Source organism: Pseudoalteromonas sp. bablab_jr011 (assembly GCF_016464045.1).
Taxonomy (GTDB): Bacteria; Pseudomonadota; Gammaproteobacteria; order Enterobacterales; family Alteromonadaceae; genus Pseudoalteromonas; species Pseudoalteromonas lipolytica.
The window spans coordinates 1-57,671 of sequence record NZ_JACDWU010000295.1; the positions used below are offsets into that span (position 1 = coordinate 1).

49 protein-coding genes and 1 pseudogene (1 of these 50 running past the window's edge) are annotated in these 57,671 nt (G+C 40.9%); 31 read left to right on the forward strand and 19 right to left on the reverse strand.

The window, feature by feature from the left end; genetic code table 11:
* Window positions 1-377 precede the first annotated feature (377 nt).
* From JIG41_RS18135 to JIG41_RS18155, 5 genes are all read left to right on the forward strand, one after another.
* Window positions 378-1,034 (forward strand): CatA-like O-acetyltransferase, encoded by a 657-nt coding sequence (locus JIG41_RS18135; RefSeq protein ID WP_036967488.1) that lies wholly within the window; start codon window positions 378-380, stop codon window positions 1,032-1,034.
* Window positions 1,035-1,159: 125 nt separating this feature from the next.
* Window positions 1,160-4,063 (forward strand): two-component regulator propeller domain-containing protein, encoded by a 2,904-nt coding sequence (locus JIG41_RS18140; RefSeq protein ID WP_199525206.1) that lies wholly within the window; start codon window positions 1,160-1,162, stop codon window positions 4,061-4,063.
* A gap of 88 nt (window positions 4,064-4,151) precedes the next feature.
* Window positions 4,152-6,086 carry a hypothetical protein gene (locus JIG41_RS18145; RefSeq protein ID WP_199525207.1) on the forward strand — a complete coding sequence of 645 codons (1,935 nt, stop codon included), beginning with the start codon at window positions 4,152-4,154 and terminating at the stop codon, window positions 6,084-6,086.
* A 96-nt stretch (window positions 6,087-6,182) separates the two neighbouring features.
* Window positions 6,183-7,007 (forward strand): M90 family metallopeptidase, encoded by an 825-nt coding sequence (locus JIG41_RS18150; protein ID WP_065978722.1) that lies wholly within the window; start codon window positions 6,183-6,185, stop codon window positions 7,005-7,007.
* Between the two features lie 104 nt (window positions 7,008-7,111).
* Complete coding sequence (locus tag JIG41_RS18155; RefSeq protein ID WP_199525208.1) at window positions 7,112-10,297, forward strand: amidohydrolase family protein; 3,186 nt, start codon at window positions 7,112-7,114, stop codon at window positions 10,295-10,297.
* Between the two features lie 47 nt (window positions 10,298-10,344).
* Here JIG41_RS18155 and JIG41_RS18160 read toward each other — a convergent pair whose 3' ends face one another.
* Window positions 10,345-10,887, reverse strand: coding sequence for a TetR/AcrR family transcriptional regulator (locus tag JIG41_RS18160; protein WP_036967499.1), 543 nt, complete (start codon window positions 10,885-10,887; stop codon window positions 10,345-10,347).
* A 96-nt stretch (window positions 10,888-10,983) separates the two neighbouring features.
* On the opposite strand from JIG41_RS18160, the gene JIG41_RS18165 reads away from it, so the two are divergent.
* Window positions 10,984-11,460, forward strand: coding sequence for an HPP family protein (locus JIG41_RS18165; RefSeq protein WP_065978721.1), 477 nt, complete (start codon window positions 10,984-10,986; stop codon window positions 11,458-11,460).
* Window positions 11,461-11,488: 28 nt separating this feature from the next.
* Here JIG41_RS18165 and JIG41_RS18170 read toward each other — a convergent pair whose 3' ends face one another.
* Window positions 11,489-11,866, reverse strand: a complete 378-nt coding sequence (locus JIG41_RS18170) for a hypothetical protein (protein WP_036967506.1) — start codon at window positions 11,864-11,866, stop codon at window positions 11,489-11,491.
* Between the two features lie 150 nt (window positions 11,867-12,016).
* On the opposite strand from JIG41_RS18170, the gene JIG41_RS18175 reads away from it, so the two are divergent.
* The gene (locus JIG41_RS18175; RefSeq protein ID WP_199525209.1) at window positions 12,017-12,769 is read left to right on the forward strand and encodes a Nif3-like dinuclear metal center hexameric protein; all 753 of its coding nucleotides are present in this window, start codon (window positions 12,017-12,019) and stop codon (window positions 12,767-12,769) included.
* 18 nt (window positions 12,770-12,787) lie between these two features.
* On the opposite strand, the gene JIG41_RS18180 is transcribed toward JIG41_RS18175, so the two are convergent.
* The 3 genes from JIG41_RS18180 to JIG41_RS18190 all read right to left on the reverse strand — a co-directional run bounded on the left by JIG41_RS18180 (window position 12,788) and on the right by JIG41_RS18190 (window position 17,824).
* Window positions 12,788-13,552, reverse strand: coding sequence for a YdcF family protein (locus JIG41_RS18180; RefSeq protein ID WP_036967513.1), 765 nt, complete (start codon window positions 13,550-13,552; stop codon window positions 12,788-12,790).
* Window positions 13,553-13,604: 52 nt separating this feature from the next.
* Window positions 13,605-14,492 (reverse strand): LysR substrate-binding domain-containing protein, encoded by an 888-nt coding sequence (locus JIG41_RS18185; RefSeq protein WP_036967517.1) that lies wholly within the window; start codon window positions 14,490-14,492, stop codon window positions 13,605-13,607.
* Between the two features lie 959 nt (window positions 14,493-15,451).
* Window positions 15,452-17,824, reverse strand: a complete 2,373-nt coding sequence (locus tag JIG41_RS18190; protein WP_199525210.1) for an EAL domain-containing protein — start codon at window positions 17,822-17,824, stop codon at window positions 15,452-15,454.
* A 191-nt stretch (window positions 17,825-18,015) separates the two neighbouring features.
* Here JIG41_RS18190 and pyrC point away from each other — a divergent pair, with 191 nt between their 5' ends.
* The 10 genes and pseudogenes from pyrC (at window position 18,016) to JIG41_RS18240 (ending at window position 27,161) form a co-directional block, all read left to right on the forward strand.
* Window positions 18,016-19,062 (forward strand): dihydroorotase, encoded by a 1,047-nt coding sequence (gene pyrC / locus JIG41_RS18195; RefSeq protein WP_199525211.1) that lies wholly within the window; start codon window positions 18,016-18,018, stop codon window positions 19,060-19,062.
* Window positions 19,063-19,391: 329 nt separating this feature from the next.
* Window positions 19,392-19,601, forward strand: coding sequence for a cold-shock protein (locus tag JIG41_RS18200; protein WP_036967526.1), 210 nt, complete (start codon window positions 19,392-19,394; stop codon window positions 19,599-19,601).
* 435 nt (window positions 19,602-20,036) lie between these two features.
* Complete coding sequence (locus JIG41_RS18205; RefSeq protein WP_036967529.1) at window positions 20,037-20,651, forward strand: response regulator transcription factor; 615 nt, start codon at window positions 20,037-20,039, stop codon at window positions 20,649-20,651.
* A 474-nt stretch (window positions 20,652-21,125) separates the two neighbouring features.
* The gene (locus JIG41_RS18210; protein ID WP_036967533.1) at window positions 21,126-21,896 is read left to right on the forward strand and encodes a DUF3450 domain-containing protein; all 771 of its coding nucleotides are present in this window, start codon (window positions 21,126-21,128) and stop codon (window positions 21,894-21,896) included.
* A gap of 6 nt (window positions 21,897-21,902) precedes the next feature.
* Window positions 21,903-23,269, forward strand: a pseudogene (locus JIG41_RS18215) (MotA/TolQ/ExbB proton channel family protein).
* On the forward strand, window positions 23,269-23,793 hold the full coding sequence (locus JIG41_RS18220) for a MotA/TolQ/ExbB proton channel family protein (protein ID WP_036967538.1): 525 nt from the start codon (window positions 23,269-23,271) through the stop codon (window positions 23,791-23,793). The pseudogene JIG41_RS18215 and the gene JIG41_RS18220 overlap by 1 nt, the downstream one beginning before the upstream one ends.
* Before the next feature lie 14 nt (window positions 23,794-23,807).
* Entirely contained in the window at window positions 23,808-24,212 is a 405-nt protein-coding gene (locus JIG41_RS18225) for a biopolymer transporter ExbD (protein WP_036967540.1), read from the forward strand.
* Window positions 24,212-24,829 (forward strand): energy transducer TonB, encoded by a 618-nt coding sequence (locus tag JIG41_RS18230; protein WP_036967542.1) that lies wholly within the window; start codon window positions 24,212-24,214, stop codon window positions 24,827-24,829. The genes JIG41_RS18225 and JIG41_RS18230 overlap by 1 nt, the downstream gene beginning before the upstream one ends.
* 11 nt (window positions 24,830-24,840) lie before the next feature.
* A complete protein-coding gene (locus tag JIG41_RS18235; protein WP_199525212.1) occupies window positions 24,841-26,100 on the forward strand; it encodes a lipopolysaccharide assembly protein LapB in 1,260 nt (419 codons plus the stop codon).
* Between the two features lie 56 nt (window positions 26,101-26,156).
* Window positions 26,157-27,161 (forward strand): hypothetical protein, encoded by a 1,005-nt coding sequence (locus JIG41_RS18240; protein ID WP_199525213.1) that lies wholly within the window; start codon window positions 26,157-26,159, stop codon window positions 27,159-27,161.
* A gap of 26 nt (window positions 27,162-27,187) precedes the next feature.
* Here JIG41_RS18240 and JIG41_RS18245 read toward each other — a convergent pair whose 3' ends face one another.
* The gene (locus tag JIG41_RS18245) at window positions 27,188-27,523 is read right to left on the reverse strand and encodes a TraR/DksA C4-type zinc finger protein (protein WP_074989275.1); all 336 of its coding nucleotides are present in this window, start codon (window positions 27,521-27,523) and stop codon (window positions 27,188-27,190) included.
* A 51-nt stretch (window positions 27,524-27,574) separates the two neighbouring features.
* Entirely contained in the window at window positions 27,575-28,552 is a 978-nt protein-coding gene (locus JIG41_RS18250; RefSeq protein WP_199525214.1) for a tRNA-dihydrouridine synthase, read from the reverse strand.
* A gap of 172 nt (window positions 28,553-28,724) precedes the next feature.
* Between JIG41_RS18250 and JIG41_RS18255 the strand changes: the two genes are divergently transcribed.
* From JIG41_RS18255 to adk, 10 genes are all read left to right on the forward strand, one after another.
* A complete protein-coding gene (locus tag JIG41_RS18255) occupies window positions 28,725-29,312 on the forward strand; it encodes a hypothetical protein (RefSeq protein WP_065978714.1) in 588 nt (195 codons plus the stop codon).
* A gap of 54 nt (window positions 29,313-29,366) precedes the next feature.
* Window positions 29,367-30,230 carry a DUF692 domain-containing protein gene (locus JIG41_RS18260; protein WP_036967556.1) on the forward strand — a complete coding sequence of 288 codons (864 nt, stop codon included), beginning with the start codon at window positions 29,367-29,369 and terminating at the stop codon, window positions 30,228-30,230.
* Window positions 30,223-30,981 (forward strand): putative DNA-binding domain-containing protein, encoded by a 759-nt coding sequence (locus JIG41_RS18265; protein WP_312000549.1) that lies wholly within the window; start codon window positions 30,223-30,225, stop codon window positions 30,979-30,981. The genes JIG41_RS18260 and JIG41_RS18265 overlap by 8 nt, the downstream gene beginning before the upstream one ends.
* 86 nt (window positions 30,982-31,067) lie before the next feature.
* Window positions 31,068-31,190, forward strand: coding sequence for a hypothetical protein (locus tag JIG41_RS23125; protein ID WP_256213662.1), 123 nt, complete (start codon window positions 31,068-31,070; stop codon window positions 31,188-31,190).
* 139 nt (window positions 31,191-31,329) lie between these two features.
* A complete protein-coding gene (gene apt / locus JIG41_RS18270) occupies window positions 31,330-31,875 on the forward strand; it encodes an adenine phosphoribosyltransferase (RefSeq protein ID WP_036967559.1) in 546 nt (181 codons plus the stop codon).
* A gap of 3 nt (window positions 31,876-31,878) precedes the next feature.
* Window positions 31,879-34,266 carry a DNA polymerase III subunit gamma/tau gene (gene dnaX, locus JIG41_RS18275; protein ID WP_075593167.1) on the forward strand — a complete coding sequence of 796 codons (2,388 nt, stop codon included), beginning with the start codon at window positions 31,879-31,881 and terminating at the stop codon, window positions 34,264-34,266.
* A 59-nt stretch (window positions 34,267-34,325) separates the two neighbouring features.
* Window positions 34,326-34,652: a YbaB/EbfC family nucleoid-associated protein gene (locus JIG41_RS18280; protein ID WP_036967566.1), complete on the forward strand. Its 327-nt coding sequence runs from the start codon at window positions 34,326-34,328 to the stop codon at window positions 34,650-34,652.
* Window positions 34,653-34,662: 10 nt separating this feature from the next.
* A complete protein-coding gene (gene recR / locus JIG41_RS18285; RefSeq protein ID WP_065978712.1) occupies window positions 34,663-35,271 on the forward strand; it encodes a recombination mediator RecR in 609 nt (202 codons plus the stop codon).
* A 159-nt stretch (window positions 35,272-35,430) separates the two neighbouring features.
* Window positions 35,431-37,344: a molecular chaperone HtpG gene (htpG, locus tag JIG41_RS18290; protein ID WP_036967589.1), complete on the forward strand. Its 1,914-nt coding sequence runs from the start codon at window positions 35,431-35,433 to the stop codon at window positions 37,342-37,344.
* Window positions 37,345-37,525: 181 nt separating this feature from the next.
* Window positions 37,526-38,170, forward strand: a complete 645-nt coding sequence (gene adk, locus JIG41_RS18295) for an adenylate kinase (RefSeq protein ID WP_036967590.1) — start codon at window positions 37,526-37,528, stop codon at window positions 38,168-38,170.
* A gap of 64 nt (window positions 38,171-38,234) precedes the next feature.
* Here adk and tpx read toward each other — a convergent pair whose 3' ends face one another.
* Window positions 38,235-38,816 (reverse strand): thiol peroxidase, encoded by a 582-nt coding sequence (gene tpx, locus JIG41_RS18300; protein WP_249406716.1) that lies wholly within the window; start codon window positions 38,814-38,816, stop codon window positions 38,235-38,237.
* Between the two features lie 207 nt (window positions 38,817-39,023).
* On the opposite strand from tpx, the gene JIG41_RS18305 reads away from it, so the two are divergent.
* Window positions 39,024-40,028 carry a response regulator gene (locus tag JIG41_RS18305; RefSeq protein WP_199525216.1) on the forward strand — a complete coding sequence of 335 codons (1,005 nt, stop codon included), beginning with the start codon at window positions 39,024-39,026 and terminating at the stop codon, window positions 40,026-40,028.
* 3 nt (window positions 40,029-40,031) lie between these two features.
* A complete protein-coding gene (locus tag JIG41_RS18310) occupies window positions 40,032-40,997 on the forward strand; it encodes a diguanylate cyclase (protein WP_036967597.1) in 966 nt (321 codons plus the stop codon).
* Between the two features lie 203 nt (window positions 40,998-41,200).
* Here JIG41_RS18310 and JIG41_RS18315 read toward each other — a convergent pair whose 3' ends face one another.
* The 5 genes from JIG41_RS18315 to JIG41_RS18335 all read right to left on the reverse strand — a co-directional run bounded on the left by JIG41_RS18315 (window position 41,201) and on the right by JIG41_RS18335 (window position 47,679).
* Window positions 41,201-42,082: a universal stress protein gene (locus JIG41_RS18315; RefSeq protein ID WP_199525217.1), complete on the reverse strand. Its 882-nt coding sequence runs from the start codon at window positions 42,080-42,082 to the stop codon at window positions 41,201-41,203.
* A gap of 5 nt (window positions 42,083-42,087) precedes the next feature.
* Entirely contained in the window at window positions 42,088-43,602 is a 1,515-nt protein-coding gene (locus JIG41_RS18320) for a SpoVR family protein (protein WP_036967604.1), read from the reverse strand.
* Between the two features lie 20 nt (window positions 43,603-43,622).
* Window positions 43,623-44,909, reverse strand: coding sequence for a YeaH/YhbH family protein (locus JIG41_RS18325; RefSeq protein WP_036967607.1), 1,287 nt, complete (start codon window positions 44,907-44,909; stop codon window positions 43,623-43,625).
* 26 nt (window positions 44,910-44,935) lie between these two features.
* Window positions 44,936-46,858, reverse strand: a complete 1,923-nt coding sequence (locus tag JIG41_RS18330) for a PrkA family serine protein kinase (protein ID WP_065978710.1) — start codon at window positions 46,856-46,858, stop codon at window positions 44,936-44,938.
* 239 nt (window positions 46,859-47,097) lie between these two features.
* On the reverse strand, window positions 47,098-47,679 hold the full coding sequence (locus JIG41_RS18335) for a superoxide dismutase (RefSeq protein ID WP_036967613.1): 582 nt from the start codon (window positions 47,677-47,679) through the stop codon (window positions 47,098-47,100).
* A 262-nt stretch (window positions 47,680-47,941) separates the two neighbouring features.
* On the opposite strand from JIG41_RS18335, the gene JIG41_RS18340 reads away from it, so the two are divergent.
* Window positions 47,942-48,280, forward strand: coding sequence for a Grx4 family monothiol glutaredoxin (locus JIG41_RS18340; RefSeq protein WP_036967616.1), 339 nt, complete (start codon window positions 47,942-47,944; stop codon window positions 48,278-48,280).
* A 40-nt stretch (window positions 48,281-48,320) separates the two neighbouring features.
* Here the strand turns inward: JIG41_RS18340 and JIG41_RS18345 are convergent, their stop codons facing one another.
* The 6 genes from JIG41_RS18345 to JIG41_RS18370 all read right to left on the reverse strand — a co-directional run bounded on the left by JIG41_RS18345 (window position 48,321) and on the right by JIG41_RS18370 (window position 55,565).
* Window positions 48,321-49,604 (reverse strand): PAS domain-containing sensor histidine kinase, encoded by a 1,284-nt coding sequence (locus tag JIG41_RS18345; protein WP_075594378.1) that lies wholly within the window; start codon window positions 49,602-49,604, stop codon window positions 48,321-48,323.
* Window positions 49,604-50,932, reverse strand: coding sequence for a sigma-54 dependent transcriptional regulator (locus JIG41_RS18350; protein ID WP_065978708.1), 1,329 nt, complete (start codon window positions 50,930-50,932; stop codon window positions 49,604-49,606). Before JIG41_RS18350 ends, JIG41_RS18345 begins: the two co-directional genes overlap by 1 nt.
* A gap of 117 nt (window positions 50,933-51,049) precedes the next feature.
* A complete protein-coding gene (locus JIG41_RS18355; protein WP_036967624.1) occupies window positions 51,050-52,255 on the reverse strand; it encodes an ABC transporter permease in 1,206 nt (401 codons plus the stop codon).
* A gap of 11 nt (window positions 52,256-52,266) precedes the next feature.
* Complete coding sequence (locus JIG41_RS18360; protein ID WP_036967626.1) at window positions 52,267-53,580, reverse strand: ABC transporter permease; 1,314 nt, start codon at window positions 53,578-53,580, stop codon at window positions 52,267-52,269.
* A 2-nt stretch (window positions 53,581-53,582) separates the two neighbouring features.
* Window positions 53,583-54,290, reverse strand: coding sequence for an ABC transporter ATP-binding protein (locus tag JIG41_RS18365; RefSeq protein WP_036967628.1), 708 nt, complete (start codon window positions 54,288-54,290; stop codon window positions 53,583-53,585).
* 21 nt (window positions 54,291-54,311) lie between these two features.
* Window positions 54,312-55,565 (reverse strand): efflux RND transporter periplasmic adaptor subunit, encoded by a 1,254-nt coding sequence (locus JIG41_RS18370; RefSeq protein ID WP_199525245.1) that lies wholly within the window; start codon window positions 55,563-55,565, stop codon window positions 54,312-54,314.
* A gap of 696 nt (window positions 55,566-56,261) precedes the next feature.
* On the opposite strand from JIG41_RS18370, the gene gltB reads away from it, so the two are divergent.
* Window positions 56,262-57,671 carry the 5' end (the start) of a glutamate synthase large subunit gene (gene gltB / locus JIG41_RS18375; protein WP_036967633.1) on the forward strand. Its footprint extends 3,048 nt past the window's final position, so 1,410 of the gene's 4,458 nt are visible here — the first part of the coding sequence; the start codon lies at window positions 56,262-56,264; its stop codon lies beyond the right edge, outside the window.

Genomic DNA, 57,671 nt, shown 5'->3' on the forward strand with positions numbered 1-57,671 from the left:
AACTCCAAAACTTCTACTCAATGAGTGAGAGTTTAATACTTGAGCCCAGGCGAGAAAGATCCTTCCCTAGAGTCGTTAAGAAAAAACCAAGCCGATACCCTCGAAAATACAATGCCGCTCACCTTAAGTGAACGGCATTAGCGCATGGCGCGCCTTTTTTTGTGCCCAAATAGGCTTCAATACCCATTTGCAATATTATTCCAAATAAACCGCTTAATTAAGCTTACAGCTATAACATATTACGCCAAATACCTTTATAGGCGACAACATGCAAACAGCCCTAAAAAGCCAATTGACTATCGCGGATTTTAATCGCAATTACATGACTTAATGAATGTATCTGGCTACACTGTTTTTTTATTTCACAGGGCCACCCAATGCATTCTCTTCCAAATGACTGTCACGTAATTGATCTTGAGTCATGGCCTCGTAAGCAACATTTTGCTTTTTTCAAAGAATTTAGTCTCCCTTACTTTAATGTTTGTGTGTCGCTCGACATGGCTGCACTTTATGAGCAGTGTAAGTCAGCGCCGTATTCATTTTTTCATAGCTATATTTTTCTGACTTTAGAGGCTTGCCACGATTATGCGCCCATGCGCCAGCGTATTATAGATTCGTGTCCTATTCAGCTATCAACTGTACGTGCTAGTGTGGTTGAGTTAGCTGATGATGATACATTGCGTTTCAGTTACTTTGAAAAACATGATTCTATTCAACGCTTTTCTGAGCATGCATTGCAGGTAGCAAAAGAAAGTAAAGGGCAACCTTTCTTCTCAGAAGCGTTTGCAGCGACAGAAGGGCAACCCGATCTCATTCATATTTCTGTTTTACCTTGGCTAAATTTCACGGGGTTTTCACATGCCGTTAGTGAGGGGCACGGGTTAGGTATTCCTAAATTGGTGTTTGGTCAATACGATAAGCGAACCGGCAAGATCCCGCTATCCATTGATGTCCATCACGCTTTAATGGATGGTTTACATGTCGCTCGGTTTGTTCAAATCTTGCAAGAAAAAATTAATGATTACTGTAATTGATTGTTGCTAAATGTGATTAAAGTGAGTAAGAATTGCAACTAATGTAGTAGTAATGGAAGTGTTGGTTGACGATATGAGCACCACACAGCATCACTGAAAAGAACAATAATTAAAGGTTAAGCTTTATGGCGCGGGTAGTTAGTCTCATTTTACTGTGTGTATGTTTTAGCGCTTTTGCAGAATCAACTCGCCTTTCATTGAGTGACTATTTTACTGAGACATGGAATACACGCTCAGGTTTACCTCACAATAGTATTAACAGTGTTGCACAAACGAAAGATGGCTATATCTGGATAGCAACGTGGGAAGGGTTGGCGCGTTTTAATGGTCGAGAGTTTAAACTTTTTACACGAACCGAGATCCCAGGATTGCCTGATTCAGGTTTAAGAAGTCTGATAGCCATTGATAATGGCGATTTATACATTGTTGGAGCACGAGGCGGGATTGCCGTGCGCTCACAGGGCCAGTGGCGGTCGCTTCCAAGTTCATCGACCATGATTAATCATGCATTGATCTCAGAACAAGGCGAAATTTGGCTCGCTCTTGAGGGACAAGGTATTGTGTATCGTGCATCAGAAAAAGCAACAGAACACACATTGGTTGATAAACTGAGTGCATACAGACTAATAAAAGACAAACAGAATGTCATTTGGGCTGCAACCAGTGATGGCTTATACAAAATTGAAGGTAAAAAGGTCAGTAAAGTTGGTCAAGAGGCCGGTTTACCTGATGCCTCTGCTTTTACGCTGTTATTGACTCAGTCGGGTACCTTAATCGTCGGCACAGAAAAAGGGGCATGGCAAAAGCAACACGATAAATTTGTCTCTGTTGATGCAACGCTCAATCATGAATCCATATCGAGTTTGCTCGAAGATACCCAAGGAGACATTTGGTTCGGTACAATCAACAAAGGTGTTTTTAGATTGAGGCAATCAGGCCTTGAAAATCTCGATGCCGATGATGGCTTGCCGAATAACCGTACTCTGTCATTACTGCAGGACCGTGAAAAAAGCATTTGGGTTGGTACTAATGCAGGGCTATTCAGGCTGCGTGAAGCCCCGTTTACGAATTGGAGCCAAAGCCGTGGTCTTGCTTCAGATTATGTTCGCACCGTATTGTCTCATTCTGATGGTAGTTTGTGGGTAGGCAGTAGCAATGGTTTAAACCGAATTATAAATGGGGAAATAACCACCTTAAACCAAGCATATGAACGTGATCCCCTGTCAGTGCTAAGTTTAACTGAAGACAAAAATGGGGATGTATGGCTTGGCACGTACACTGGTGGCCTCATGAAAGTGGTGAATAACAAAATTTACCCAGTTAAGAATCGCACTTATGGGCTTCTTAATAATGAGGTACGAGCGGTATTATTCGATAGCTCACATAATTTATGGATCGGCACTGCCAGCGGCCTTACAAAGCTCACAGACGACGGACAAATTCATTCTTACACTACTGAAAAAGGCTTAGCTGGCAATTTTATTATGGCACTTGCTGAAGATAATCAAGGCCGGCTATGGGTTGGAACAGGTGTTGGAGTGTCTATTTTTGATCCCGCATTAAACACATTTTCTAACATAGAATTTCCTGAAAAATTTAGCACTGAATATGCGTTTGGTTTTTATCTTGATGGCGAAAAAATGTGGCTCGCAACGGATCGAGGCCTCATACGTTACGATTTGAAGACCGATGTTATGCATTTGTTTGGACGTGAACAGGGCTTACCCGTTGATAAATTATTTCAGGTTATTGAGCAAGGTGACTCGTTGTGGTTAACCAGTAATCGCGGTGTTATTCAGCTCAATAAAACCCAGCTTACTGAATTTTTAGATAACCCCACGGGTGCGGAGTCAGTTGTTGTTTCTATGCAGTTGTATGATGAAGGCGATGGCATGCTGAGCGCGCAAGCAAATGGCGGTTCTAACCCTGCAGCAGTGACACATTCTGATGGTCAACTCTGGGTTGCAACGGCAAAAGGGGTTGCGATTGTAAAGCCTGAGCGACTTAAAGAGGCGAGTAAACGTCGTTTGTCAACGGTCATAGAAAGCTTTGAAGTTGATGGTAAGCCCGTTGGATTGCCCGCTAAAAGTGATGTACTAAGTTTACCAGCGGGTATTTCAAGGGTGTCATTTAATTATGCAGGCTTAAGTTTTATTATGCCGCAGCGTCTAAATTATCAAACTCACTTAAGTGGCTACAACGAAGAATGGGTTGATAGAGGCCGCTTAGCTATTACTGAGTATACAAACTTACCTCCGGGAGAATATACATTTAAGGTCCGTGCGGGCTATCCAAATAGTGAATGGCAAAACAATGAACAAACGTTACGATTCAGAATTGCGCCATATTTTTGGCAAAAGACCAGCTTTAAATTAGTGCTTATTTTGGGCTTATTTTTAATAGCCTATGCAATATATAAATACCGTTTATATCATTATAAACGCATTGAAATAGAGCTGACGGAGAAGGTCGAGCAACAAATGCACGATTTAAAGAACCAAGCAGATGCATTCGCGCATCTCGCTAATCATGACCAATTAACTCAGCTACCCAATAGACGAGCATTCGATAGTTGGCTATTCGAGAACTTTAGTCAGTTCCAACATAATAAGCAAAGCTTAAGTGTTGCGATTATGGACATTGACCACTTTAAATTAATTAATGACAATTTTTCACATTTGATTGGTGATCAAGTGATTTGTGAAATTGCCCGTTTGTTACGTATCAACTTTCCAGATGAAGGTTATGCTGCGCGTTGGGGGGGCGAAGAGTTCACTTTACTATTTCCTCATAAAGGTGCTGATGAAGCCGCGCGTTTATGTGAAATTATTCGCTTAGAAATCGCGGATTATAATTTTTCTGAACTTGCGAAAGAACTGTCTGTCACTGTAAGTTTCGGTGTTGCAGATAATGCAAATGTTACCGACTATGATCGGCTACTTTCTCATGCAGATACCGCGCTATACCACGCTAAAAATAATGGCAGGAACAAAGTGGTAATTTACAATAAAGAAACATCAATTTTGTAGATTGGTAACAAATGGCTTTTTTATTCATTTTAAGTTCATTATAATTGCAGCCCCACAAGGGAAACAATAATAATTAAATGGAGTTTTTATGTTTAAAAAACATACTATTGCACTCGCAATTTCTGCGAGTTTTTTATTATCTGGTTGTTTAGAAGTTGAAGACAACAATAACGATGAACTAGTCAGTGCAATTGAAGAACAAAATAAGGCCACTCAAGAAGCTGAAACAGCGACTTTAACAGGAACGGTTAAAAATTACGTCACTGACAGCTTAGCGACTAATGCACAAATTCAAATAAAAATTGGCAACACTTGGTCAGAGGCGGTTTCGCTGAGTGATGGCATGTTTGAATTGAAAAATATTCCAAAACATTCTGATTACGTGTTACTTGTGACAAGTACTGATGGTTCGTTTCAACAGCGTGCATTTTATGGTAACTCAGGTGCTGGAGTTAGCCAGCTAGGCTCACTTTCAGTTACTACAACAGAGACCATTCAATTCACGGCATTGCTTGATGGTGAAAATACACCTATTAAAGACCTTCAGTTTACTTATACTACATCATTAGGCCTAACAGATAGCTCGTGGCAATCTCGCAATGAGCACTTTTTCAGTGCGACCTATAACGAGCAAACTAATCTTTATTCAATTGAGAAACCCGTTGGTTTGGGAAATGCAATTGCTCTTCATATCGATATGGATGTTGATAACGATGCTATTAATGATTATGAGCTTGTACAAAATTATTACAATCAAAGTTCTGTCTCATTTAGCACATTGAATGATGATGCAACCATTTTGTTTAAAGATACAGATGCGACAAAAGAGTATCAATTACGTGTTAAAGTCATCGATGAAACTGGTCAAGTCTTTTCAAATATTGAATTAGTGGCATCAAGCAATGATTTTGAGTCTAATCCTTTGACCTTTGATGCGACAGAAAATGAGTATGTTTATGACTTTAAAGGCAGCTCATCACTTACTGTAAGAATGTCGGCTTTTACAGATGTAAATGGTCAGAATTATTTATCTGATTCATTTTCTGTTAGAGAAGAAAATGGTGAGTTGGTGGTCGGCAATATCTATAACCAAGGTAATTTCCAAGTCGAAGACGGTGTTGTGTCGGTGATTTTTAAGGCCAATAAAGGCACACAAACGACGCAAGTAGATTTGCTTAGCCAAACTGTTAATGCGTTGAATAATGGTTATTACTTGTTCTTCTCAAAACCAATAGAGCTTACACAAGATAGCTTTTCATTGGTGAGAAGCAATTCACTTACAGTGATCCGTGGTAATGAATCAACAACAGATTCAGTCCCTGCTGGCAGTACATTTTTTATTAGAAAGGATGTAGACATTACAACGACTTCATCATTGTCATTAAATGATACCTTTGTGGAAGTATTGCCTGAGCAAGCGCTTAGTGTTGGTCGTTATAAGTACCGTTTAAATTCAGTGATTGATAAAGAAACTGCTTTAACTGCTAATTATTCATTTGAAAATGAATTTACGGTTGCTGATAAAGCTGCGTTTTCAATCGAAGATGTTAAATTCGATAATAATAATGGTTTGAAAGCTGGCCAATTGATTCACGCTACTAACTCAGCGGGTGAGAGTGCAGCATCATCGAGTCGTGGTAATAACGTGAGATTGTATTTACCAACGTCTATTGCATCACTTGCCGAACTTGATATTACCTTAACGGGTTATACAAACAATGGCACTATGAATCCTGTTTACGAAGAGCTTACAATTGTCTCTGGTGAGTATATTTATAATGATAGTTTAAGAAACCTAGTTTCAATTGCATTAAATGAAACGGCCTATGGTGATTCGGGCAATGCAATTAAATATACTTCTTTACCAGATGGCTTAATGTATATGCATGGACTACCGTGGGATGTAACATACCTTGATGATAACGCGTCTGGTAACGTTAATACGATTACCTTCGACTATGAGTATCGAGTCAAAGGCAGTAAAGAAGTGGTAACTGGTTCGGCAACGGTTCCTGTCCTGTAACTTTTTACTGCAACTTAAATAAAAATGTGTGCAGACAATTGATCTTTTTTTGTTTGCACACATTAAAGTAACAAGATTATATTTTAGGCGATGATAATGCTTAACCTTGTTTTGTTACTTTTTTTGCTCATTTTTATTGTCGGTTACTGGCGCTGGGATGATATTCGAAATCATTTTTGGCATAGAAAGTACCTGACCTATTCCCTTACTTCAGAGCAGAAGTCATTGCTGTTGAAGTACATGCCTATTTATCAAAAAATGACGGACGCTGATCGTGAAAAATTAGAGCGTCATATTGTTTGGTTCTTAAATGAAAAGCGATTTATTGGGTGTGATGGCCTGCAGTTAAATGATGCAATGAAACTCATTGTTGCTGCAGATGCATGTGTTTTAGTGCTCAATAAGCCTTGGCCTTTATATCGTAATGTGAAAGACATTTTATTATATCCAAGTGCCTATTATGCACCACAAACATCACGCGATGGTGCAGGTCTTGTTAGTTATCATAATACCGTGAGACAAGGTGAGTCATGGCCTGGTGGCACCTTGGTCTTAAGCTGGCACGATGTGCTAGAAGGAAGCCGGCTCCCTAGTGATGGCCACAATTTGGTATTCCATGAATTTGCTCATCAACTAGACCAAGAAACAGGAAAAACGACAGGCACGCCATTGCTTGCTAGTAATGCTGACTATCAACAATGGGCCAAAGTATTCAGTCGTGCTTTTAATCAGCTTAAAACACACATTGCTTACGGTATGCCCCATGTTATTCATAGTTATGGGGCGACCAATGAAGCCGAGTTTTTTGCCGTGATCACCGAAACTTTCCTTGAAAAGCCTGCTGCACTTAGGCAATTCGATCCTGAAATTTATCATTTATTGGTAGGCTATTATGAATTTGATCCCATTGCGTGGCATTAGTCGCCAATTTACGACTGTTTAACACGTAATGCTGGAATCTTGCTATGCTATTTGATGCAATCAATATGTGTGCAAATAACAAAACAATAACAAGTGAGAATTCCATGAAGAAAATGCTTCATACGGCTTTGGCTGTTTCGATTTCACTCGCCTTTACAGGGCAAGTAATAGCAACCGAGCAGTCAAGTGATGAAAAGTGGCGAGTTGATGCGCCAGCAGGTCAGTTTTTAGATGCCAAAATCAGTGTTGAACAAGGCACGTGGATGAATGTTGATATTAGTCCTGATGGTGAAACCTTGGTGTTTGATCTGTTGGGTGATATTTACACTATGCCAATCTCGGGCGGTACGGCAAAACAATTAACAAGTGATATTGCGTGGCAGATGCAACCGCGCTTTAGCCCTGATGGTAAATACATTGCGTTTACATCTGATCAAGGTGGTGGTGATAACATTTGGATTATGGATGTCAACGGTGAAAACCAAAAGGCCGTCACTGACGAAACGTTTCGTTTATTAAATAGCCCTGCATGGAGCCCCGATGGCGACTATTTAGTTGCGCGTAAGCACTTTACAGCAAGCCGCTCACTCGGTGCGGGTGAAGTTTGGCTATACCACAAAGCCGGTGGTAAGGGAGTGCAGTTAACGGCACGTGAAAACGATCAAAAAGATTTAGGTGAACCGATGTTTTCACCTGACGGTCGTTATGTGTATTTTTCACATGATGCTACACCAGGTAAAACATTCCATTACTCAAAAGATTCAGTTGCGGGTATCTACAAAATTAAACGCTATGACCGTGAAACCGGTGAAATTGAAACTATTATTGATGGAATGGGGGGCGCTATTCGTCCAACTCCCTCACCAGATGGTAAAAAACTGGCTTATATCAAGCGTGATGATTTTCAAACAAGCTTATATTTATATGACCTTCACACTGGTGAGCATACAAAGTTATATGGTGAGCTTGAGCGAGATATGCAAGAAACATGGGCAATACACGGTGTTTACCCGACCATTGCTTGGACGCCAGATAATGCGCAATTAGTGTTTTGGGCTGGTGGCACAATTCATAAATTAGATGTTGATGATAAATCAGTATCACGTATCCCATTTAAGGTAGAAACCAATAAACAAATTCAAAAAGCAGTGCGGTTTACACACAATATCGATAGCGATAATTTTGCGGTAAAAATGCTGCGCAATGTGCAAATTTCACCAGACGGTGAAACAGCCATTTTTGAAGCTTTGGGTCATATTTATAAGCGTGATCTTGAGTCAGGTAAAGTGAAACGCTTAACTAAACAAGACGATCATTTTGAGTTATTTCCACAGTTTTCCCGCGATGGTAAAAAAGTAGTTTATACAACGTGGGATGACAATGAACAGGGCTCTGTGCGTGTCGTTTCTGCAAGAGGCGGACGAGGTAATAAGTTAACAGAAGAACCAGGTAAATATGTAGAACCTACCTTTAGCCCAGATGGTAAGACGGTTGTTTATCGTAAAGCATCGGGTGGCAGTATCCTCAATCCAACCTGGTCATTAGAGCCGGGCATTTATTCTGTTAGTGCCAAGGGCGGTGAATCCGCACTGATCACTAAGTCAGGTTACCAGCCGCAATTTGGCGCAGTGAATGACCGTATTTATGTAATGAGCCCATGGCCTAAACCTACGCTTAGTGTGGTTGAGCTTGAGTCAAAAGAAGTACGTAAGCTGTATGAGTCTGAGCATGCAACGGAGTTCAGAGTGTCGCCAGATGGTAAATATTTGGCATTTGCTGAGCGTTTTAAAGTGTTTGTAACCCCTTTTGTTGAACGCGGCAAAACCATTAATATTGGCCCGAAAGATAGTCAATTCCCAATTGAACAATTATCAGTTCGTGCGGGCGAGAATATTAGCTGGAGTGGAACCAGTGATAAACTGTATTGGAGTCTTGGTCCTGAGCTTTATCATGCAAGTTTAGCGGGTTTATTTGACATAAATAAAAACGCAGACACAGATTTTAAAGTGAAAAGTGGTGACAACATTGGCTTTACCAAAACAATGGCTGAGCCAAAGGGGATGTTTGCACTAACGGGCGCACGCATCATTACCATGAATGGTGAGCAAGTTATTGAAAATGGTGTGATTGTAACTGATGGAAAACACATTAAAGCAGTCGGAAGCAAAGACTCTGTAACAATTCCTAAAGGTGCAGAAGTTATTGATGTGACCGGCAAGACGATTATGCCAGGCATTGTTGATGCCCATGCTCATGGTGCGCAAGCCAGTGATGAAATAATCCCGCAACAAAACTGGAAAAACCTTGCTGGTTTATCGCTGGGTGTTACGACGATTCATGATCCATCGAACGACACCACCGAAATTTTTGCTGCGAGTGAAATGCAAAAAGCAGGCATGATAGTGGCACCACGCATTTTTTCTACCGGTACAATACTGTACGGTGCCAATATGCCGGGCTATACATCGCATATTGACTCGCTTGACGATGCTAAATTCCACCTTGAACGCTTGAAAAAAGTGGGTGCATTTAGTGTTAAGTCATACAACCAGCCTCGCCGTGAACAGCGTCAGCAAGTAATTGAAGCTGGGCGTGAACTTGAAATGATGGTTGTGCCAGAAGGGGGCTCATTATTGCAGCATAACTTGACCATGGTCGTTGATGGTCATACCGGTATTGAGCACTCAATTCCTGTTGCGAACATTTATGATGATATTCGCCAACTATGGTCGCAAAGTGATGTAGGTTATACACCTACGTTAGGTGTTGCTTATGGTGGCATTTGGGGTGAAAACTACTGGTATGATAAAACGGATGTGTGGAACCACCCACGTCTAAGTAAATTTGTGCCTAAAAACCAACTTTTACCGCGCTCAATGCGTCGAGTAAAAGCACCCGATCATCATTACAACCACTTTAACAACGCACGCGTTGCTAAAGAGCTACAAGACTTAGGAGTATTGGTTAATTTGGGCGCTCATGGTCAACGTGAAGGCTTAGCTGCACATTGGGAAATCTGGATGTTTGCTCAAGGCGGTATGACGCCGCTAGAAGCAATTCGTGCGGCGACACTCGATCCTGCTAAATACATCGGCTTAGATAAAAATATTGGTTCATTAGAGCCGGGCAAATTAGCGGATCTTATCGTTATTGATGGTAACCCGTTGACGAATATTCGTGATACCGACAAAATCGACTATACCATGGTGAATGGTCGTTTATTTGACGCGGCAACGATGAATGAAGTCGGCGGAAAACAACGTGATAAATTATATTTTGAAAAGATATAAATAGCGTAAAGTGAAAAGCGGCCATTGAGCCGCTTTTTTTATGGTTTTTAATTTAGCAGGCGAGGGAATTGCTTCATACCAGACACTTTTGCTTGGCAAATCATTCCCTCAGTGAGTGTCATTAAATAGTGGCAAAGAGAATCAATTTTCTCGGCTTTTACGTCTTTACATTCTGACAAACGCTGTTTGATGAGTGAAGAAACAGCGGCTTTATGTGCTTTACATGCAAGGTTGACTGGGCTTTGCGGCGCTGAGTATTCTGCCGCTGCGTTAATGAACATACAGCCATTAAAGTTTCCAAGCTCTGCAACCTTAGAATGAAACCAATCTTCGAAGCTTGTAAATAAACGTTCTTGAAAATCGTGTAATGTCGTTTGTTGGTTGGTGGCGTTCTCAAGCCACGTTATGAATGTAGTATGCCGTTCGTTTAGGCACGCTAAAATTAATTCATCTTTACCTGCAAAATGATGGTACATCGTTTTTTTAGCTACATTTGCTGCACTAATAATTTCATTAATCCCCACGCTGTGAATTCCTTTATCGTAAAACAATTCGAGTGCAGTCAATGTAATGTGTGTTCTTTTATCCATGCTTGCTCCTAGATAGAAATTCTAGCTTGACATAAGTAGACCGAGTTGTCTACTATTTGCAGGTAGACAACTCGGTCTACTTTGAGCAATGGAGATATGATGGACAAAACAATTAACAAAGCGGTTATTGCAGGTGGATTTGCAGCGCTGGCTATTTTTGTACTTGCTTACTTACAGCAACGAGGGGATTTTGGCATATGGTTAATGGCTCCATTTGGAGCGACTGCCGTTTTAGTCTTTGGTGTACCTACAAGTCCACTTGCGCGGGCCAGAAATGTGATTGGTGGTCACCTTATAACGGCGTTTATAGGAGTCTTATTTGTAAATTTTGTTGGTGTCAGTCCTTTTGAGATTGCTATTGCCAGTGGGTTGGCTATTTCATTAATGATGCTAACACGCACAGTGCATCCTGCCGCTGGGGCAAATCCTATTTTAATAATGCAATCGTTGCAAAGCTGGGATTTTTTAGTAATGCCCGTATTAACAGGTACCGTATTTATTGTGCTTTGTGGTTTTGTTTCACAATACTTGATAAATATCTCGATAACTGGGCATAAAAAAACCGCTAATTAGTAGCGGTTTTTTCCCAATGTGTAATTAGTTACACAACACCACGAGGTAAACGACAATCGTGGTCTTTTTCAGCTAGGTTAACAATCCACAGCTCTTCAGCTTTGAAACCATCATCATTCGCTTTCACTACGGTGAATGGTGACTTTTTAACTGACTTAGCTGGCGCAGCGGTTTTAGTTTTGGTTTTTTTTGCCGGTGCTTTTGGTGCTTCTTCTGCTTTAGGCTCAGCTGTTTTACCAGAAGTGAGCTCTTCAGTCAGCGCTGCAACATCAGCAAGGCGCAAATTTTTGCCACCGTCGATGCTATACCAACCAGGTTTTGTTGTGATTTCAGGTTTTTTACCATTCGCTGCTTCATAAGCTGCTTCGAAGGCATTTAACACTTCTGTTTTGTCTAGTTTGCTCATCAGAGACCCTATACGTTGTAAACACAGATTAAGAATATATATTTATACCTATTTTCAGCTTACTTTTCAATTTTTTGCGATTTTCCTTCCATTTTTGACTTATAAACGCCAAAATTTGCACAAATTTAAGGGGTAGAGGACGATTTCTATATGCAACGTAAACAATTTACTCAGTTATTAAACGACATTCTAAAACCCGACTCAATCGCAGATTTTTGCCCGAATGGGCTTCAGGTTGAAGGTGCAAACGAGGTAAAAAAAATAGTGACAGGGGTCACGGCAAGCCAAGCATTGATTGATGCGGCTATTGATCACGGCGCGGATACTATTTTGGTTCACCATGGATATTTTTGGAAAGGTGAGTCTCAGCCAATCACAGGTATGAAAAAACGGCGTGTAGCGGCGTTACTTGCTCATGATATCAACTTATTTGCTTATCATCTGCCATTAGATGTTCATCCCGTCATTGGCAACAATGCGCAACTTGCACACTTATTAGATATTGAACTTAGCGCGGGGCTTGAAGCGGGACCAAACAGCGTCGCAGTAAAAGGATTTTTAAAAACACCTTTAACGGGCAAAGAGTTTGCAGACAAAATTAGCACAGTGCTACACCGTGAATCTTTAACGAGCTTAGTGCGCGATGACAAGATTGAAACCATTGCTTGGTGTACAGGGGGCGGGCAAGGTTATATTGACTTAGCTGCTGCTCAAGGTATTGATGCCTATTTGACAGGTGAAGCATCTGAGCAAACTATTCATAGCTCGCGAGAGCAAGGAATTGATTTTTTCGCTGCAGGTCACCATGCTACTGAGCGATACGGAATAAAAGCACTTGGCGAGCTTTTAGCTGAGCAGCATGGTTTTGATGTTACTTTTATAGATATTGATAACCCTGTTTAATCTAACAGGGTTAAGTGATTACAACGCCTCTGGATCAATCCAGCGGCGTAATTTAATCCACAGACTGCCTACCTTTTCGTGGCTCACTCGTGTAACTGCAACGAGTACATCGGCACTGGGGATAAATTGTTTGTACATGGGAAATTGGCTGTAATCTTTATAATCTGTTGCTGCGGGTATTACCTCGATTCCTTGCGCGTTGAAGAGATCTTTTGCGCGCGGCATATGGCTTGCAGATGTGACTAAAGCACTCTTTTTGTCGACCAAATATATCGCCAGTCTTTTCGCTTCTTCTGCGGTGTCCATCGCAAGCGGGTTTTGTTTGATCCTTGATGCTGCGATACCTAATGTCTTGGCTGTTTCAAACATCAATTGGCTGTTTGTGGTATTGGCAAAGCCACCACCAGAGACAAATAAAATAGCATCCGGGTATTGATGCGCAAGTTTTACACCCTCTAATAAGCGGCTTATAGCACAATCGCCCAGTTGGTTATTAGCAACAAGTTGTGGATGCGGCATGATGGTACAACCTAAAACAACAATGTTATCAATCTGGGAGTGTTGGCGTTTATTAAATTGCCATTGTGGGTTATTACTTGAAGCAATCAGCGTTTGACCAACATAAGGGGTGCTTACAATTAGTAGGCTTAATACACTGATAAACCCTAAATAGAGCGCTTTTCGTCGCTGTGTTATCGCTAGAAATACCATTAGTAATGTTATTATGCCAAGCAACGGGAGTGGCATTAACAATGAGCCAATTATCTTCTTAATTTCAAACATAGTAAATACAAGTGATTGTAAGATATAACGATGTTAGATAGTTTATCTGTGTTTAGCGACCATTATTTAGTTTGCAAGTATTCAAAAAATGACGATATACAGGATTATCTTTCATATTTTTTTTCATTGCTAAGTACATAGGACGTGTAAGACCTAGAGCACCTAATGGAATTGATTTTATCAAGCCTTGGCTTTCATAAGGTGTAACTAACCAGTCTGGTAGCGCAGCAACCCCCATTCCAGCACTAACAAGCTGAAAAATTAATAAGCCTTGGTCAACGGTTTTAAGTGTGCCGTCAAAGCGTGCATTTTGTATAAAATGCTTAAAAATGTCCTGACGTTCACGTGGAATAGGGTATGAAATGATTGTTTCGTTTTTCAGATCCAGGGCGGTCACATAGGCTTTTTTTGCAAGCTCATGATCAGGTGCCACGATTAATTTTAATTTAAAGTCGAATAGATGTGCATATTCGAGCTGATCTGGTTCACGAATATCTGATGTAAGCACAAGATCGAGTTCGTCATTCATTAAATCAGGAATAGCATCGTAGCTAAAACCGCGTTCATAATCGACTTTAATGTCTGGCCAAAAATTATTAAATTCTTTAATTGTCGGCAACAGCCAATGGAAACAGGCGTGACACTCAACACTTAATCTCAAGTTTGATATTGGTTGATTAAGACTCTCTTTTAATCGACATTTTGTGGCTTCTACCCGAGGAAGCACCTCGTTGGCTAATTCAAGTAAGAGCATGCCCTGCGGTGTGAAACGAACCGGTTGTGTTTTCCGTTCGAATAACTGGCAGTCGAGTTTATTTTCGAGATCTTTAATCTGATGTGATAACGCTGATTGCGTTAAGAAGAGTTCTCGGGCTGTATTAACTAAAGAACCGGTCTCTTTAAGTGTCGCAATTGTTTTAAGGTGCTTTATATCAATCATCTTTAAAAAATCTCATGAAAAATGTGAGTCAAACTCAGATTACAAACATACTACGCTTTCGTTTATATTTTTTCAACGTCTAGACGTCTAAAATAGCGTTGTTTTTTACTGCATGTTTACAATAACCTTTCTAAACAATAAATGACAGCGTTGTCAGTTTGTTTTTTTACACTTGCTGCGATATTTCCATGAATTTACCTCAAGTTTATAAGTGGCGAATTTAGCAGTCATAGGAAAAGCGACAAAAAAGAGAAAACTCAATAAAGGTATCCCCAGTGCCGCCAGTGCCAAATTTAGCTTTTGAAGCCTAAAAATGTGAACTAGGCATAAGGTGTACTCAGGTATAAAGGTAAACTTAAGGTATAGAGTGAGAAAGATTAATGTGCTGTGTAGAGGGGAGTGGCATGTATATATTGCTCAATAGAGGGCTCTTTGTTCAGTGTTAGCAAGTTATATTAACACCGATATAAAAAAGTATACGTTGAGTCATCCCGTTGCTAGCAAGGCGTTTAATTTATACCAATCCGCAAAAATACTTAATCATTTTGAGTGATCAAACCAGTCGCTACCTGCGTTAAAAATTTCTGATTTAAAACAACTAAATAACTAAATTTTTGCCTTGTTATCAACGCGGTTTTATTGCCTCAAAATAGACCACTTAATTAAGCGGAATGGTATTAGTGGCAATAAATGTGAGGTAAGAAAACCGCGTCGGTAGCAAGCACATTGTGTTATGTAGCTGTGTTATTTGTGTTTGGTAATCGCCTTTGCATTGCTGTAACTCCTGCACCTATGGAGGCGTTAATCAGACATCCTTAACGCTGTGTATGTCAGGTTTAATGCCTGAAAATGATTGCGTATGGTTGCTAAAGGTTATTACAGCAAGCTTATCAATAAACAAATCCGTCTTTTTACAGTAAGGTCGTTTTTTTCATGGCTTATAAAGGCGAGTATGCTTTTTATAAGCCATGTAAAATAACGTTTTTAGCATCCTTTGCCGGCATTGGCCTTGCTTTTAAAAAGCCTTGACCAAATTTACACGGTGTTTGTTTTAAGATGGCTAGCTGTTGCTCAGTTTCAATTCCTTCTGCAACCACATCAAGCTGTAATGATTGTGCTAAAGATAATATGGCATCTATTAATGGGTTATGTGATTTTGTAATATGATCAATAAAGCTCTTATCAATTTTTAAGATATGAATCGGTAATTGGTGTAAATAGCCTAGGGCAGAGTAACCTGTCCCAAAGTCATCTAAGCAAAGTTTTACTTCAAGGGGCGCTAACCCTTTTATTATTTTAGTTGCGAGTTCTAAATTACCTATTAGCCCTGATTCTGTAATTTCTAGACAGAGTGACCCTAACGGAAGTTGATACTTTTTATATAAAGCATGCATTTGGGCTACAAAATCAAGACTCGCAAAGTGCCTAGACGAGACATTAACAGTGACTCTGGTAAAGGGAAGTCCGTGTTGATACCAATGTGAAATTTGCTGAGCTGCTAAGTCGAGTAAATGCAGGTCTAAGTTGATGATTTGCCCTGTATCTTCTGCAACGGGGATAAAATCATTCGGTGCTACAAACCCTTTGGTTGGATGGTGCCAGCGTACCAGTGCTTCGAAGCCAATGACCTGTGCCTCTTGAATTGTAAAAATTGGTTGATAATACAGTTCAAATTCATTGTGTTCGATGCCATGCTGTAAATCATTTTCGATATCGGCATGGGTTTTTAGCTTTTTACGCATTGTGTTATTAAAAAACTTTACGTGTCCACGCCCTGAAGATTTAGCTTCGTACATGGCTGCATCAGCATGTTGCAATAATTTGTAAGCTTTGTCGTTTTCACTTTCACAAAATGCAACGCCAATACTGGTAGAAGCCTGTAATAAGTGGCCGTCAATATTGAGGGGATCAGCTAGTGCAGTTTGAATTCGCTCTAGGGCATCATTTATTTGCTGCTTATCGGTTATATTCTCCATAAAAATCGCAAATTCGTCTCCCCCTAAGCGGGCAAAAGTATCTGTGTTACGAATGGCGCCTTGAATTAATTCACAAATTCTCACTAAAAAATGGTCACCCACTTCATGACCTAATGAGTCATTAATACTTTTAAACCGATCAAAATCTAAGTACAACAACGCATGTTGGGTCTCTTTATTCGCACGTGCTAAACGCAATATGCCGTGTTTTATGCGTTCAATTAATAATGAACGGTTTGCTAACCCTGTTAGTTCATCATGTAATGCACGGTGCTCTAATTCTTGACGTGATAATTGACGGTCAATAGCCATGCTAATTTGGCGACTTACATAGGTAAGAAGCGCGCGATCATGCTCACTGTAGTGATAACGATCACTGTAGCTTTGCACCGCAATGACCCCGCTAATTCTGTCATTTACTTTAAAGGGAACACCTAACCATGATTCTGCTTGGCGACCCACCATTTTAAAATGGCCTGCATCAATATGTTGCTGGAATTCTTCCTTATTGAATAATAGAGATTGCTCTGTTGTGAGCAGATAATAGGAAGCCGTGTCTTTTAATAGATCCTTAGAGATTTTTTTGTGTGCGTTAGAGCGCACTCCTTCTTCGATAATATAAACGATATCGAGCACATCACATTTTTTGTCATAAAGCCCGATGAAAAAGTTATCAGCCCTGAGTAGCGTGGTAATAATGGCATGAAGTGACTCAAAAAAGCTGTCGAGTTCGCTAGATTGATAGGTAAGATTGGCTATCTGTAGCATACAATTTTCAAGTTTTTGCGCATCGTTTAACTGATTAACAGTTTGCTTTAAGTTTTTAACGGTTCTGACTTGGTCGATTTTTGCACTGAGTAAATGGGCAACCGTTGATAAAATCTCAAGGTGAGCATCATTATAGTAATGTTTTTGCGGATGCTCGCAGTCAATGACCCCTAAGATTTTTTCTTTATAAACCAGCGGCACACATAATTCAGACAGGGCGGGGCGCGCATCTGCGATATAACGTTTTTCGTGTCTTACATCGCCTATCATTAAAGGTTTGCCAGTGGATGCAACATACCCGGTTATACCCTGATCAAAACTAATTTCTGTGCGGTCAATGTAATAAGAGTTATCACCGCTATTTGTTTTACCCATCGAAGCAACTTCTTTGAGGGTACGTGCTTCATCATCTGCTAAGTAAATGACACACTCAATGAACCCGAGTCTGTTTACAACATGTGATGTGACGTACTCAAGTAGCTCTTCTATGGTGTCTAACTGCATCAACGATGATGAAAACTGATTAATGATATGCAACTGATCTGTTTTGACTTCAAGTGCACTCGCGGTATCTAAATGTTTAGGCATAATAAAGAAAAATGAGCCAAATAATCTGTTAATTAATTACGTTAACCTACTATCAATATATCCACAAAGTTATTTTCAAAAAAAACTGAAACTGGTGTAAACTACGCACCTGAATATAAACGAAAGTAAGTCAATTAGTGATTTAACCTCGTTTAAGCTATCCCTCTAACTCTTAGCCGTGGAAACCAGCAATGTCAGATTTAAATACGATTCAAACCCTCACCATTACACGACCAGACGATTGGCATATTCATTTACGCGACGGTGATCAATTGGTCGATACTGTCCGTGATGCAAGCCGCTACATGGGTCGTGCGATTATTATGCCTAATCTTGTTCCACCGGCTACCTGTACCGATAGTGCATTGGCGTATTATGAGCGTATTAAAGCGGCTGGCCCACAGGGTGATTTTGAACCACTAATGGTGCTTTATCTCACTGATAAAACGAGCCCAGAAGAGATAAAAAAAGCAAAAGCAACAGGAAAAATTGTTGCTGCAAAGCTTTACCCTGCAGGTGCGACAACAAACTCTGACTCGGGTGTTACATCAATTAAGAATATTTACCCAGTTCTAGAAGCGATGCATGACGTCGGTATGTTATTACTTGTTCATGGTGAAGTGACAGATTCATCGATAGATATATTTGACCGTGAAAAAGTGTTTTTAGAAACCATTCTTGCCGATGTTGTGAATGATTTCCCAAGCTTGAAAATTGTCCTTGAGCATATCACCACAAAAGATGCGGTAGAGTTTGTTAATAGCGCACCAGATAATGTTGCTGCAACAATTACAGCTCATCACCTTTTATACAATCGTAACCATATGTTGGCAGGCGGCATTCGTCCACATTATTACTGTTTACCTATACTGAAGCGCAATATCCATCAGCAAGCGCTGATTGCGGCGGCGACAAGTGGCAGTAAAAAGTTTTTCTTGGGAACCGACTCTGCACCGCATTATAAAGATAAGAAAGAGGCTGCTTGCGGTTGTGCGGGTGCTTATACCGCACATGCAGCGATTGAACTCTATGCAGAAGCGTTTGAGGAAGCGGGGGCTTTAGATAAGCTAGAAGGCTTTGCGAGTCATTATGGCCCTGACTTTTACGGTTTGCCGCGCAATTGCGATACCATCACGTTAGTGAAAGAAAGTTGGACAGTGCCTGCTACTTATAAATTAGGCGATTCGCAGGTAGTGCCTATTAAGGCCGAAGCGCAAATGGACTGGCAAGTAAAGTAAGATAAAATAAAGAAATAAAAGCCCATCAAAGTTGATGGGCTTTTTTCATTGTAATTTAATTGTTTAGAAATACGCCTGTCATATTTTTAAAACTGAAGGTTGACCTTAAAATAATTTTCGATTAATAGAGCTAAAAGACATTTATTGTGTTAGTCTTAAGTTGCTTTGAGTTTTTGCGTATTGAATTTACGGATAATGTGCGGCTTGTACGGTTACCGGTTGGTTATTAGTTCTTCCTGTACTTTACCCCAAGTTTATTGGGCATTCACTCAGGGAGGATAGAGCCATTATGGCTGAATTTTAATAATTGACTTACAGGAAAATTTGGTATGTCAAACACGGTTACTGGTAAAGTTAAGTTCTTCAACGAAGCTAAAGGCTTTGGTTTTATTGAACAAGAAAATGGTCCTGACGTATTCGTACATTTCAGTGCTATCACAGGTACAGGCTTCCGCACTCTTAGCGAAGGCCAACAAGTATCTTTCGGCATCAAACAAGGTCAAAAAGGCCCTGAAGCTGAGAACGTAGAAGTAGCATAATTTTTTATGTGAAACTTAGTACATTTTGGTGAAACAGTTTCTGTTTCACCAAAATTCATTCTTAATTAACACACTTCCTCTGCATAATTTAATCAATTACTTCTCATGTACCGAAATTATATTCCTCCAAAGGCATTAATTTAGGTTTTTTATATCAGCCATTCGGCTATAAGTTAAATAACTATTCCTTAAAAGCTACTCTCCATAACTAAAGTATTATATGCTTTGCGCAGGATCTATTTAATGTGACATTGATAGTTGTGTAATTTGGTAGTTTTTATCACTCAAGTTACGATTTCAAACTGGCGATAATAAGTTTGAAGATATTTTCAACAATCTGAAAATTTCCCGCTAAACTTAGTACAACTCGAACGTAGAAAAAATACTGAGTAATTCATACTTGTTTGATAAAATATAATGAAGGTTTGCTAATTGATGAGCATAGGAAACAATATTCTGCTGGTAGACGATCACCCGATGGTGGCAACAGCAATTAAAATGGTGCTAGCGAAGTCAACTCTCGTAAACGAAGTTCAAGCTGTTGCAAGTCAAAAGGAGGCGCTGCAGTTTTTAAAGAATAATAATGTTGCGCTAGCGATTCTAGATATTGAACTAGAAGACTCCGACGGCTTTAGTTTATACAAGCGAGCTGTCAGTGGCGGTTTTACTGGGAAAGTGTTGTTTTTGTCAGCTAAGCAAGACAAACACATTATTCGTACCGCTGCTAAATTAGGTGCACAAGGCTTCGTTAATAAAGCAGAAAGTTTAGAAGACATTTCGTCAGCTGTTGAAATGATTTTGCGAGGTTACACGTTTTTTCCACAAGACCACTTAGTGGCCTGTGAAAAAGACATTGATGAGCTGCTTACTGAGCGTGAACTTGCGGTAATGAATTATTTATTGCAAGGGCTATCCAATAAAGATATCGGTGAGAAGCTATTTATTAGCAATAAAACAGTGAGCACCTATAAAGCAAAGATTTTTGAAAAGCTTGAGGTAGACTCAATAATATCGTTGGCAAAGCTTGTAAAAGATCGCGCGGTATTCTAACCAATTTCTTGATGACACATAACACGCTCACTGTATTCATCCTTCCAGTCGGAAGGGTGAATTGCCTGCTTATTGAACATTAATCTCTTTTTAATGCATAAAAATTCTTCAAAACCGTTTTGTTCGAAAAAAAAGAGATTTTTTTTTTCACTTATCTTTACCTATTTAAACTTTTATTAAATGTTACATTTATGTTTAAGTTTGAATCTAATCTGAACGGAATGATTGCCAATCAAGGGTTATAGAACCTTAACGCGAACACCTCTGTTATATTTTTGTTAATTCATTGTTTTGGCTATTTTCATAGCAACGACGAGTGACCAAATTTTTCCGATGAAACCCGAACATCAAGTTGACAGACTCTAATGCATTTAGCATTATTGGAGGGTTGATATCTATTAAAAGATATCAGGGTTGTCCTCTTCGGAGGATAATTAAATTATAAAAGTAACATTACTTAATTGGTTGGGAACTATGTCTGTTAAAATCAGAAAGAGTCTTGTAGCATCTGCGTTGGTTGGCGCTTTTGCATTTGCAAGCAGCAATGTGATTGCAGATCCTTTGAAAGATGTGCAAGATGCAGGTCAACAAATTCAAAAGGCTGCTGTTAAGTCTCAAACTAAAATTGACAATGTATATGGTCAAACTCAAGAGCTAATCGCTGAGTACCGTAGCGTTGTTGATGAAACTGAGCTAATGAAGGTTTATAACGATCACGTAGCACGTTTGGTCGCTGACCAAAACGCTTCTATCGAATCGTTTGACCGTCAAATCGCAACAATCGATAACACGAAACAAAACGTTGTGCCTTTGATGTATCGCATGATCGATACGCTTGAGCAATTCATCAAAGCGGACGTTCCGTTTAATCTTGAAAACCGTCTAGCACGTGTTGAAAGACTTCGTGACATCATGGCGTCAGCATCAGTTACTACATCTGAAAAATTCCGCCAAGTTCTTGAAGCTTACACTGTTGAAACTGCGTACAGCTCAGCTGTAACTGCTGCTCAAGGTACTCTTGAGATCGATGGTAAGAGCATCAACGTTGACTTCGGTCGTTTAGGTCGTATTACTTACGTAGCTCAGTCTTTTGACCTTAAGCATGCGTGGGTATGGGATAACAACACTAAACAGTGGAAAGAATTAGGTGAAGAATACCTAAAACCTGTTAAAGAAGTTATTCGTATGGCGCGTAAACAAGCGACATTAGAACTTGTTAAACTACCAATCTTTGGCGCGGAGTAATCAATAATGAAGAAACTATTTAAAGGTTTTGCTGTTGCAGCAGTACTATCTGTTTCTGCAGGTACCGCGCTTAATGCACATGCAAACACTGATGCTTTAGACAAAATTCTTGAGCAAGTTAAGCAAGAACGTATCTCTGAAGGTAAATTAAATAAGCAACGTGAACAAGAGTTCCTTTCAGCTCGCGCTGACAAGCAAGCGTTACTTAACAAAGCGAAAAGTGACCTAGCTGCTGAAAAAGCGCGTGGTGACCGTTTAGCTAAAGAATATGCTCAAAACGAAAATACTTTAGCTGAGAAAGAGCAAGCTCTTTTAAATGCACAAGGTACGTTAGGTGAGATGTTCGGTGTTGTACGTCGTGCAGCAGCTGATGCAATCGGTTCAATCGAAGCATCACTTGTTTCTGCTGAAAAGCCAGGACGTGCTGAAGTACTTCGCTCATTAGCTGCAGCGAAAGAACTTCCAACAGTTCGTGAATTAGAAGAGCTTTGGATTTCACTTCAAACTGAAATGACTGAGTCTGCAAAAGTTTCAACATTTGAAACTGAAGTTGCTGGTCTTGACGGTTCATCTTCTGTGAAAAAAGTAACGCGTATCGGTAACTTTAACTTAGTAACTGATGATGGTTATTTAATTTACTCTCCAGAAACGAAAGCAATCCAACCTCTAGGTAAGCAACCTGATAGCTACATCCTAGCGGGTATTAGCGATTTAGAAAATACATCTGCTGACAACTATGCTGGCGTATACATCGACCCGACTCGTGGCGCGATCTTACGTATCAATACACGCAGAAGAAATCGTTAATGGAATACTATGAGCAAGGTGCTGAAGTTGGTTATATCATCACAGTATTATTACTTGTTGGTCTACTAATCTTCGTAGTACGTTTCGTTGATCTTGCGCTTACTAGCACTAAGATTAAGAGCCAGCTTAAAAACCTTTCTACTCCGAATACAAACAACCCACTGGGTCGTATTCTTAAGGTTTATGCTGACAACAAGAATCAAGACGTTGAAAACCTTGAGCTTAAACTTGACGAAGCTATCCTACGTGAAACGCCTCGCATCGAAGCTGGTATCAACATCATCAAAATCTTGGCAGCAATCGCACCATTACTTGGTCTACTAGGTACGGTAATCGGTATGATTCTTACGTTCCAAACAATCACATTGTTCGGTACGGGCGATCCGAAGATCATGGCTGGTAATATCTCTCTAGCACTTGTAACTACAGCGTTAGGTCTAATTGCAGCTCTACCACTTATCCTACTTCACTCAATTGTTGCTGGTCGTAGTAAGTCGGTTTTACATGTCCTTGATGAGCAAAGCGCTGGTATCATCGCAGCTCACGCGGAGAAGGAGAAAGCCTAATGCTAGTCCTGATGGAGATCTGGGAATCTATCAGGGATTTTGTTGGCACAGGCGGCCAGGTTTTATACGTGGTCGCGATAGCACTCTTTCTTATGTGGGTTTTAATGATTGAGCGCTATTGGTTCCTACTAGCTGAGTTTCCTCGTATGACGAAGGATATTGTAGCTCAGTGGGATGCCCGCCAAGACACTACGTCTTGGTACGCACACAGAATCCGTGAAGCATGGATTTCTGAAGCGTCTGAAAAATTAGATCAGCGTATGTTGTTGATTAAGACATTGGTAGCTATTTGTCCTTTAATCGGTTTATTAGGTACTGTAACGGGTATGATCGCGGTTTTTGAAACCATGGCTACTCAAGGTACTGGTAACGCACGTTTAATGGCATCAGGTATTTCAATGGCAACAATCCCAACAATGGCTGGAATGGTTGCGGCACTATCTGGAGTATTCTTCAGCTCACGCCTTGAAGCGAGAGCAAGAATGGCGAAAGCTAAACTTGTAGATAGCATGCCTCATCACTAGAGAGAGAATTAAATATGGCACGTAAACAACGTTTTCGTGAAGAAGAAGAAGCAGCGGTTGACATGACGCCAATGCTTGACATCGTATTTATCATGCTTATTTTCTTTATCGTAACTACATCGTTCGTTAAAGAGGCTGGTATCGAAGTCAATAAACCTAAGGCAGCCCAAGCTACGAAGCAAAAAAATGCAAATATTTTTGTTGCTATTCGTGCTGACGGTGCGATCTGGATTGATAAACAACAAGTAGACGTTGAACGTGTTTCAGCTAAACTTGAAAGTTTATTAGCAGAACAACCTACTGAAGTTGTAATTTTGCAAGCTGATAAAGAAGCAAAACACGGCGTAGTAGTTAAAGTTATGGACCAGATCAAAGCGACGGGTGATAACCTTAAAATTTCAATAGCTGGAGATCAGTAATGATTCGTTTTCTGTTTTCACTGATTGCAGGTGGGGCAGTTACTTTCGGCTTGTTCTACTTCATGGCGTACCTCATCTCCGGTGGAGCTGATCGTGCGACTGAACAAAAAGAACAGATTGTAGTCGAAATTATGACGAATCCGCCTGAATCTAAGGTGCAGGAGAGGAAGCGTGTTCCGCCTCCGCCTCCGCCACCGCCAAAGCAGCCGCCTAAGCCGCAGCCGCCTCAGCCGGAAAACAGCAACCCTAACACTGGTGGTTTGTCATTTAATATGCCAAGCATCGATGTGGGTGGCACAGCTGGAGGCCTAAGTGGTCCAGGTGCATTTGGACGTGATGGTGATGCGACACCTATCGTTCGTATTGAACCAAAATACCCTACGCAAGCAGCGCGTGACGGTAAAGAAGGTTGGGTTCAACTTTCATTTACTATCAATGAAGTAGGTGGTGTAGAAGATGTTGAAGTGATCGACGCTGATCCAAAACGTATCTTTGACCGCGAAGCTAAACGTGCACTTCGTAAGTGGAAATACCGTCCGAAAATCATCGATGGTAAACCACAAAAACAATTTGGTCTTCAAGTACAACTAGACTTTAAACTTAACCAAGGCAACTAAGGAGGCGAGTAATGAGAAATTTATCTAAAGTAACAGCACTTGCGCTTCTTATGACTCTTTCAGGTGTGGTTTTCACTGCACCTGCTTTAGCAGCGCCAGATTACGCGAAGATTGAAGCGCGTAAAAAAGCAAAAACTAAAGTAATGGGTGAGCGCGTTGGTAAGAAAGTTATTAAAGCATTCGACCTGTACAATGAAGAGAAGCTTGATGAAGCGATTGCATTACTTAAAGAAATTGATCCATCGGATGAGTTTGATAAGGCAACTGTTGATCGCTACCTAGGTCAAATGTACGCTCAAAAAGAGCAGTACAAACTGGCTATTAAGCATGTCGCAGCGGCGGTGAAACCTGATGTATTAAACTTTGCTGATCAAGAGCAAGGCTTAAAACTATTAGGTGACATGTACGCGGGTACTGAGCAATACGCAAAAGCAAAAGACGCGTATTATGCTTGGATGGACTTCACAGGTGAGGAAGACGACAAAGTTTACACTCGTATTGCGCAAGCAAACTATGAGTTAAAACAGTATAAAGACGTTCTTCCTGCAGCAGACAAAGCAATCAAATTGGCTAAAGAACCTGCAAAAGCTTCTTACCAATTAAAGCTAGCTGCCTATTTTGAACTTAAACAGTACAAAAACATGGTAGAAGTAGCGGAAGAGATTGTTCGTGTTTGGCCTGAAGACAAAAAAGCCTGGGTTGGTTTAGGTAAATACTACCTTCAAACTGAAGACTTCAAGAAAGGTCTAGCGACCATGGAAGTTGCCTATAGAAATGGCTATTTTGAAAACGAAGTTGAATACAAAGTACTTTCTAACTTTTACTCGTTAAACGAAATTCCTTACAAAGCAGCTGTTGTGCTTGAAAAGGCAATTAACGACGATAAAGTTAAACGTAACAAGCAAAATATCAGTGCAGTGGCATCTAACTATCACCGCTCAAAAGATATTGAGAAAGCAGCTAAGTACTATGAAGAAGCGGCTAAATTTGATGACGATGCAGAGCTTTATCGCAAAGCAGGTTCATTACTTTTACAATCGCAAAATTATGGTGCAGCCGTTGTTCGTTTGAACAAGGCATTAGAGTTAGGTTCTGATAAAACGGGATCTATCTATACAGACTTAGCTGAAGCTTATTACTACCAAGAAAAGTATAAGCAAGCGTATGCTGCTATTACAAAAGCAATGGATGATCCGCGCACGCGCAAATTTGCGAAGAGCTGGTCGACCTACATCAAAGATAAAGCCGCTCGCAACGGTGTAAAAATCTAATTGATGTTGTTTTAAAATAAAAAGCCCCTCTGGGGCTTTTTTTATGGAATTTTATTATGATAAGACAGATCGTTTTGTTGTTATTAGTCAGTGTCATGTTATCTGCTTGCAGTGAGCAAAGTGATCGCTTTAGCACGTATACCGAAGGACAACAGCAAATTGGCAATATAAATAATCTTTTATCAACCCAGCTAGATAATGGTGGCAAAACATATTGGCCATTTTCTGAAGCGTACTTACAGGCTCGTCATCTTGCTTACCAAGGCTTAGCAAATGTTGAGTTGAGTGATTCACAGCAAGCGCAGTTAAATTATTTAATTATTGCGCAGCGATATCCAGAACGATTTTTTGTATGGCCCGTACAGCGTGATGTGATAAGTAATGCTATAAAGCAAGATGATTACACACCGGAAGCGCTCGGCAAGTGGATAGAGCGAGTAGAAACAAAACTCATAGAGGCTGAGCAAAGTAATTTAAGGCTTAATAAGCTTGAGCTAAAGTTGTTACGCAGTATGGTGATATCTCACCTCGATAATAATAATGAAAATGTCGTGATGGCACTAACGAAGCTTAATCAATATTTAGCGCAATACAAGCCTCGAACAAAACTGGGGTTAGTTGGGCTTGCGAATGGTAAGGATTGGTATCAAAGTAAACTTAATTATTTTGCCAATACAACAAAGCCACCCTTGTCTTGGTTAAGTGAGATTCAGCACTTACTAAAAGAAAAGCCCACAGTCGATTTGTCATTACCTGTTTTTTCATCACATAACAAGCCACTCGTGTTGCAGTATTTAGAGGACGGCGATTTACATGCTGGGCTTGACTGGCAATTAGATTTCATTGATGTCAAACAAAGTAAACGTCAATTGAATCAAAATGAACAATACTTTTGGTCTGTAATGATGGAAACCGATTTAGGGATTCATTATCACACTTGGAATGAGCAACAAGCACGTGTAAATTTAATGAAGCGTTTAAGTGTTAATCAGCAGCAGGCTGATTGGCTAATCGAAGATATTGTACTTTATCCTGCAATGAGCTTTATTTTTGCGCGTTAACTAGGTTATCTATTCAACACTGCGCTTTAAGGAGCGCAGTGTCGGCAGCGTTGGCTTGCAGGGTCTGCAATTAAACGCTCATTATCAATTTTTTCCTCACAGTCACAGCAATACCCATATTGACCAATATCAATTTGGCACAGTGCTGCTTCGAGTTTTTCTAACCGAGATATCAATATTTGAAATTCGGGTCCGAGATTATTCGCTGTCATTTCTAACCAAACAGAAGGCGGGTTATCCTTAAGTTGCGAGAGTAGTTGCTGATGGTGACCTTGATTAGAACTAGCCAACATATCAAGTAAACGTTGTCTAACCTGCGCCAGTTCCGCAGATAGCTTTGTTTGGATTTCAGTATTGTTCATCGCGTTTGTTCCAAGTGGGCAATACTTTAATTATCCAACAAAAGCGATCCATTAGTTATGATTTGCATCAAAACTAGGCGCTTTGGCATACTTTATTAGTACATTTGCAACGTCATCTTTCGCTTTTAAACGTCTAATTTCATCAAAAAGTGTATGTGCTTGTGGGTATTGGCGTTTCAGATAACCAAGCCACTGCTTGGTGCGAGAAGCAAAATATTTTTCACACTTACTCTCGTCTTGGTGCATTGATGAGTGAATAATGTGGTAAATAACATGTTCCCATTGCAGTGGAGTATATGTTTCATTGTTTACATGCGCTTTAATTTGAATTGCGAGATCTGGCATTGCCAAGGCGCCTCTGCCAAGCATTAAGTTTTGACATTGACTACGAATTTGGCACAGCATTGCGTCTTCGACTTGCCATATTTCACCATTAGCCACTACAGCAATATCTTTATTTTTAATTAATGGCGGGATTTTTTCCCAGTATGCAGGAGGGTTGTAGCCATCACGTTTTGTTCTTGCATGGATAGCGAGGCTAGATGCACCCGCGCTGACTACCGCGTCAACGATTTCTTGGCTATTACTATCATCATCAAAACCCAGTCTAATTTTAGCGCTTACTTGATGTTTGCTATCTACAGCATCGCGAACCGTTTTAATGATGTCGTACATATGCTCCGGATCTTTCAATAGTACTGCGCCGCCTTTACTTTTATTGACCGTTTTTGCGGGGCAACCAAAATTTAGGTCAATACCGTGTGAGCCTAAGCTAATCGCCTTTACAGCATTTTCAGCTAATGCATCTGCAACTTGGCCAAGTAGCTGAATTCTCACTGGTGTTCCAGCACGGGTGTAGCCATCTGTTTTTAATTCAGGGCAGTAGCGATGAAATACACGTTCTGGAAGTGTTGCATCAACAACACGCACAAATTCAGTCACGCATAAATCAAACCCACCTATGTCAGTAAGAAGCTGTCTCATTTTAAAATCGACAACGCCTTCCATTGGTGCTAAAACTAGTTGCATAATACCATTAAACTTAATGAAAAATTGGACGCGTATTTTACCTGCAATTAGCAACTTGATAAATCGTAATTTGCTTTGTAGGGCGATTTACTAAAATAATTGCATAAATATGAAATTAATTTTTAATCGTCGGGTCTTGTTTAATATACCTTATAAAAAAGAGAGTCATCGTATGAACACAGTTAAGAAAAACTCAATTGCATTAACATTAGGCGCCGTTGTTGTGGGTGCATCAAGCTTTGTAGCCACAGATGTAAATGCAAACCCATTTGAGTTCCAACAAATGCAAGCGGGTTACCAGCTTGATGCTGCTGAAGGCAAATGTGGCGAAGGTAAATGCGGTGCCGAGAAAAAGGCAGAAAAAGAAGGCAAATGCGGCGAAGGTAAATGCGGTGCCGAGAAAAAGGCTGAAAAAGAAGGTAAGTGCGGCGAAGGTAAATGCGGCGCTGACAAAAAAGCAGCCAAAGAAGGTAAGTGTGGCGAAGGTAAGTGCGGCGCTGACAAAATGGCATCTAAAAAAGCAGCCAAAGAAGGCAAGTGCGGTGAAGGAAAATGCGGCGCTGACAAAATGGCATCTAAAAAAGCAGCCAAAGAAGGCAAGTGCGGTGAAGGAAAATGCGGCGCTGACAAAATGACATCTAAAAAAGCAGCCAAAGAAGGCAAGTGTGGCGAAGGTAAATGTGGCGCTGACAAAAAGGAATCTAAAAAAGCTGCTAAAGAAGGTAAATGTGGTGAAGGTAAGTGTGGTTCAAACCACTAAGCTTTTACTTAGCGAGTAAAAGGGCCATTTAGGCCCTTTTTAGTAGGAGATGATATGTCATTTGAATCGACCTTGGATTTTGGCCAAATTGGTTTAGGACTTCGACGTGAAATGCTTGATGATATGCTCGCAGATGTCCCAAAGCCAATTGATTTCTTAGAAGTGGCACCAGAAAACTGGTTGAAGCTAGGCGGTCGTTTTGCTAAACAGTTTAAGCAACTTACAGAGCAACATGCATTTATTTGTCATGGTTTATCGTTATCAATCGGCTCACCCGCCGCGCTGGATGTCGAGTTTGTAAAATCATTAAAAGCCTTTTTTAAAGAGCATAACATACGCTTGTTTAGTGAACATTTAAGCTATTGTTCGGGAGAGGGTCATATGTATGATTTAATGCCAATTCCTTTTACTGAAGAAGCTATTAAACATGTTGTTTCACGTATTAAACAGGTTCAAGATATTTTAGAGCAGACTATCGCTATCGAAAATGTGTCGTACTATGCGGCTCCAGGCCAAGAAATGACGGAGCTTGAATTCACAAAAGCGATACTTGAAGAAGCCGATTGCCAGCTCTTACTCGATGTTAATAATATCTATGTAAACTCAATAAATCATGGCTACGATGCAACGCATTTTTTAATGGGCTTGCCTAGCCATCGAATAGCGTATGGACATGTTGCTGGGCATTATACTGAAGCTGAGGATTTATTAGTCGACACGCATGGCTCACCCGTTATAGACCCTGTTTGGCAGCTGCTAGAAAAGGCGTATGATGTGCACGGTGTGTTTCCAACACTGCTTGAGCGTGACTTTAATATACCGCCAATGAATGAGCTTCTTGCTGAGCTGGCAATTATTAATAACTTACAACGAGCAGCTTTAAAAACAAATCAACCAACGGTGAAACAAAGTGCCTAGTCATTTTATTGAAGTCCAACAGCAATTTATGGCGCATATCCGTGATCCTGCTCACAACGCAAAACCAGCTGATGTTGAAGAGCGACGAATGGCGATTTATCGTGACTTATTTTTCAATAATGTTGATGGTTTTGTAAGTTCAGCATTTCCTGTTTTAAAAAGTTTTTATAAAGAAGATGATTGGCAACAAAGAGTGCGGCAGTTTTTTAGTAAACATGATTGCAGTTCCCCGTTTTTTTTAGACATTGCAGGAGAGTTTTTACAGTTTCTTGCTGGCAGCTACACAAAGCAAAAAAACGATCCGCCATTTATGCTCGAATTAGCCCATTATGAATGGGTTGAACTCGATGTATCGGTGTCACATCAAGGTAGTCATGAAATAAATTTAGAAGCTAACCAAGTTGCGCGTGCAGGTTTATATTTAACCAGTTTGGCTCGTAATTTAAGTTATCTTTACCCAGTACATACAATCAGTCAGGATCATCAACCTACAGTGCCTGCCAGCGAACCCTATTATTTTGTTGTGTATCGCGATAACAACGATGAGGTACAATTTCTCTCAACAAATGCAATGACCGCTTTATTGTTAAGTATTATCGAATCACAACCCGGTATTGATTTAGCTGAGGTATGTCAGCAGGTTGCAAAACATGCTCCACAATTTACATTAGAACAGCTGTATCAAGGAGCATTAAGTACACTGAGTTCAATGGCTGAACGAGGCGTCATTGTCACTCAGCGAGCACCTTAAAAAACAGCATAAACGCTTTATTGATGTAAGCACTTCGACTATTATGTGCGCTTTGTTTTATCGTGCTTAATAGAAAGGTAGTAATTATGTCGAATGATAAAGACTTTAAAGATCCGTTCAACGCAACGTATTTTATTGCGTTCCTAGCAGTGTTTGCTGGTATTGGTTGCCTTAACGCTATCCTAGGCTGGATCACCGCTTTATCTTAATATGCGTATGCAAATTTAAGACATCAGGCTGCATTATGCAGCCTTTTTTGTGCTTATTTCAAAACTTGCTACCGACTTTTAAATAAGGCGATGTTATACTCGCAAGCTTTGTTATATTAACTATTGAGCAGTATAAATTATGACTCAAGCAACTTCAGCGCTCATTAAACAGAGCATTGCAACTATCGCTGATTACCCTAAGCCAGGTATTATGTTTCGTGACGTAACAACCTTAATGGCAAACGCAGACGCTTTTAAAGCAACAATTGATAGCTTTATTTCTGCGTACAAAGATCAAGGATTTACTAAAATCATTGGTACAGAATCACGTGGCTTTATTTTTGGTGCACCCCTATCTTATGCGCTGGGTATTCCGTTTATTCCTGTGCGTAAACCAGGCAAGCTTCCGCGTGAAGTCATTTCGCAAAATTACCAATTAGAGTATGGTGAAGATACACTTGAACTTCATACTGATGCTATCGTTGCAGGTGATAAAGTGTTATTAGTAGATGACCTACTCGCGACAGGCGGCACAATTGAAGCAACGGCTAAACTTGTTGCTAAATTAGGTGGTCATGCAACCGATGCTGCTTTCGTTGTTTCATTACCAGAGCTTGGTGGAGAGCAGCGTGTTGCACAAATGGGCATTAAAATTCTAAAGTTGGTTGAATTCGAAGGCGAATAATTAATGAGTTATCAGGTTCTAGCAAGGAAATGGCGACCACAAACCTTTCACGAGTTAGTGGGACAGTCTCATGTTAAGCAAGCGTTAGTGAATGCATTAACACAAAACAGACTTCATCATGCTTATCTCTTTACTGGAACCCGTGGGGTGGGTAAAACAACCATCGCACGTATATTTGCTAAAAGTCTAAACTGCGATAAAGGAATTTCTGCAGAACCTTGTGGTCAATGCTCAAGCTGTACCGACATTGAAGCGGGTCGCTATATTGATTTATTAGAAATCGATGCTGCATCGCGTACCAAGGTAGAAGACACCCGTGAAATCCTTGATAACGTGCAATATGCACCAACGCGAGGTCGTTATAAGGTTTACCTTATCGATGAAGTTCACATGCTTTCAAAGCACAGTTTCAATGCGCTACTTAAAACATTGGAAGAGCCGCCAGAGCATGTGAAATTTTTATTAGCCACGACCGATCCACAAAAACTGCCAGTGACAATTCTATCGCGCTGTTTACAGTTTAATTTAAACGCGTTATCACAATCAGAAATTCATGATCAACTTGCTCATGTTCTTAATCAAGAACAATTAAGCTTTGATGATAAATCGTTGTCTATCCTTGCTAAAGCCGCCGATGGCAGTATGCGAGACGCCTTAAGCTTAACCGATCAGGCTATTGCTCAGACAAACGGTAATATTAATCATCAAGCTGTTCAAACCATGCTTGGTTTGATGGATACACATTACAGTCAAACCATGTTAGCAGCCGTTTTATGCCAAGATGGTGATGCACTTCTGGCCGAAGTGAAAGCGGTTGTCAGTCGAAACCCAAATTTTGTCGCCTTATTGGATGATTTAATTGCACTTACTCACCTTATTCAGCTTGTGCAATTAGTCCCCAGTGCCGCTGCACTTGATGAGACTAACCGAGACTTTATTGAGCAGGTTGCACAAACAACCGATGCTCAACAAATGCAAGTGTATTACCAGTTGCTGTTAAATGGTAAAAAAGATTTGCAATGGGCACCGGATGCAAAACTAGGGTTTGAAATGATCATGTTGCGTTTGTTGGCATTCCAACCGACACAATTTGCGCAAAGCCAAACACCGACAAATAGTCAACAGCAGGTGAAACCAAGTGGTGCAGGTGCACTACGTGATATCTTAAAAAAATCATCAGCTCAGCGTGAACAAGCAGCATCCGAGCAAACGTCTACGGCAGTAAACCAAGCACCTTTGCAGCCACAGCCAATAAAAGCCGAGCCTACGGTTACACAAGCGGCAGCACCACAGATTGACCTAAAACCTGAACAAAAAGTCGATAATACAGCTGAGCAGTCACAACAACCTAGTCAATCTTTTGATACGTCAGGGAGTTCTGATAAACAGTCAGCGGCTTCTTTGTATCAACAAAATAGTACCGATACGCCTGATATGCCAGCGACAGAATACTATGATGATTACGATGCTCAAATGGACTCATCGCTTGCAGCGCAATATGATGATGTGATGAGTAGCGCTTATGATCAGGGTTTTATTGCTAACGAGCCAGATGTGCAACCACTGCCGCAGGCAGAGCAAACAGCGCCTGTGCAATTACAACAGCAGCAAAGCTTGGCTCAATCGGCAATTGCACGTATTTTAAAAGATCGTAATATTTCTGGTGCAGGGCGTTTAAGCGGTGCTGCAAGTCAAACTGACATAAAGCCAGAGCCCGCGGAATCGACAGTACATGAGCCAACGCAACATGGTTCAGCATCAACGAATTTTCAACCTCAGCAGCAAACAGTGGCTGCTGATGTAAAAAAGCCAAGCCCCCAGCCGACGGGGGAGAGCAGTCATAAAGTAAAAAAAGTCGACTTTAAAGCAAAGCATCAAACCATAACAGAAAATTTAGCCCCTGAGTTGCTTGAGCAGATTAATCCACAAAAAGCACCGGAGCCTGTAGCAGAAGAGCCTAGTATTCCTGTTCCTGATGATTTTGAAAGCCCGATCAGCAGTATTAAATTTGCACACGAACAAGATGAATGGGCTTATTTAATAAAACGTATGGGACTAGGTGGGCGTATGCGTCAATTTGCGCTACATTCTATTTTCACAAAGAATGATCGTCAGCTTCATATTGAAGTCGACTCTTCACAACGTCACCTCGACAGCGCCGTACTAAGACAAAAGCTCAACGCAGCGTTAAGCGAGATTTATGGCCATAATGTAGAGCTCAATATCGACTTTGCAGATGGGGTGATAGATTCGCCTTATTTGATTCAGCAAAAGATTGATGCAGGCCGTCATCAACAAGCAATAGATGTAATAAATAGCGATGAGAACATTGTGCAATTTCAACAATTATTTAGCGCAATAATCGACGAAAACAGTATTCAGGCATTGTAATTACACACAATAGCCCTTATCTTCATGCCAATTAAAGTAGTTTAGAAAGAGAGACAGTTATGTTTAAAGGTGGAATGGGTAACATGATGAAGCAAGCGCAGCAAATGCAAGAGCGCATGCAAAAAGCCCAAGAAGAAATCGCAAACCTAGAAGTTGTAGGTGAAGCAGGTGCAGGCCTAGTTAAAGTAACGATGCTAGGTAACCACAATGTACGTCGTGTAGAGCTTGACGAAAGCCTAATGGAAGACGACAAAGATATGATCGAAGATTTACTTGCAGCAGCATGTAATGACGCTGTACGCCGTGTTGCCGAAGAAACACAAGAGCGCATGAGCAAAGTAACTGGCGGTATGCAATTACCACCAGGTATGAAAATGCCATTCTAAGTGAACATTTATGCAACTATCGCCTAGTTTAACACAGTTAATTGAAGCACTGCGCTGCCAACCGGGTATTGGCCCGAAGTCAGCACAGCGTATTGCTTTTCATTTACTTGAACGCGACCGCCAAGGGGGTAAACAACTTGGCCACGCACTCACAAGAGCAATGGATGAAGTAGGGCACTGTCAGTCTTGTCGTACCTTCACAGAGCAACCTGTGTGCGATATTTGTTCAAGTGTTAAACGCCAAGATAGTGGTTTATTGTGTGTGGTTGAATCGCCAACCGATGTACTTGCTATTGAACAAACCGGACAATATCAAGGGCTTTACTTCGTTTTAATGGGTCACTTGTCACCAATTGATGGCATAGGACCCAAAGAAATCGGCCTTGATATCCTAGAAAGTAAACTGCAAAACGGCGGCATTAATGAGGTGATCCTCGCAACCAACCCAAGTGTTGAAGGTGAAACCACAGCCCATTATATTGCAGAGCTTTGTCACAAATACCAAGTGAATGCTTCACGCATTGCTCATGGTGTGCCAGTTGGTGGTGAGCTTGACTTGCTTGATGGCATGACCCTAATGCATGCCTTTAGCGGGCGACGCGCAGTAAATCAAAACTAATACCCAAAACGGTATCAAAAGCCTGCTTAATGCAGGCTTTTTTGTGTTTTATCTCCAATTTACCTGCAAATTTAATTTTTTGCCTTGAAGTTCCTAAAGCCTGCCCCATATATGAGTCATAGTGCAGATAAGACACTTTGTTAATTGGAGATTTACACAATGACTGCAGCACAAAAAGAAACATTAGGCTTTCAAACAGAAGTCAAACAACTATTAAACCTGATGATTCATTCTCTTTATTCTAATAAAGAGATTTTCCTACGTGAACTCGTATCAAACGCGTCAGATGCGGCAGATAAATTACGTTTCCTTGCGCTTTCAAATGGCGATTTATATGAAAACGATGCCGACTTAAAAGTACGTATCAGTGCCGATAAAGATGCAAACACAGTAACCATTACTGATAACGGTATCGGTATGAGCCGTGAAGATGTAATTAACTCATTAGGTACGATTGCAAAATCAGGCACGGCAGAGTTTTTTCAAAACTTAACGGGTGACCAAAGTAAAGATTCACAATTAATTGGTCAATTCGGTGTAGGCTTTTACTCAGCATTTATCGTTGCGGATAAAGTAACGGTACGCACTCGTAAAGCAGGTGAGAGCCAAGGTATTGAATGGCAATCAGCTGGTGAAGGCGAATACACGCTACAAGAAATTGATAAGCCAACCCGTGGTACTGAAATTATTCTTCATTTACGTGAAGACGAAAAAGAGTTTGCTGATGAATATCGCTTACGCAGTATCGTTACTAAATACTCTGACCATATTTCAATTCCTGTTGAAATGTACAAAGCAGAAGTACCAGAATCTGAAGGTCCTGATGGCGAGAAAATCCCAGCACAGCCAGGCGAATGGGAAGGTATTAACCGCGCAACGGCACTGTGGACTCGCGACAAGTCAGAAGTAACAGACGAAGAATACAAAGAATTCTATAAACATATTGGTCATGATTGGGAAGAGCCATTAAGCTGGGCGCATAACAAAGTTGAAGGTAAAACAGAATACACTAGCTTGTTATACATCCCGAAAAAAGCACCATTTGATTTATGGAATCGTGACCGTCAAACAGGTTTAAAGCTATATGTGCAACGCGTTTTCATCATGGATGACGCTGAGCAATTTATGCCAAGCTACCTGCGTTTTGTGAAAGGTCTACTTGATTCAAATGACTTACCACTTAACGTATCGCGTGAAATCTTACAAGATAACAAAGTGACACAAGCAATCCGTAAAGGGTGTACATCGCGTGTCCTTAAAATGCTTGAGCGCATGGCTAAAAACCGTGAAGAAGATTATCAAACGTTCTGGAACGAGTTTGGTCAAGTGTTAAAAGAAGGCCCAGCAGAAGACATGGCAAACAAAGAAGTTATTGCTAAGTTGCTGCGTTTCTCTTCAACACACACAGACGAAAGCACACAAAATGTATCGCTTGATCAATACATTGAGCGTATGAAGCCAGAACAAGATAAGATCTACTACGTGGTTGCTGATTCATTTGCTGCGGCAAAAAATTCACCGCACCTAGAAATCTTCCGTAAGAAAGGCATTGAAGTGTTACTACTAAGTGACCGTGTTGATGAGTGGATGATGAGCTACCTAACAGAGTTCAACGAAAAATCATTCCAGTCAATCACTCGTGGTGACTTAGACCTTGGCAACATGGATGATGAAGAAACCAAAAAAGCGCAAGAAGAGTCAGAAAAAGAAGTGGCAGGCTTAGTTGAACGTATTAAGACAGCCCTAGGTGATAGTGTTAAAGATGTACGCTTTACGCACCGTTTAACCGACTCGCCTGCCTGTGTTGTTGCTGATGAGCATGACATGAGCTCGCAAATGCAAAAACTAATGGAATCAGTAGGTCAAACGGTGCCTGAGCAAAAGCCAATTTTTGAGCTTAATCCAGAGCACCAACTTGTGAAGCATTTAAATGTTGAACAAGATGAAGACAAGTTTACTCAGTGGTCACATGTCTTACTTGACCAAGCATTACTGGCAGAGCGCGGTACCTTAAAAGACCCTGCAGGCTTTGTAACTCGCTTGAATAAACTAATGCTAGATTTAAGTAAGTAAGCGTTTTTACAGTTTGAATTAGAAAAGGAAGCCCAGCTTCCTTTTTTTATTGCCGCTAATATAGGCAATTGGTATAAGTTACTTGAGGTATAGCCTCAGTTGTGGAAGAATTCAGGCTCTAAAAACAAAACTCCACTGATCGACCATAATTAAAGATTAGTATCACACAGAGGACAATGATATGCGCATTATTCTTTTGGGCGCGCCGGGTGCAGGTAAAGGTACTCAAGCTCAGTTTTTGATGGACAAATACGGTATTCCACAAATTTCTACGGGCGATATGCTGCGTGCAGCAATCAAAGAAGGTACACCGCTTGGTCTTGAAGCTAAAAAAGTAATGGATGCAGGTCAATTAGTATCTGATGAAATCATTATTGGTCTTGTTAAAGAGCGTATTGCAAAGCCTGATTGTGAAAAAGGTTTCTTGCTAGATGGTTTCCCACGTACTATTCCTCAAGCTGATGCAATGAAAGAAAATGGTGTGGTTGTTGACCATGTTATTGAATTTGATGTTGCTGACGAAATCATCGTTGAGCGCATGGGCGGTCGTCGTGTACACCCAGGTTCTGGTCGTGTATATCATGTTGTTTACAATCCACCAAAAGTAGATGGTAAAGACGATATCACAGGTGAAGACCTTATTATTCGTGATGACGATACTGAAGAAACAGTACGTAAACGTTTAGGTATTTACCACGACCAAACTAAACCACTTGTTGACTATTACCAAGCTGAAGCAAAAGCGGGTAACACTCAGTACCACAAACTGGATGGTACACAAGCTGTTGAAGCAGTAAGCCAACAACTTGGTGAACTACTTGGTTAATCTTAGGATTAACTAAGCAAAAAAACCGCCTGTTGGCGGTTTTTTGTTTTTAGTATCGCTGAGGTTATAGCTTTTTCAGTGCATCAATTGCGCTGTCGTAATCGGGCTCTTTAGAGAGGTTATCGACAAGTTGTTTGTAAACGATTTTGTGTTCCTTATCTAAAACGAACACTGCACGGGTTAATAACCCCATATCCTTAATGATCAAACCATAGTTTTGACCAAAGTCACGCCAAACAGAGTCAGACAATGCCGTGACCTTATCGATATTTTCGGCTTTACAAAAGCGTTTTTGCGCAAAGGGTAAATCAGCACTTAATGTTAGCATTGCAATGCTGGGAAACTCAGAAGCTACTTTTTCATTAAAATGTTTTGTTTGAATACTGCAAACGCCCGTATCAAGGCTTGGCACAACACTTAATAATACGGCTTGCCCTTGATAGTCGTTGAGAGTGACAGGGGTGAAATTACCATCTACGACCTTGAAGTTAGGGGCTTGCTGACCTACTTTAACACCTTGTCCAAGTAATGTGACGGGTTTCGATTGTGCAGAAACTTTGCCAGCATCTAAACTATTTTCTACTAAATCATTGGCATAACTGAATGTACAAACTGCTCCAAGAGCAAATATAAGAGGGCGTAACAACATTACTTCATTCCTTCAAATTAACGCATTTAACATCAGTGTATTATACTGAACCAATAGCTCCAAGGTTTACCACAATTTAAAATTGTAAATAACCTGTAGTTTGATTAACATGTGTGCGTAGTCCGATTTTTGTTTATAAAAATAATAATAAAGTTAGTGCATTTTGTATTAGCTAGTTCAAAAGTGCGTATTTAGAGAGAATATATGTCAACATCGGTATTAGTTTGTGATGATTCAAAATTAGCGCGTAGACAATTAGCGCGCTCTTTACCTGATGATTGGGATATAAAAGTCGAATTTGCTGAAAACGGCATTCACTGTATTGAACAAATTAAGCGTTTACAGCCCGAAATTTTATTTCTTGATTTAAATATGCCCGAAATGGATGGTTATGAAGTGTTGCAAGCCATTCAAGATCAAGGCTTACATGTATTAACCGTTGTCGTCTCGGGCGATATCCAGCCAAATGCGCATCAACGCGTGCTTGAACTTGGCGCAATCAATTTTATTCAGAAACCCTGCTCAGCAGAAAAGCTCGCGAACATTATTGAACATCATGGTATTAAAGACAAAGCCATGCGGGAGCGCTTAGCAAATAAGCTAGGTGAGCAAGTCGACCCCGATGTACGTGACATATACCAAGAACTCACCAATGTTGCTATGGGCCAAGCAGGGGACTTATTAGCACGTTTATTGAATGTGTTTGTAAAGCTTCCAATTCCGAACGTAAATGTACTTGAAGTCAATGAGCTTGATATGGCCTTGCGGTCGATTGATGCCAATGCCTCAACGTCAGGTGTGTGCCAAGGCTTTATTGGCGGTGGCGTGTCGGGTGAAGCGTTATTGCTGTTAAATGATTCGAGTTTTAAAGAAATTGCTTCGTTAATGAATTACGAAGGAGAGCTTAACAATAAAGTTGAGCTTGAACTGTTAATGGATGTCAGTAACATCTTAATAGGCGCTATTTTGAGTGGGCTGTCAAAGCAACTTGATATGCGTTTTAGTCAAGGTCATCCGGTGGTGTTAGGTCAGCATTGTGATGTGTCTGATTTGGTTAAAGCCAATAAATCACGTTGGCAACGAACTCTCGCCATTGAGATCAGTTACGGCATTGAAAATCACAACATTAATTGTGATCTTATGTTGCTGTTTACTGAGGACTCATTAAAAACTTTAAAATATAAAGTAGCTTATTTATTAGAAGACTAAACTATGCCTGCAGCCGATTTTAATATGAATGAACTCCATTGGTTAATGGATATGTTTAATACCGTTGATGTAGGCCTTGTGGTGCTTGATAGAGACTATAAAGTCTGCATTTGGAATGGTTTTATGGAAAACCATTCGGGTTTATTGCCAAGCGCAGTAAAAGACAAAGACTTATTTGATCTCTTTCCATCAATTGATGAAAAATGGTTTCGTAGTAAGTCTGAATCTGTGTTTATTCTTAATAATCGCTCGTTCACGATTTGGGAGCAGCAACCCTATATTTTCCGTTTTAAAAACTACCGTCCAATTACCGGTAAAGCGGATCATATGTATCAAAATGCTACCTTTATTCCGCTCACCACAACGACCGGCGAAGTATCACATATCTGTATTATTATTTACGATGTGACCGATGAGGCGGTGAATAAAAAAGAACTTGAAGACGTTAATGCGAAGCTCGAACAAATGAGTCGCACTGATGCATTGACACAGCTAACTAATCGCGGATTCTGGGAGCAAAAACTACGTAAAGAATACATGCGTATTTCCAGAAGCGGTGGCTGCAGTACGTTATTAATGTTTGATATCGACCATTTTAAAACCGTTAACGATGAGCATGGTCATCGTGCTGGTGATGAAGCACTGCGTCATATTGCTGATTTATTGAGAAAAACATTACGTGAAACTGATTTAGCAGGCCGTTATGGTGGTGAAGAATTTGCCGTAACTTTGCTTGATACGGATCATGAAGGTGCAATGATCTTTGCAGAGCGTTTACGTGCTCTTATTGAAAATTCGTCAATTTATTTTGGTGATAAACAAATTAAACTCACGGTGAGTATAGGCTTTGCGTGCTCTGATGAGAAAAAGTTTGAGCGTTATGAAAAGTGGATTGAAGCAGCTGATCAAGCCTTATACCACTCTAAACAAAATGGCCGTAATAAAGTGACGGCTTATTCAGACTTATGACACCAATTGCAAAACAAGACTTAATCTTTTTGAGGCATTAAACCTGTCGCTACCTGCGTTAAAAATGTCTGATTTACGACTGCATGGATGTAGGCGCAATTGCCGAGAACATCTAAATAACGACATTTTTGCCGTGTTATCAACGCGGTTTTATTGCCTCAAAATAGACCACCTAATTAAGCTAATTGATATTCAGTCTGGCTTTAGTTATCGAAAGGAGGGATCACTAAAATATCCGTTTTTAGTAATTTCATAACCTTTTCTGCTGTATTACCAATAAGATGCCCTTTAATTCCTGTATTACCCACCGTACCCATTATTACAAGGTCTGCACTGAGTTTTGCGGCGATACTGGGGATCACTTGCTCGACGATACCAGCCTTAATTTCTAGCTTTTCTTTGAGGTTATATGACTCAATCAGTGCGCGTTGGGCACTGGGGAGTTTTTCATAAGCATTAATAACTTGCTCATCAGAAAAAACTAACCCCAAATCGCGTAAAAAGGGCGATACATGCACGGTATAACAAGCAAAAAAATCACTTTCATAATCAGCGGCATACGCTAGACCCATTTTTATCATTGCTTCGTTAAGACGATATTTAGTGGCTTTCTCACTGCCTAAGTCGAGCGCAGCGAGCACATTAGTATTGTTTTTCCATTTGTTATCAGCAGCTAAATAAAGCGGTAGGGGGCTGAAGCGTATAAGCTGCCAATCAAGCTCACTAAACTTTGTTTCTGCATCAATATGACGCGTTTTAATCACAAGCTCATACGCTGATGTATCAAGCTCATTAGCAAGCCACTGCTCAGGACTTTCATGCCAAAGCGTTTGGAATGTGTAGCTACCTTGCTCTAAATGGCTGTCAATTAAAGGTGATAGTGTGTCACGAATTTTACCTAATTCTTTATCCTGAATAGCAAGTGCTTCTTCGGGTGGAATCGAAAATAAAATACTGTTGGTATCTTCATAGCTAAATGCGACGATATCAATATGCCTAACCCCCTTCGCTTTTTGTTTGGCGTGAAGTATCGAGGTTTTGGCATCGGCGATAGCGTCGATGATAACCAGTATTTTTTTATCCATGTGACCTACTCTGTTGTGTGTCGTGCATCACTTTTTGGGCATTCACCAAGTAGTGAAATTTCACCGGTTGAAGATTCTTGTTCCAGTTTTACCTTAAACCCCCATAACCTGTAAAGGTGTTTCAGCACTTCATCTTTTGAGCCAGCTAACGGAATGTTTTTATGAGGTACATAGCGTAAGGTTAGAGAACGATCTCCTCTAATATCAACATTATAGATTTGTATATTGGGTTCATGATTACTTAAGTTATATTGTGCAGATAACGTTTCACGTACTTGTTGATAGCCCACTTCATCATGTATCGCGCCGACATTAAGGGTTGGCTCTTTTTCATGATCAATAATAGTAAATAGCTTGAAGTCACGGATAATTTTAGGTGATAAAAACTGGCTAATAAAGCTCTCATCTTTAAAGTTTTGCATGGCAAAATGCAGGGTTTCTAGCCAATCGGCTCCAGCATATTCAGGGAACCACTTTTTATCTTCATCAGTGGGATTTTCACAAATTCGGCGAATATCAACCATCATATTAAAGCCCAATGCATAGGGATTAATACCAGAATAATAATTGCTGTTATAAGGCGGCTGATAAACCACATTGGTATGGCTTTGTAAAAACTCGAGCATAAAGGCATCGGTGAGTTTTCCCTCATCATACAAGTGGTTTAAAATCGTATAATGCCAAAACGTTGCCCAACCTTCATTCATCACCTGCGTTTGCTTTTGGGGGTAAAAGTATTGTGAAATTTTTCGCACAATACGGATTACTTCACGTTGCCATGATTCAAGTAGCGGGGCATTTTTCTCTATAAAATACAGAATATTTTCTTGTGGTTCCTCAGGAAATCGACGCTCGTGTTTTTTCGACTCTTGTTGAGATGTTGGAATAGTTCGCCATAATTCATTCACCTGCGATTGCAGATAATCTTCGCGTTCTTGTTGACGCTTTTGCTCTTCATACAGCGAAATTCTTTGCGGGCGCTTATAACGGTCAACCCCATAGTTCATTAAGGCATGACAAGAGTCGATAAGGTTTTCTACCTCATTAATACCGTACTTCTCTTCACAGCGCGCAATATAATTTTTCGCAAATAATAAGTAGTCGATAATAGAACCTGCATCGGTCCAGGTTTTAAATAAGTAATTACCTTTAAAAAATGAGTTGTGGCCATAGCACGCGTGCGCCATCACGAGAGCTTGCATTGGCAAGGTGTTTTCTTCCATTAGGTAAGCAATGCAGGGGTCTGAATTTATAACAATTTCGTACGCTAACCCCATTTGCCCGCGTTTATAATTTTGCTCTGTTTGAATAAACTTTTTACCGTATGACCAATGACTATAACCGATAGGCATGCCTACGCTTGAGTAAGCATCCATCATTTGTTCAGCAGTGATCACTTCTATTTGATTCGGGTAAGTATCGAGCTTATAGATCTTTGCGACTCGCTCAATTTCACTTTGGTACTGTGCTAATAAATCAAACGTCCAATCAGGTCCGTCACTAATACGTTTATCGGCCATATTTTACCTCACTCGCAAGGCTATGCGGCGCCTTGCTGCTGACGATTCTTTTTAAATAATTCACGGAAAATAGGGTAAATGTCCTCTACACCACGAATATGTTGCATGGCAAAGTTGTCGTGTGTTTGTGCTATTGATTGATACTCACGCCATAAACTTTGATGCGCACGCGCCGTAATTTCTATGTACGCATAGTAACGTACTGCTTTGAGTAATTTATTGCGGAGTATTTCACCGCAATGAGGAGAGTCATCGGCCCAGTTATCACCATCAGATGCTTGTGCAGCATAAATGTTCCACTCATCTGCATGGTAACGTTCAGCGATAATTTCATTCATTAATTTCAGCGCACTCGACACAATAGTGCCACCGGTTTCTTGTGAGTAAAAGAACTCCTGCTCATCAACTTCTTTCGCTTGTGTATGGTGGCGAATGTACACGACTTCGATATCTTTGTAGCTGCGAGTCAAAAACTGATACAGCAAAATATAAAACCGTTTTGCCATATCTTTTGTTGCTTGATCCATCGAACCTGACACATCCATAAGGCAAAACATCACGGCTTTACTCGTCGGGTGGGGACGTTTTTCGTAATTGCGAAAACGTAAGTCGTAATTATCAATAAACGGCACGGCTTTTATGCGACTTTCAAGCTCTTCAATTTGACGCTCAAGCAGGGCAATGGCGGCTTTGTCGGGCTCTTCCTCTGCTTTCAAAAGCGCTAATTGTCCTTGAAGTTCGCTCAGATGTCGTTTTTTGCCCGCTGTCATTGCAACACGGCGAGCGAGCGAGCCTTGTAATGAGCGCACTATATCAATATTACTGGGCATACCATCGCTACAAAAACCAGCGCGATGCGTTTTCATTTGCACGAGTTTATCAAGTTGATTTTGCTGTAAGTTTGGCAGCTCTAAATCTTCAAATAATAAATCTAAATACTCGTCTTTAGAGATAGAAAAAACAAACTCATCTTGGCCTTCGCCCGAATCACTTGCGTCACCTTCGCCACTGCCACCCCCTTGACCGCCTCCTTGCGGGCGTTTAATTTTATCGCCCGTTGAGAATTGGTCATTTCCTGGATGTATTTGCTCCCGATCGCCCCCACGTCCTTGATGAAATACAGGCTCACTAATATCGCGCTGTGGAATAGAAATACTCTCGCCACTGCTCGTATCGGTTACGCTGCGTTTATTAATGGCATCAGATACGGCTTCTTTAATCTGTTTTTTATAACGCCTGATGAAACGCTGACGGTTCAACGTACTTTTGTTTTTTCCATTCAGGCGTCGGTCTATAAAATGCGCCATAACAACCCCCTTGAAACAAACGTTTTTTACTGCGATTTTCTAACGCGTAAATACCATTCAGAAAGTAAACGTACTTGTTTTTGGGTATAGCCTTTTTCAACCATACGGTTGACAAAGTCTTCGTGTTTTTTCTGATCTTCGGCAGAGGTTTTCGCATTGAAAGAAATAACCGGAAGCAGATCTTCGGTGTTCGAGAACATTTTTTTCTCAATCACCGTGCGAAGTTTTTCGTAACTGGTCCAAAGCGGGTTTTTGCCTTGGTTGTGCGCACGGGCGCGCAGTACGAAATTGACAATCTCGTTACGGAAATCTTTCGGGTTCGAAATACCTGCTGGCTTTTCAATTTTTTCGAGCTCTGCATTTAATGCTGCTCGATCAAAAAGTTGGCCTGTATCTGGGTCGCGATATTCTTGATCTTGAATCCAAAAATCAGCATAGGTTACGTAGCGATCAAAAATATTTTGCCCGTATTCAGAATAAGACTCTAAATAGGCAGTTTGTAGTTCTTTGCCAATAAACTCGACATACTGCGGGATTAGATAGCCCTTTAAGTGACTTAGGTAGCGTTCTTCCACATCGGCTGAGAACTGTTCGCGCTCAATTTGCTGCTCTAAAACATAAAACAAGTGAACAGGGTTTGCTGCGACTTCTGTGGTATCAAAGTTGAACACTCGCGATAAAATTTTAAAGGCAAAACGTGTAGAGAGCCCAGTCATGCCTTCGTCAACACCTGCATAATCACGGTATTCTTGGTATGACTTCGCTTTCGGGTCGGTGTCTTTTAAGCTTTCACCGTCGTAGACACGCATTTTTGAATAGATGCTTGAATTTTCTGGCTCCTTAATACGTGAAAGAGTGGTAAATTGTGCCAATGTTTTTAATGTGCCTGGTGCGCATGGCGCATCGTGAAGTTCACTGTTTTCAAGAAGTTTGTTGTAGATTTTCACTTCTTCAGAAACGCGTAAGCAGTAAGGTACCTTAACAATATAAACACGGTCCAAAAATGCTTCGTTGTTTTTGTTATTTTTAAATGTTTGCCACTCAGATTCATTCGAGTGAGCTAAAATCATGCCGTTGAAGGGAAGGGCACTAATACCTTCGGTGCCATTATAGTTACCTTCTTGGGTGGCAGTGAGTAGCGGGTGGAGTACCTTAATAGGTGCCTTAAACATTTCCACAAATTCCATCAACCCTTGGTTCGCTAAACAAAGTGCACCTGAATACGCGTAAGCATCAGGGTCATTTTGTGCAAAATGTTCAAGCTGACGAATATCGACTTTACCGACTAATGCCGAAATATCTTGATTGTTTTCATCGCCCGGTTCCGTTTTGGCGATCGCAATTTGATTCAAAATAGAAGGGTAGCGTTTTACCACTCTAAATTGGCTTATATCACCATTGAACTCACTTAAGCGCTTGGCTGCCCACGGCGACATCACTGTTTTTAAATAGCGTGGCTTAATACCGTATTCTTTCTCGAGTAGTTCAGCATCTTCGTTTGGATCAAACAAAGCGAGAGGGTGATCATTGACAGGGGACCCTTTTATTGAATAAATAGGCACTTGTTGCATCAGGTATTTTAGTTTTTCGGCAATAGATGATTTACCCCCGCCCACAGGGCCAAGTAAATACAATACCTGCTTACATTCTTCTAAACCTTGCGCAGCATGCTTTAAGTAAGAAACGATTTGTTCAATGGCATCTTCCATACCATAAAAATCGTGGAATGCAGGGTAGCGCGCAACGACACGATTGGAGAATAATCGGCTGAGCCGCGCATCGGTCGATGTGTCAATAATTTCAGGATCACCAATGGCCATTAACAGGCGCTCAGGTGCGCTTGCGTAAGCTGATTTGTCCTTCTTACAGATCTCGAGAAATTCCTCAATACTGTATTCTTCTTCTTGCGCTGCTTCGTATCGTGATTGGTAATGCTCAAAAATACTCATAGAGACCTCCGAAAACCCGCTAAAATGACGTGTAATTAGATTAAGAAAAAAGCAAAGGTTAATTAAAGCTTAGTCACGATTTTGAATTTTTGCGCAAGAAAATTAAGAATTTAATTGAAAAAAGATCATCTTGGTACGCATTTATTATGGCGCTTGGGCTGCGGCTGAACAGTGATATAAAAAAGGCAATAAAAAAGACGCCGGAGCGTCTTTTTTGAATTACTGCAAGTTAAACAGAATTAAGCGAAGTTAGCGTTCGCGAAATCCCAGTTAACAAGTGCCCAGAAACCTTTTAGGTAATCAGGACGAACATTACGGTAATCGATGTAGTAAGCGTGTTCCCACAGATCCACAGTTAGGATTGGTGTAACACCTTCATCAGTTAATGGTGTAGCAGCATTTGATGTGTTAACGATATCAAGTGTGCCGTCAGCTAGTTTAACTAACCAAGTCCAGCTTGAACCAAAGTTGTTTACAGCTTTGTCGTTTAACGCGTCTTTGAATGCTTCGAAAGAACCCCATTTAGCGTTGATAGCGTCTGCAATAGCGCCAGTTGGTTCGCCACCACCGTTTGGAGATAGGCTGTTCCAGTAGAATGTGTGGTTCCAGATTTGCGCAGCATTGTTAAATACACCACCTTCTGAAGAACAAACGATTTCTTCTAGAGATTTGTTTTCGAATTCAGTGCCTGGGATCAGACCGTTTAATTTTACAACGTACGTGTTGTGGTGTTTACCGTGGTGAAACTCTAGAGTCTCTTTTGAAATATGTGGCTCTAATGCATCGATTGCGTATGGTAGTGACGGTAGTTCAAATGCCATTTTTTATCTCCATCTTCTTGGTTGATAGTCCACTCAGTTATAGGTAATAGCGAGGTAAACAGCGTACTCACCTATACCAAATGGTATTATAGTGTTACTATAATTGTTGAGTATTTTACTCAAGTTTTAGCAAACAGCAATGCTATTGCTAAAGACTCTTTAAAATTGTGACTGTGATAGTCCATTTTAAGTTATATATCTGAGGCCACAGTGAATATTTTTCAAGGCCAGTGTAGTAAGTCAATGTCTTTTGAGGTTGTAAATGGAAACCATCGATAAAATTAAACAGCAAATTTCTGAAAACCCAATCCTTTTATACATGAAAGGATCACCAAAATTACCTAACTGTGGTTTTTCTTCTCAAGCATCACAAGCTTTAATGGCGTGTGGTGAACCGTTTGCTTACGTTGACATTCTTCTTAATCCAGATATTCGTGCAGAGTTACCTGCTTACGCTAATTGGCCAACATTCCCACAACTTTGGGTTGAAGGTGAATTAATTGGTGGCTGTGACATTATCATCGAAATGTTTCAACGTGGTGAATTACAACCATTAATCACAGAAACAGCAGCAAAGTACAAAGAACAAGACGCTGAGTAATCTTACTTAGTTTGCCGAGAAAGCCGCATAAGCGGCTTTTTTATTGTGCTAAAATCACATGCACACTTAAGCCACCTTGCTCGCGGTTGTGAAGGCTAATTTGCCCGTGATGTGCTTCAACTATTTCTCGGCACAGCGCTAGCCCTAAACCACTGCCTGTCGATTTAGTGGAGTAAAAGGGGATCAGTGCATTCGCCATTACAGTTTCGCTCATGCCTTTGCCTCTGTCGCTCACAGTAATGTGGGTGCTGGCCATTTCTTGTTGAATACTCAGACTGATGTCTTCAGGTTTAGTACCCGATTCGTACGCATTTTTTAATAAATTAATCAGCAGTTGCTCAAGCTGAGTATGATCGGCTTGTGTATTTACGTTATCGCCAAGAGTAATATTGACTTGCCATTGGCTTTTTAATTGCTCGACGATTGATGGCCAGTTAATCGCTGATAACTGAGGAGTGGGTAATTTGGCAAATTTACCATAGCCTTGAACAAATTCGTTAAGGTGTTTGATCCGGTCTTCAATGGTGGTGAATACGCGTTTTAAACGAGGCTCGTCGACTTCTTTTGTTAATAACTGTGCGCTGTGGAGCATTGATGACATTGGGCCCAGCGAATTATTGAGTTCGTGGCTGATGATACGGATTACTTTTTTCCATACTTCAACCTCTTGGCGGCTGAGTTCCCGTGTGAGCTGTTTGAACACATACAGTTGGTGGTATTGATTATTAAGTAATAAGCGGCCCGTTGCCATATGCCAAGTTTGTGATTCTTGTTCCGTTTTATCGAGGGTAAATAAGCCATCAATCCCTTTGTTGATAGCACGTGTCAGTTGTTCAGAGCAGGTACTAATCACATTTTCTAGATTAAGTCCTTCGATAGCTGATTTTGCTTCAAACAAGCTACGAGCACTGTGATTACTGTAAACAATAAAACCTTGATCGTTAATAAGTAGCACCGCTTGCTCAGAGCTTTGCAGTACTTTGTCGAGCATTAATTCACGCTGGTATATCCATTGCTTTTCTTGGCGAAGTTGCTTTGCTGTTTGGTTATAAAGTCGGCATAAGTCACCCAGTTCATCTTTGCTATCATAGGCCAAAAGGGTGGCCAGTTCACCGTCTTTAAAGTTAAGCAATCCAGATTCAAGAGACGCTATACCGTCAGCTAAAGGGCGGCTTAACTGGTACGCCAAAAGGCCAGCTAGCAAGGCGCAACCAATGACCGCAAGCAAAGTATATAACCCAGGAAGAGCAGCAAAATAGCTTACCAGTAATAGAGGGACTACCGCTGCAACAACACACAATAGAATAATCTTATTTCTTAACATTAGTAATCTATCTTAAATTTATCGAGTCTGCGATACAGCGCTTGTCGGCTAAGACCAAAATGTCGCGCAACTTTAGCAATCACCCCTTGGTGTTCGCGCATTGCCAGTTCAATATCGTGCTTTGTCGGTTCACTTTTGGGTGATGTCGCTTTAGTGGTATCGACGTTTAAGCCAAAGTCGGCAAGTTCAATATTGCCAGTTGGTTTTAATACGGCAGCCCGTTTACACGCATTTTCAAGTTCACGTACATTACCCGGCCACGGATGGGCAAGCAGGGCTTTCTCGGTGCTTAGAGACACACTGCGATGTGGTAAAAAGTGTGCCACTAGGGCAAGAATATCATCGGGTCTGTCAGCTAGGCTAGGCAGGTTTAACTCAATAACATTGAGGCGATAATATAAATCTTCACGAAAATGACCCGCTTTAATCGCGTGCGTTAAATCTTCGTTTGTTGCTGATATAACCCGCACATTTACTTTTCGAGTTTGCGTTGATCCTAAACGCTCAAATTCACCGGTTTGCAGAATACGTAATAGTTTCATTTGACCGGACAACGGTAGGTTGCCTATTTCGTCTAAAAATAATGTGCCCCCATCGGCGGCTTCAAAACGGCCAATGCGTTGCTTGGTGATACCTGTGTACGCGCCAGCTTCAGCGCCAAACAATTCAGCTTCAATGAGTTCATTTGGCAATGCACCGGCGTTAACAGTGATAAAAGGATGGTCTGCAAGCAGAGAGTTGGCTTGGATTATCTGTGCTATGCGCTCTTTGCCACTGCCATTTGGGCCAGTGATAAGCACTGATATGTCTGACTTTGCCACCTGAATAGCAAGATTAACAATATGCTCCATCGCTGTGCTTTTATAAATAAGGCCGACAAGGTTGGCAGTTTTAATAGAATCTTCGCGTTCTTGCTGGTGGCGTGCGAAAGTTTCATTTTGTTGTTTCGCTTTACCAAGTTCGAGTAAATTATTGATACAAGTCAGCAGTTTTGTATCGTCCCACGGCTTTGGTAAATAGTCTGCGGCACCCGCCTTTACAAGCTCAACAGCTGTTGCAAGCTCGGTCCATGCGGTGATTAAGATAATAGGCAGTAATGGGTTTATATTGCGTAAGTCATAAAACAGCGCCTTGCCTTCTTCACCCGAGGTGGTGTCGGCGGTAAAGTTCATATCTTGAATAACTAATGAAATACGCTGGTACTGTACTGCTTGGATTGCTTCAAATGGGGTGCTTGCAGTAACCACGGTATAATTGTGGATCTCTAATAATAATGACAAGGCGTCTAATATCGCGGGGTTGTCATCAACAATAAGTATTTTTTCCATATTATTATTTTTTTGCTGTTTTCCTAAATATGTTAAGTAAGTCCGGTGCAAGAGCCAACTTAAGTGTGTACTTATAAATGCTACACTGTAAATCCAGTGTAGCATAGCTTGGGAGAACTAAATGGTGCGTGTTGCAATGCTGGGTGAAATGTTCGCAGCTCGTTTGGCTGGCGCAAGAACCGCAAGCAAACTCATAATAAACACAGCGCTTGCAGTGGCAATTACATAACGCACATCTAACTGAGCAATCGAGAAATGTTGCATCAGTAATTGGCCTAAATACATCGCTGCTATCATGCCTATTACTAAACCTACACTGCAAATCATGGCATTTTCGACTAAAAAGTAGCTAATAATGGCGGACTTTCTTGCTCCAAGAGCACGGCGAGTCCCAATTTGTTTCGTGCGTTTACTAATATTAAAGAGTGTAAGACCAAAGATACCCAGCGCAGTGACCAACACTAAAATTGTGATTAAAACAATTAACATACGCATCATAAGCGTGTCTTCAGCCATGTACTGCTCTTTGTCTTCATCAAGGCCGCGAATGCGCGAGATAACGCGTTTGTTGTAGTTTTTAAGCATGGCTTCTTCAACACGGTTCATTACAGACTGGCGTTGCCCAGGCTCTGTTCTTACGACAAAGCGTGCATTGCTACCTGCTTTAATGAACGGAATTAATGCCACATTATCTGGGCGACTATCTTTAAGCCATGGGCCTTTCATTACATCGACAATACCAATAATTTTTAAAGGAATATCACCAAAGTAAATAGATTGACCTAAGCCATTACCATCAGGGAAAAGCTCATCAGATAGACTTTTACTCACCACGATGACCTTCGAAAGCTCATCGTAATTCTCTGTTACGATCACTTCGTCTTCGCTGTAATTACGCCCAGCAATTAAGTTAACACCGTACGTGTTAATGCCGTGCTCGTCGATAAACATATATGAGCTACGTGCTGATTTACTCTCTTGTGGCGCCGGTTTTAAACTAAAGTCAGATGATGAACCACTGCCCGAAAGAGGTGTGGTACTAGAGTAAGCAGCATCAACCACCCCAGGAATTTGACGTAACATAGCTTCATCAAGCTCGTATTGTTGGCTTGGCGAGGTGTCTTGTCCGAACATCATCACATTAAAAATAAAAATGTCTTGTTCTGGGTAGCCTGTTTCTTGGCTTAAATAGCTAATTCTATCTTGAATAATAAACGCGGCGTTACTGACGATTGCTGTGGTAATGGCAATTTGAATTAGTAACAGAATAGCCCCTACCTTTGAGCGGCATAAGGCATGAAATATAGGTTTAATTTCTAACATAACACAGTTCCTTATTGGCTCTTAAGGTAAATAGCAGGGTTGGTTTTACACACCAGCCACGCAGGGTAAAGACCTGCGATTACACAGGTGCTAATTGCTATTACAGGGGCGCTAAGTAACATGGTTAAATCCATGGTGGCTAAGCTTTGATAGTAGCTGTAGCTTTGGCGCACACCTAAAAGTCCCACTTGGGCTAAAATAACCCCGAAAATACCGCCTAAAAATCCGAGCATGGCCACTTCGACAATGTGTTGAAAGAAAATTTGGCGTTTGCTTGCGCCTAAAGCTCTGCGTACGCCAACCTCTGGCGCACGGCGAAGAAATTTAGCCAGTAATAAGCCTAGAATATTTGCCAAACATACCGCTAAAAACATAAAGCTTAGGCCAACGAGAATTTCGTTATCTTCACTTACCACATTGTTGTATTCCATCCATTCGTTTACATCACGCAATTTCGCTTCAAGCTTTTCGCGGTTAAAGCGACCACGCTTTTGCTGTTCTTGCATATAAGCCATTAAGAAATCTTCATAGGCTTGCTTTTCTGCGGGTGTTTTTAGTTCGACCCAAAATTGCAGCCAAACTAATTCAGAATTAAGCTTGTCGTTAAACGTATTGGTTTTTTCGTGCTTCCAGCCGTTTGTATTGCCCCAGTTTTCAAGCTCACGTGCTTTTAATAAGCTAAAAGGCAGGTAGAGTTGTTCGGTTTTATTAAATGCGCCGTTATTTAAATCGTAATATTTGGTCGTAATATTCCAGTCATCCATAACCCCAACCACTTCATAGCTTGCATCATCAAGGTAGATAATTTTGCCAACTGAGTTTTCTCCTGCAAATAGTTTGTCGTTGAGCTTTTTACTGATAACGACTACAGGTGCAGCAGTTGCTTCTTGTTGCTGACTCCACACGCCACCGTATAAAAATGATAAGTTAAACATGTCGAAGAAGTCGGGGGTTGTTAAACGCGCCTGACCAATAAATGGTTTTACGGTATCGGAGTCTAAATAAACAGAAAACCCAGTGCGCACCATCGTGACGCGCTTACCACCGGCTTCTGCCTTATTTAAATTAACCGCGTCTTGATAGGTTAATTGCATTGGTAAATTATCTTTTGTCCACCAAGTTGAACCCTCGTCCATTATTTGCAATTGCACACTGTATAGTTGGCTACTCTTTTGCGGGATCGGATCGGCAGACATCATGTGATACACCGACAAGCTCGTCATCGTTACACCAATGCCAATGGCAATCGCTAATACCATTAAAAAACTCACTAAGGGCGTGCGCTTAAAGCTTCGCCAACTTAAATCTAGATAATGAAGGAACATGACTATACTCCTGCCGCTTTGAGGTTTTGCGTGCCTTGGTAAAGCGTGAAATCGGCAAGTTGACCGTCCACCACTTGGATATTACGCGGGGCTCTTCGGGCAAGTTCAGGGTCGTGAGTAACCATGACAATGGTGGCGCCATCACGATTAATTTGTTCGAGCAATTCCATTACTTGGCGCGCCATTAAGCTGTCTAGGTTACCCGTTGGCTCATCGGCAAGTAAAAAACGGGGTTCACCCGCAAGTGCTCTGGCAATGGCCACGCGTTGCTGTTGCCCACCTGAAAGTTGTTGCGGTAAATGCTTAGCACGTGACGCTAAACCTACTTGCTCTAAACATTGTTCAATACGACGTTTACGCTCAGCAGCTTTAATTCCTCGATATCGCAGAGGTACTTCAATATTTTCGTATAGATTTAAATCAGGTATCAGATTAAACCCCTGGAAGATAAAGCCTATTTTTTGGTTCCGTAAATCAGCACGCTGATTATCGTTTAGACCACCTACATCAATACCATCTAAAAGATACTGGCCTTCTGAAAACGGTTCTAGCATACCGGCAATATTTAAAAAGGTCGTTTTGCCTGAACCACTCGGGCCAGTAACAGCAATAAATTCACCTTCTTCTACATGGAGATTGAAATCACGTAATGCATGAGTTTGTACCATGTCTGTTTGATACACTTTGCTGATGTTGTTCATTGTAAGCATAATAATTATTCCTTGTTGCTGTTAGCGTAATACGAGAGTCTGTGCTTGTTTATAACGGTCGTAGTTAGAGATGATTAGCTTGTCGCCTGGTTTTACCCCTTCTAACAGTTCAACGGCATTGATACTGCTAGCACCTGTTTTTATATCGATTAAATAGGCCATGTCGCCGTCTACTTTATAGGCGCGGGTACCGCCTTGTTGTAAAAACGCACCACGTTTAACTTGTAAAACATTGTCGCGGTTCTCCAAAAGAATGCGTGCGGTTAAACGTTGGTTTTGGCGAATGCCGGTAATTTCTTTATCGAAGCGAACACGTGTTGTGACTTCACGGTTATTCACCTCCGGCGAGATTGCTGATAATGTCCCCATGACTTGGCGGGCACCGAGAGTTAATTCTACTTGCATGCCAAGGCCTAGCTCATTGGCATAGCTTTCAGGTACTTGCAACTGTGCTTCAAAATTACTTAAGTCAACCAGTGTCATTAATGGTTGGCTTTGTGTAACCGCTTCTTTAGGTTGCACGAGTAAATTACCGACAATGCCACTGACGCTGGCTTTAATTGTTAACTCATTAACTTGGCGTAATAAGTCATCCACAATGAGCTGTTGACGAGCAAGGTCTCGCTCTGCAGCTTTTAGCTCGAATGCCAGTGTGTCTTTAGCAAGGCTGACTTCTTGTTCTGCATGCTTGAAGGAGAGTTTCGCGCGAGCTAAATCGTCAACGGCTTTTTCTAAATCGATCTGACTTATAAGGTGCTTCTCGATAGATAATTGCGCGCGGCGGTTTTCTCTATCAGCGGCATTTAGCTCTACCTGTGCCAAATCAAGTGCTTTTGTTAAGCTTAATTTTTGTCTACGTGCTTCAAGTTGCTTTCGTTGTAATTCGCCATCTAAACGCGCCAACACAGATTGTTGTTGTTTTAATTCATTGGTAAGCTCTGGGCTTTTAACCACAGCAATAATTTCGTTTGCTTCAACACTGTCGCCAGCCTTTACGTTAAGATCGACAAAGCCGCGCTCGGGGCTGTAAACTTTAGGTGCATTAGCCGCGACAATTTTCCCGCTTGCTGCCACATCTCTAATTAAGGTTTGCTGAGTCACTTCACTTATTTGTAAGCTGGCTTTATCAACAGACACACTCCCATCGTTGCTCGCAAAGAGTGCTTGAAAGCCAAGGGCACTCACAATAAGAACACTCACAGTGAACAACAGTGGTTTTTTAATGTTTCTTTTTTTAGCCACGGTTATATCTTGGGCACTGGTATCTTTAATCATCATACTTCCTTACGATTCTCAAAAAATATAATCATGAAGCCAATGGCAATCATGGTAAGTGGTGATGTCATAAACAAACTCATAGTGAACATGTTTCGATCCTCTAATTCGATAATGTCCTATCTATACCAATAGTGTGCCAATATTTAACTTGCTGATTTTTAATGTTTTTATTTTTATTTGAGGTTTTTATTCTGTCCGCGGACAGAAAAAGTGTCCGCAGCGGACACTATTTAAAGTGCATTGGTTGACGCAGAGGTAAACACCTAAAGGTAAGTAAGACTAAGGTCGGCTGCTAAAAAGTGCTATTTGTAACTAAGCTTAATGTATTGGTAAATATTTAAGCAGCTAACAGCTGAGAGAGCGCAAAATAACTGCATTACTATGCATGATTTGAATATTTATGCAAAATGAGTTGTCAGTTTACGTTAACGTAAACTATCCGTTTTCAGGATGGTTTTTTACAAACTGTTAAAATTGACACCAGTGTCATAAAAAAATAATGGTTAAATAGCGTCTAAATGTAAAAAAATAGCATAGACTTTAAAGTGCGTCCTCAAGTGAGAAATATTCATAAATATGAATATGTATTCAAAACTCTATTGACTCATGGTTTATTTGGCGATAGTTTTGTTCGTCTACTAGCACTGTCACAAAAGACTGAACCGCTAGTCGTTGTAGCAAGGGGAGGGGTCTATGTTATACGACTCAAAATTAGAAAAAGATAATTGTGGCTTTGGCTTAATCGCCCAGGTCAATGGTCAGGCGAGTCATCGCTTGATTCGAACCGCAATCACAGGCCTAGATCGCATGGAACACCGTGGTGGTATTTCTGCTGATGGTAAAACAGGTGATGGCTGTGGTTTATTAATGCAAAAACCCGATAGTTTCTTTCGTGCAATTGCCAGTGAACACGATTGGCATTTAGGGAAGAACTACGCAGTCGGCATGGTGTTTTTAAATGCCGATCCCGTGCTTGCACAGACTGCTAAAGATGTTTTGAGTGAAGAGCTCGAAAAAGAAACCTTAAATATTCAAGGATGGCGAGTCGTTCCGACAGACGCATCTTGTTTAGGGCCAATTGCAAAAAAACAACTACCTGGCTTTGAACAAATTTTTGTCAGCGCACCTGAGGGCTGGCGTCCAAAAGATTTAGAACGTCGTTTGTATGTTGCGCGTCGCCGTGCAGAAAAGCGTCTAGAAAATGATGAGCATTTCTATATTGCGAGCTTGTCTGGCTTGGTAACGGTTTACAAAGGCTTGATGATGCCTGTGGATTTACCGAATTTTTACCTCGATTTAGCTGACATGCGCATGACGAGTGCGATTTGTGTATTTCATCAGCGTTTTTCTACCAATACACAACCTCGTTGGCCATTGGCGCAGCCGTTCCGCTATTTAGCGCATAACGGCGAAATTAATACCATCCAAGGTAACCGCCAGTGGGCACGTGCCCGTGCTTATAAATTTGCATCTCCACTGATCCCTGATTTGCAATCAGCAGCCCCATTTGTCAACGAAAGTGGCTCTGATTCATCAAGCTTAGATAACATGCTTGAATTGTTCTTAGCGGGTGGTATGGATTTATTCCGTGCGATGCGTATGCTTGTTCCGCCTGCATGGCAGAAAAACCGAGCCATGGATGACGATTTACGTGCTTTCTACGACTTTAACTCTATGCATATGGAACCATGGGATGGCCCTGCTGGTATTGTTATGTCTGATGGTCGTTTTGCGGCCTGTAACCTTGATCGAAATGGCCTTCGTCCAGCGCGTTATGTCATTACGCAAGATGGATTTATTACGCTTGCTTCTGAGGTGGGTATTTGGGATTACGCGCCAGACGAAGTGGTTGAAAAAGGACGAGTTGGTCCGGGTGAATTATTAGTAATTGATACTCACCAAGGTAAAATTTGGCACTCTGACGAAATTGACCAAGATCTTAAATCACGTCACCCGTATAAAGCGTGGCTAGAAGCTAACGTTAAGCGTTTGACTCCGTTCGAAAAACTGGCTGAAAAAGATGCAGGTAATCGCTCGTTTGATGACGAAACACTGCTGAAATATCAAAAAATGTTTGGCTTTACTAACGAAGAACTCGACAGT

Excerpts from the sequence above, each read along its gene's own strand:
- JIG41_RS18135 (WP_036967488.1), top strand. The coding sequence starts at position 378 with ATGCATTCTCTTCCAAATGACTGTCACGTAATTGATCTTGAGTCATGG.
- JIG41_RS18140 (WP_199525206.1), top strand. The coding sequence starts at position 1,160 with ATGGCGCGGGTAGTTAGTCTCATTTTACTGTGTGTATGTTTTAGCGCT.
- JIG41_RS18145 (WP_199525207.1), top strand. The coding sequence starts at position 4,152 with ATGTTTAAAAAACATACTATTGCACTCGCAATTTCTGCGAGTTTTTTA.
- JIG41_RS18150 (WP_065978722.1), top strand. The coding sequence starts at position 6,183 with ATGCTTAACCTTGTTTTGTTACTTTTTTTGCTCATTTTTATTGTCGGT.
- JIG41_RS18155 (WP_199525208.1), top strand. The coding sequence starts at position 7,112 with ATGAAGAAAATGCTTCATACGGCTTTGGCTGTTTCGATTTCACTCGCC.
- JIG41_RS18160 (WP_036967499.1), bottom strand. The coding sequence starts at position 10,887 with ATGGATAAAAGAACACACATTACATTGACTGCACTCGAATTGTTTTAC.
- JIG41_RS18165 (WP_065978721.1), top strand. The coding sequence starts at position 10,984 with ATGATGGACAAAACAATTAACAAAGCGGTTATTGCAGGTGGATTTGCA.
- JIG41_RS18170 (WP_036967506.1), bottom strand. The coding sequence starts at position 11,866 with ATGAGCAAACTAGACAAAACAGAAGTGTTAAATGCCTTCGAAGCAGCT.
- JIG41_RS18175 (WP_199525209.1), top strand. The coding sequence starts at position 12,017 with ATGCAACGTAAACAATTTACTCAGTTATTAAACGACATTCTAAAACCC.
- JIG41_RS18180 (WP_036967513.1), bottom strand. The coding sequence starts at position 13,552 with ATGTTTGAAATTAAGAAGATAATTGGCTCATTGTTAATGCCACTCCCG.
- JIG41_RS18185 (WP_036967517.1), bottom strand. The coding sequence starts at position 14,492 with ATGATTGATATAAAGCACCTTAAAACAATTGCGACACTTAAAGAGACC.
- JIG41_RS18190 (WP_199525210.1), bottom strand. The coding sequence starts at position 17,824 with ATGCCTAAACATTTAGATACCGCGAGTGCACTTGAAGTCAAAACAGAT.
- pyrC (WP_199525211.1), top strand. The coding sequence starts at position 18,016 with ATGTCAGATTTAAATACGATTCAAACCCTCACCATTACACGACCAGAC.
- JIG41_RS18200 (WP_036967526.1), top strand. The coding sequence starts at position 19,392 with ATGTCAAACACGGTTACTGGTAAAGTTAAGTTCTTCAACGAAGCTAAA.
- JIG41_RS18205 (WP_036967529.1), top strand. The coding sequence starts at position 20,037 with ATGAGCATAGGAAACAATATTCTGCTGGTAGACGATCACCCGATGGTG.
- JIG41_RS18210 (WP_036967533.1), top strand. The coding sequence starts at position 21,126 with ATGTCTGTTAAAATCAGAAAGAGTCTTGTAGCATCTGCGTTGGTTGGC.
- JIG41_RS18220 (WP_036967538.1), top strand. The coding sequence starts at position 23,269 with ATGCTAGTCCTGATGGAGATCTGGGAATCTATCAGGGATTTTGTTGGC.
- JIG41_RS18225 (WP_036967540.1), top strand. The coding sequence starts at position 23,808 with ATGGCACGTAAACAACGTTTTCGTGAAGAAGAAGAAGCAGCGGTTGAC.
- JIG41_RS18230 (WP_036967542.1), top strand. The coding sequence starts at position 24,212 with ATGATTCGTTTTCTGTTTTCACTGATTGCAGGTGGGGCAGTTACTTTC.
- JIG41_RS18235 (WP_199525212.1), top strand. The coding sequence starts at position 24,841 with ATGAGAAATTTATCTAAAGTAACAGCACTTGCGCTTCTTATGACTCTT.
- JIG41_RS18240 (WP_199525213.1), top strand. The coding sequence starts at position 26,157 with ATGATAAGACAGATCGTTTTGTTGTTATTAGTCAGTGTCATGTTATCT.
- JIG41_RS18245 (WP_074989275.1), bottom strand. The coding sequence starts at position 27,523 with ATGAACAATACTGAAATCCAAACAAAGCTATCTGCGGAACTGGCGCAG.
- JIG41_RS18250 (WP_199525214.1), bottom strand. The coding sequence starts at position 28,552 with ATGCAACTAGTTTTAGCACCAATGGAAGGCGTTGTCGATTTTAAAATG.
- JIG41_RS18255 (WP_065978714.1), top strand. The coding sequence starts at position 28,725 with ATGAACACAGTTAAGAAAAACTCAATTGCATTAACATTAGGCGCCGTT.
- JIG41_RS18260 (WP_036967556.1), top strand. The coding sequence starts at position 29,367 with ATGTCATTTGAATCGACCTTGGATTTTGGCCAAATTGGTTTAGGACTT.
- JIG41_RS23125 (WP_256213662.1), top strand. The coding sequence starts at position 31,068 with ATGTCGAATGATAAAGACTTTAAAGATCCGTTCAACGCAACGTATTTT.
- apt (WP_036967559.1), top strand. The coding sequence starts at position 31,330 with ATGACTCAAGCAACTTCAGCGCTCATTAAACAGAGCATTGCAACTATC.
- dnaX (WP_075593167.1), top strand. The coding sequence starts at position 31,879 with ATGAGTTATCAGGTTCTAGCAAGGAAATGGCGACCACAAACCTTTCAC.
- JIG41_RS18280 (WP_036967566.1), top strand. The coding sequence starts at position 34,326 with ATGTTTAAAGGTGGAATGGGTAACATGATGAAGCAAGCGCAGCAAATG.
- recR (WP_065978712.1), top strand. The coding sequence starts at position 34,663 with ATGCAACTATCGCCTAGTTTAACACAGTTAATTGAAGCACTGCGCTGC.
- htpG (WP_036967589.1), top strand. The coding sequence starts at position 35,431 with ATGACTGCAGCACAAAAAGAAACATTAGGCTTTCAAACAGAAGTCAAA.
- adk (WP_036967590.1), top strand. The coding sequence starts at position 37,526 with ATGCGCATTATTCTTTTGGGCGCGCCGGGTGCAGGTAAAGGTACTCAA.
- JIG41_RS18305 (WP_199525216.1), top strand. The coding sequence starts at position 39,024 with ATGTCAACATCGGTATTAGTTTGTGATGATTCAAAATTAGCGCGTAGA.
- JIG41_RS18310 (WP_036967597.1), top strand. The coding sequence starts at position 40,032 with ATGCCTGCAGCCGATTTTAATATGAATGAACTCCATTGGTTAATGGAT.
- JIG41_RS18315 (WP_199525217.1), bottom strand. The coding sequence starts at position 42,082 with ATGGATAAAAAAATACTGGTTATCATCGACGCTATCGCCGATGCCAAA.
- JIG41_RS18320 (WP_036967604.1), bottom strand. The coding sequence starts at position 43,602 with ATGGCCGATAAACGTATTAGTGACGGACCTGATTGGACGTTTGATTTA.
- JIG41_RS18325 (WP_036967607.1), bottom strand. The coding sequence starts at position 44,909 with ATGGCGCATTTTATAGACCGACGCCTGAATGGAAAAAACAAAAGTACG.
- JIG41_RS18330 (WP_065978710.1), bottom strand. The coding sequence starts at position 46,858 with ATGAGTATTTTTGAGCATTACCAATCACGATACGAAGCAGCGCAAGAA.
- JIG41_RS18335 (WP_036967613.1), bottom strand. The coding sequence starts at position 47,679 with ATGGCATTTGAACTACCGTCACTACCATACGCAATCGATGCATTAGAG.
- JIG41_RS18340 (WP_036967616.1), top strand. The coding sequence starts at position 47,942 with ATGGAAACCATCGATAAAATTAAACAGCAAATTTCTGAAAACCCAATC.
- JIG41_RS18345 (WP_075594378.1), bottom strand. The coding sequence starts at position 49,604 with ATGTTAAGAAATAAGATTATTCTATTGTGTGTTGTTGCAGCGGTAGTC.
- JIG41_RS18350 (WP_065978708.1), bottom strand. The coding sequence starts at position 50,932 with ATGGAAAAAATACTTATTGTTGATGACAACCCCGCGATATTAGACGCC.
- JIG41_RS18355 (WP_036967624.1), bottom strand. The coding sequence starts at position 52,255 with ATGTTAGAAATTAAACCTATATTTCATGCCTTATGCCGCTCAAAGGTA.
- JIG41_RS18360 (WP_036967626.1), bottom strand. The coding sequence starts at position 53,580 with ATGTTCCTTCATTATCTAGATTTAAGTTGGCGAAGCTTTAAGCGCACG.
- JIG41_RS18365 (WP_036967628.1), bottom strand. The coding sequence starts at position 54,290 with ATGCTTACAATGAACAACATCAGCAAAGTGTATCAAACAGACATGGTA.
- JIG41_RS18370 (WP_199525245.1), bottom strand. The coding sequence starts at position 55,565 with ATGATTAAAGATACCAGTGCCCAAGATATAACCGTGGCTAAAAAAAGA.